Below are 57545 nucleotides of genomic sequence, written 5' to 3'. Positions count from 1 at the left end.
TTCGGTGACGGGGGTTTCTGGTTCAGGTAAATCAACCTTGATTCATGACACGTTGGTGTTGAAATTAAAGCAGCATTTTGATCGGACAAAACGGGATGCGATGCCGTTTAAGTCGATGACGGGTCTGGAACATATTGATAAAATTATTGAAGTTGACCAGTCGCCCATCGGTCGTACGCCGCGGTCAAATCCGGCGACTTACACCAATATGTATACGGATATTCGGGCCTTGTATTGTGAATTACCGGAGTCGAAAATTCGGGGTTATAAGGCGGGTAGATTTAGTTTTAATGTAAAAGGTGGCCGATGCGAGAGTTGTGAGGGGGCGGGTCGCAAGAAGATTGAGATGGAGTTTTTGCCTGATGTGCTGGTGGAATGTGAGACGTGCAAGGGGAAGCGATTTAATCGGGAGACGTTGGAAGTTCGATTTAAGGGAAAATCCATATCGGATGTGTTGGACATGACGGTGGAGCAGGCGCTGGAATTTTTTGAAAATCAGCCGCGGATTCATCGGAGGGTACAGACTTTGTCTGAAGTTGGTTTGGGGTATATTACCTTGGGCCAACATGCCACTACGTTGTCAGGTGGGGAGGCGCAGCGTGTCAAACTAGCCGAGGAATTATCTAAGAAAGATACGGGCAAGACTTTGTATGTATTGGATGAGCCTACGACGGGTTTGCATTTTCAGGATGTTAAATTATTGTTAGATGTGTTACAGAAGTTGGTGGACAAAGGAAATACGGTATTGATCATCGAGCATAATTTAGATGTGGTTAAGGTATCAGATTATGTCATTGATATGGGTCCCGAGGGTGGAAATGCGGGTGGTCAATTAATAGGGTCGGGGACTCCCGAGCAAATTGCTAAGTTGAAGGGCAGTGAAACAGGCCGCTTTCTAAAAAAAGAATTACGGTAAACGCTGCCGGGGTCGTAGACCCCGGCAGCGTTACTCCGGAAACGTTTTTAAGACAGAATTAGTCTATCAATAACTTGGATATTTTTTGCTCCGATGTTGCCGTTTCGTGGAATTTTTCAAAAACTTCTAGATTCCCAAACCAAAATAATCCCTCATTTTTATCAATGATTCTTGATTTGAATTTGAAATATTCTCGATAGGAAGAGTAAGGATAAAATTCATAGTTTCCATGAATCTCGTGGGTAATAGGATTTAAATGTATGTATTTGATCAAATGAGTAAGGTATTGACTTGAGTCAACCGGTTTTCGCCTGAAGGGAGATTCAAATAAACCACCAGTTCTACTAGTTGCTATGTTAAACATTTGAGCATGTGAGTTTAGTAAATTGCCTATTTTTCTACTGATGAAAAGGCCTACTGGAACTTTTCGGATAGGGAGCATTTTTAGATCGATCAGTTTATCAATTTCTTGGTTTGATTTTATCCGAATTAAAAAGTGAAAATGGTTACCTAATAGACAAAATGCATATGTATCCACGTAAGGACTTACCATGCGTTCATATTTGCGTAGGAAAGATCTATAATGCTTGTCTGTTAGAAATATTGGCTTTCTGTCAATTCCACGAGTATAAACATGAAATACACATTTTTCAATTAGTGGATCTATAAAATTTTTCATCTTTTTTTTATCTCAAAATTGCAGCTTTAATAATTGCACCTATCGATTTAAATTGATAAAAATTATCACCTTCTTGATTTTTTTCTCTCGCAAATTTGCGCTAGTTTCGGAACGGATTTTGGTAACGCTGCCGGGGTCTACGACCCCGGCAGCGTTTACCGCCAAACTCATCAACATGAATCAAATTAGCTTCATCGCCTTACTTTTAATCATGGGCTATCTCATAGCTCGGCGTTTTGGACAAATAGCAAAAACCATTCATCTCGCAAAACCCGTGATTGTTACGAATGCAAGTGAGCGCTGGAAACGGGTCCTATTGCTTGCATTCGGGCAAAAAAAGATGTTTGAGAAGCCTTTTGTTGGCATTATGCACTTGATAATTTACCTCGGATTTGTCCTAATTAATATCGAAATTTTTGAAATTATCGTCGATGGACTACTCGGAACACATCGAATTTTCGCTCCATTTCTCGGAAATTTTTACCCCATTCTTATTAATTTTTTTGAAATCCTCGCTGGCGGGGTGGTGGTGGCTTGTGTCGTTTTTATAGCCCGTCGCTTAAGTCATCAAGTAAAGCGCCTACGCGCAGCAAGTCATCGCGAATTGAATGGATTTCCCATCAAAGATGCCATGCTTATTTTGATCATTGAACTAGTGCTCATGTCAGCGCTTTATGTCATGAACGCAGCAGATCCAGGGCAATCATTCATCATTTCAAAACACATGAAGCCTTGGTTGCCACAAGAAAATCTTCACCTCATTGAGCAAACAGCCTGGTGGATTCATATCATTGGTATCCTACTTTTTGCGCTCTACGTAACCTATTCAAAGCACCTACATATTTTCTTCGCTTTCCCGGCGGTGTATTATTCCAAAATTGACTCAATTAGCCAAATGGATGCCATGCCACATGTGACGAACGAGGTGAATATCATGTTGGGTAAACCCGGAGAAGCCAGTAACCCTGATTTGAAATTTGGGGCACAAGACATCAAAGATCTCACCTGGAAAAATGCACTCGATGCCTACAGTTGTACCGAATGTGGCCGCTGTACCGAACAATGCCCTGCAAATCAAACCGGGCGTTCACTGTCTCCACGTAAAATTATGATGGATACGCGTGACAGACTAGAAGAACTCCAAAAAGATCCACAATCCACAAACGTACTTCTTGGAAACTACATTACTGCTGAAGAATTGCGTGCCTGCACTACCTGCCAAGCCTGCGTGGAAGCCTGCCCGATCCAACTCTCCCCACTAGACATCATCCTCGAATTACGCCGCTTTCAAATTATGGAGCAATCTGATGCACCAGGGGCTTGGAATTCGATGTTTGCCAACATAGAAACGAATCAGGCCCCTTGGAAATTCAATCCAAGCGACCGACTAAATTGGGCTAAATCATGAAAAAATTACTACTAGTACTCGTTGGCCTAACCGCCTTATACTTCCTTGGACCACATCCAAAGGCCCCAGAAATCAAAGGGCCTAGTTGGACCGACATACCCAATGAACCACGTGAAATCGCCAACTACCTACACGCCAAAGAAGCCACAAATCGTAATTTGAAGCCGGATAATCAGGGACAAATTATTTGGGCAGACTCGGCAAATCCACAAAAAACGAAAAAGGTTTTCCTTTATGTTCACGGATTTTCGGCGTCGCCCATGGAAGGGAACCCCTTACATAAAGAAGTGGCGAAAGCTTTTGGGGCAAATCTAGTGCTTGCCCGCGTGGAAGATCATGGGGAATTCCCAACCGACTCCACAATGGCCAAAGCCACAGCTGATAAATTCTACCAAAGTGTCGAAAATTATTATGCCATTGCAAAAAAATTAGGTGATGAAGTAGTCGTTTTAGGAACGTCATTCGGAGGAGCGATGTCCCTAGTTTTGGCCACCCGTCATCCTGAAATTAAGGCACTCATACTCTACGGGCCATGTATTGCGATCAAAGATCCCACTGCACCGCTGGTTGACAATCCTTGGGGTTTACAACTTGCCCGTGCCGTGATGCGCAGCGACTTCCGTGATATTCCTTCTGTGAGTTCGGGCCATACGAGTTTTTGGAGTTTGCATTACCGCCTGGAAGGTATCGTTGCGATCCAAAATTTCTTGACGCATGAAATGACGGATGAGGTTTTTGCGCAAGTGAAAGTGCCGGTATATTTAGCCTACTATTACCAAGATGAGGCCCATCAAGATGATGTTGTTTCGGTACAAGCCATGCGTGACATGTTCCCTAAATTAGGGAGCAAAATCAAAAAAGAACACGCATTTCCGCTTTCTGGTTACCACGTAATTACCTCAGATATTCTGGGGAAGCGGGTTGATTTGCCCATAAAAGCATCCGTAGATTTCATCAAGCAACTATGACACCGCAATTAATTCTATACGCCGTACCGTTTTTTCTTATCACGGTTTTGTTTGAATCTTGGGTTGCCTATAAGCAGCATCGGGATTTTATTGAGGCCAAAGACTCTCTGACTTCCATCGGATTAGGACTCGGAAATTTGGCTGTTGGTACCATAACCAAAGGCCTCGCATTTGTCACTTATTTCTACGTGTATGAACATTGGCGCATAGCAGATTTTCAATTTAACTGGTGGCCTGTATGGGTTTTCGCCTTTTTAGGAGAGGATTTTACCTATTATTGGGTACACCGCATTTCACATGAAATTCGCTTTTACTGGGCTTCGCACATGGTACACCATTCGTCCCCTAAATACAATTTAGCGGCAGCACTGCGCCAAACATGGACAGGTAGTATAACCGGCGGATTTATATTTTGGGCCTGGCTTCCGCTGGTGGGTGTGCATCCGTTTATCGTGTTCTTTTTCCAACAAACCAGCCTGCTATACCAATATTGGATTCATACGGAGTTTATTCAAAAAATGCCAAATTGGTTTGAACAATTCTTCAATACCCCCTCGCATCACCGCGTGCATCATGGAACGGATTTAGACTATTTAGATACGAATTATGCCGGTGTTTTGATTATTTGGGATCGTATTTTTGGATCATTTAAAGCTGAGGAAGCACGTCCAAATTATGGTTTGACCAAACAGATTGAAAGCTATAATCCGGCGAAGATTGCCTTCTATGAGTGGGTGCAAATCGGCAAGGACCTCGTGCATGCCAAAAGCATCAAGCAAGTATTTGGGTATCTTTTTGGCCCCCCTGGATGGAGCGATGATGGAAGCCGATTAACCGTGGAGCAAATGCGTGCATTACAAAAGAAAAAATAATGGAACTTCAAATAACGACAATGGCTGAATGGGCCGCTCGGGGCGAAAGTCCAGAATACCTTTTTTGGGTAGGTTGTGCAGGTTCTTTTGATGACCGCCACAAAAAAGTAACACGGGCCATGTGTGAAATTTTGACCAAAGCCGAACTAAGTTTTGCGGTACTTGGGACTGAAGAATCATGCACCGGTGACCCCGCGCGCAGAGCCGGAAACGAATTTCTGTTTCAAATGCAGGCCATGCAAAATATTGAGGTACTCAATATGTATGCCGTAAAAAAGATCGTGACTTCATGCCCCCATTGTTTCAATACACTGAAAAATGAATACCCTAGTTTAGGCGGTACGTACGATGTAATTCACCATAGCCAATTATTAGCTGAGCTTTTGGCATCTGGAAAAATTCAAGTCAATGAACATGCGGAGACGATTGCCTACCATGATTCATGTTACCTCAGTCGCGGAAATGGAATTGTCGAAGCCCCTCGCCAAATTATTGCCAGCCTGAACAAGGACTTAAAGGAACTTAAAAGCTGTCGGACCAAAGGCCTCTGCTGCGGTGCCGGCGGTGCCCAAGTTTTCAAAGAACCAGAGCCAGGCGGACAAGATGTTCAGGTAAAACGGACAGAAGAAATTATCGAATCTGGGGTAAAAAAAGTAGCTTTGGCATGCCCTTTTTGTATGGTCATGTTGCAAGACGGACTAAATAAGACCGGCAAAGACCACGAAATCCAGTTGGTGGATTTAGCTGAACTCGTCCAACAAAGCATTCAATAATTATGTATATACCCTTTGAACAAATGCCGGACCATGCACGTGTATGGATCTATCAAGCAAATCGTCCCTTTACACCCAGCGAAGCTCAGCAAATCAGCCAAACATTGGAAAATGGAACGCAAAGTTGGGAAGCACACGGCGCTCCGTTGCAAGCATCCTTTGAAATTCGGTTTAATCAAGTTGTTGTAGTCGCTGTCAATGAGTCGGTGAATCAAGCTTCCGGCTGCTCGATCGATGCTTCGACGCGCTGGTTTAAAGAGCTGGCGGCCAACCTAACTATTGATTTTTTCAACCGGGATTTAGCGGTTATTCGGGGAGAAATCTTAGAACTAATCCCTATCAGTCAGATAAAATCTCACGTTGAGGCGGGAAATATCAGCCCAACAGACATTATATTAAGACCTTTAACAGAGCAAATAACCGCTTATCGAAGTGCGTGGCTTTGCCCTGCAAACGAATCATACATCAGTAGACATTTTTAACATGGCGGAAGATTTACATATTCCCACAGGTAGTCGGACAGAGAAATATGCCGTTTTATTCCCCCAAATTGCCAGTTTAGTTCAAAGTGAGTCCGATCAGACCGCTAATTTGGCTAATATCGTCGCCGCACTAAAGGAAGTTTTTGGTTTCTTTTGGGTCGGTTTTTATCTCGTAAAAAACGGCGAACTTGTCCTTGGTCCCTTTCAAGGTCCTGTTGCCTGTACGCGAATCCCATTTCATAAAGGTGTTTGCGGCCACGCATACACAACGGCAGAAACTATCATCGTTCCTGACGTAGATGCCTTTCCAGGGCATATCGCCTGTGCATCCGCATCCAAATCAGAGATCGTTTTGCCCGTCAAAAATCAGGCAGGCGAGGTTATCATGGTATTGGACGTTGACTCAGATAAGTTGAATGACTTTTCAGAGGTGGACCAAAAAGGCCTCGAGAAAATAGTGGGATTGATTAGCGAAGTTTGGCGATAACCGTTTCACTGCCAACTGGCTTATCGCCAATGTTAACACAGATTTCTGCGTCTAAAGGGAGGTAAATATCGATCCGACTACCAAACTTAATAAACCCAAATTCTTGTCCTTGCGTTACAGCGTCACCTTCTTTGACGTACCAACAGATACGCTTGGCTAGCGCTCCTGCGATTTGACGGAATAAAATTTCAGTGCCATTTTCGTGTTTGACTACGCAAGTGGTACGTTCGTTTTCCGTACTTGATTTTGGATGCCAAGCCACTAAATATTTACCTGGATGGTATTTGAAATACGAAACAATACCTGAAATAGGATTAAAATTAACATGTACGTTAATAGGTGACATGAAAATTGAAACTTGCTTGCGTTTTCCCTTGAAATATTCAGGTTCCTCTACTTCTTCTATCACGACAACTTTCCCATCTGCTGGGGCAATAATGTGATTTGGGTTGATTTCTGTATGACGCGCAGGCACACGAAAAAACTGAAGAATGATTAAATAAAATAGCGATGTAATAACCACGATTGACTCGCGCAGGTACACATTTTCAGGGAAGAAATAAGCAACCAGCCCATTAATTACTAAGACAATAAGCAATGAACTAATTAATAGTGATTTTCCTTCGCGGTGTAACTTCATAAATCTATCGGAATTTTACAAGTTCCAAAAATAGCCATTTTTGTTCAAAAATTTGGTATAATTTTTTGACCAATCGCTAAGATTTTTTTAAATTTTAGTTTAAAAAAGTGCATTTTTGAAATCTAAACTTTAAAATTTGAATCGTATTCGGCTTTATGTGTTTTTATTTGTTTGCTTCTGTAGCCTGTCTGCTAGGGGTCAATTTTTAAAATGGCGCGAACAAAACTCATCGCAATTTTTTCGTTTGGACTATGCGACACAACAATTTTCTCGGTGCAATGATGGGGTTAATTGGCAGTTTGTAGCCAAAGCAAAATATGTTGATGTTATTCCAGGAGATTTCTTATCCACCGATCGTGGCGTGACAGAATCCCAAGTTCCCAATTCGAAAAACCAGGTTTATTTAACGATACATTGCACAGGTCAAGTATATATTGTAGATAAATCTACTTGGGAAATTAAACGGATCGACCGAACATTTTTTCGTGGTTCAAACTGTAAGTCCTATCAATTTCTGCGAAATGGGAAGCTATATACGTTTGGGGGCTACGGTTTTTGGCAGTCGACCAATGTGATTGCCGAATTTAGTTTTAAAGGAAGAGAATGGTTAAGCGTTCAAGCAAATGGCGATATTCCCAAAGCAATTACCTTCAGTCCTTCTGGATATTCTGCGAAAAAAGATCGCTTCATCACGTTCGCTAACATTAAGACCAATGATACGGAGTTAAATACAAAATTTATTTACGATTGGAATATTTATGAATATAATTTCGATAAAAAAGAATTTGTCACGGTAGGTACTGTCAAAATGCCCACGTTTAAGGATTATTTTGCTAAAGACATTTCTAAAAATTATCACTTTAATGGGCGTTATTTTGTAATGGTTGATTTAGTCCAACAAACGAATAATTTCGATTCGGTCCTCATCATTGATACACAGGATAGTTATAAAGCTTACCGATGGCGTAATCCGGAGCGCATTCACATCAGTGATGGCCATTCCGATGAGAGTCTAGAGAAACTTACGCACTTGGTTGGCGATACGTTAGTTTTTACCAATGCCCCTACTGCCTATCCATACCGCGTTGCAGGTTATTCTAAAATAGCGGTATCCCAATTGTTGGCAGAGAGTGATTACCTAGGAGTTATCACGCAAGATACATGGGCGAGTGAATTCTCTAAAGTAGGATTAATTTTTGCCGGGTTTTTGATTTTTATCATTACGTTGTCCACCATTTCAGCGCTTCGTAAACGTCGCAAAAAACACCAATTAGCGGTCTTACTAGGAGATAATGAAAGACAATTCATGGATTTTATGCTCTTAAATTACCGACAAGGCTATGTAACCGGACACCAGATTATCGCGTTTTTTGGTAAACATAAAAGCTCTCCGGAATCACAACGGCAATTTCGAGCCACCCTTTTCAATAATTTCACCAAAGCTTTGAGCCTCATCTATCCAGGAAAGGAAGTACTCGATGTTCAAACAGACGAAAAGGATCAGCGCATGTTAAATTACCGGTTGAATGCTGAGATGTACAATCGTCTGAGCCGACTATAAATTCTTCTCTAAAAAGTTAGTCATCATTTGATACAAATGTAAGCGGGTATTTCCACCATAAATCCCATGATTTCGGTTTGGATAATAGAAGCTTTGAAATTGCTTGTTTGCATGTATCAACGCATCTTCAAGTGCAACCGAATTTTGAAAATGGACATTGTCATCTCCAGTGCCATGGACAAGTAATAAATTCCCTTTCAACTTATCTACGTGATTCACCGGTGAATTATCATCATACCCACGCGGATTTTCCTGCGGTGTACGCTGGTACCGCTCCGTATAAATCGAATCATAAAAACGCCAATTTGTTACAGGTGCCACCGAAATGGCCGCCTTGAATACCGAGGAACCCTGCATCAGGCAGTTGGCCGACATGAATCCGCCATAACTCCAACCCCAAATACCTATCCGCGAAGCATCTACATAAGGCAATCCCCCCAAATACTTAGCCGCAAAAATTTGATCCTCTACTTCAATTTTACCCAAGTTCTGATAGGTGATTTTTTTAAAAGCAACGCCGCGTGCGCCCGTCCCGCGATTATCAACGCAATAAATTAAATACCCTTTTTTCAAAAGCATTTGATACCAATAGAAATCGGCACCCGGAAACGTATCCAATACCTGCTGACTCCCCGGTCCTCCATACACATGCATTAAAACGGGATATTTTTTATTCGGATCAAAGTTCGAAGGCTTAATCACATACCCGTTCAGATGATCACCGTTTGCCAACGGGATTTCAAAAAATTCCCGGGGCGAAATTCCATATTCAGTAATTTGGCTGGCCAAGGTAGCATTGTCTTCTAGCACACGCATTAACCCAGATTTGGTATTATGCAGCGTGATTTTTGATGGACTTTTAGCCGAACTTTGTGTCAATATATAATAAGAAAAGTCTGGACTAAAGGTAGCTGTATTCGTACCCGAAGTGCCTGCAATTAATTTTTTCCCAGATCCATTAAGCTGAATTTGATATACATCACGCCCAATAGGCGTCCGCTCTGTTGAATTAAAATAAAGCGTTTTTGTCTTTTCGTCAAACCCATAAAAATCATCTACCTCCCAATTACCTTGTGTAATGGCCTGCTGTTTTCCCGACGCAATTTCTTGCAAGTAAATATGTTTAAAACCACTTTTTTCGGAAGTAAAAATGAAATTTTTCTGATCACTCAAGTACGTAATGTCATTTCCAATGGATTCTATCTCGATCGAAGTATCTGATTTTTCTTCATAAATAATGGTCTCTTTCGCCTGACTAAGTTGATGGTGAATTAATTCCATGTGATTTTGCAAGCGATTTAAGCGAATGAATGCCAAAACATCGGAGCTTTTTGTCCACTTCATGCGTGGAATGTATTGGTCTTTAATGGGCCCAACAGCCACTTTTTGGGTAACATTATTTTCAATGTTTGCGATAGATAAACTAACAATCGAATTTGCTTCGCCCGCTTTTGGATATTTGTAACGGTAATCTTTCGGATACAAATCGCCCCACATTTGCATGTTATACACGGGGACCTGCGTTTCATCAAAGGTGTAAAAAGCAATCTTTTTACTATCAGGCGACCACGCAAATGCTTTCGAGAAAGAAAATTCCTCTTCATATACCCAATCGCAAACGCCATGGATAAGTGCATTTATTTTACCTGTTGTCGTTACGGCCTTTTCAGTTCCTGTAGCTAAGTCCACACAATACAGATTATTTTCACGAACGAAACCAACCTTTTTCCCGTCTGGCGAAAAGCTTGCATGCATTTGCTTTCCTCCATTAACCAATAATTTTAAGCTTTGTGAAGCACGATCAAACACATAATTTATTTCCGTTGAACTTCTCCGATAAATTGGTTCTGAGGCAGTTCCAATAAGAATCTTTTTCTCATCTGCCGATAAACTGAATTTTTGCACACGAATAGCCTCCCCAGTTGCCGTTTTGACCACTTTTTCATCGAAGAGTACCTCTGATTTCGTAGGATCTTGGATATTAGTTTTTAAGATTTTACCTCCTTTTAATTCCAAATAGGACTGGCCATCCTCGGCCCAATTTAGGTTCTGAATGCTTTTTTGTTGGAACGTTCCATTTTTCCAAATGTCCGCGAGTGTGATTTCTTTTTGGGCTTGAAGTGTTAGGCTACATAGGAATAGTAACCCAATGAGGTAGGCGTTAATTTTCATGTGTTTGATGAAGTTAATTTTGAAAAATCACAATGGGGTCTGTTTCTACCGTATTACTTACGTTTTTGGCGTTATCGCGAATGAATATTTGAAACTTTAGGGTATCGTTATTCGGGGTAAATCGAGGAGAATAGCCTTTGTAAAAAGCATAGACGAATTGGGTGGAATAGGAAATACTTCCTTCAATAGCGCCCGTTTTTCGATCAGGATTGAAATTGAAATTCATGAGTCCACCCAATGGCGGCGTAAAGGTTATTAGGTCGAACTTGCCATTTTTCTTATGCATTACAGCTACCTCAAAATTTCTAAAATCTTTATATTTGGCTGGACTGGCAACTACTTCTGCTTGGGTAACGCCGAGGTCCCCATCGCCATCTTGAAAACGAATGAACATGATCACTGAATCCAATTTCGTTTTTCCTCCAAAACCATCATTAGTAACCTTCGTGATTTTTTCGATCTTCTCAAATTTAATGACGGGAGTTGACGACCATTCAGGCTCTCGTAAACAAGAGCTAAAGATCACAAAGCTAAAGAACCAGTATAAAATGCGGGCCATCTGAAACATAGTTCGTAAAGTTAATGATTTGGTTTAATTTTGTTTACATATTCAAAAAAAGCAATGCCTACCGAGTCATACGTTTGGGAATCACGGCGTTCAGAACTGAAAAAAAAAGTTCTGAATATGCAAAATTCGGATTTCGAAGCGATTGCCTTAGATATGTTTCAATTCACCTGGACGCACAACCCTTTGTACCGCCAGTACATCGAATTGCTTCAAATTGACACAATGGCGGTGAATACACTCGCTAAAATCCCTTTTCTACCCATTGAATTATTCAAAAATCACCGCGTGCAGACTGGGAATGCGCCCGTTTTATTTGACTTTGAAAGCTCCGGTACGACAGGACAAATTTCATCGAAACATCCAGTTTGCGACCCTGGTTTTTACCAGCTGCAGTCCAAACGCATTTTTGAACAACAATATGGTCCACTAATAGACTACCATATATTTGCTTTATTGCCCTCCTACTTAGAACGGAGTACCTCTTCCTTGGTTTTTATGATGGATTATTTCATCAAAGAATCAGGCTCACCAATTGCCGGATTTTTTCTGAATCAATACGAGGAATTAGTTAGCCAAATTAAGACCGCGTTACTAACGGAGCGGAAAATTTGGGTGATGGGCGTGACTTTTGGCTTATTGGACTGGATTGATTCGGGTCAAGATTTTGCTTTTTGGCAAGATGCGGTTGCACAAGGGCGGATCGTACTTATGGAAACGGGAGGGATGAAAGGCCGAAGGGAAGAGTGGATTCGCGATCGTGTCCATGAATTTTTGAAATCAGCTACAGGGTTATCAAATATCGCGTCCGAGTACGGCATGACGGAATTATTTTCGCAGGCATATGCGGCATCCGATGGAATTTTTACGCCTGGCGTTTCGATGCGCGTGCAATTACGTGAGGTGACCGATCCGTTTGCGAAAGTTACACAAGCTGGTCGGGTAGGGGGAATTCAAATTATTGATTTGGCCAACATAGATTCCTGTCCATTTATTGAAACCCGCGATTTAGGTTCGTTGGAGGAAGATGGTATTCGCTTTAAAGTTTTAGGCCGATTTGATAATTCGGAAATTCGCGGCTGCAACTTGATGGTCGATCAAGGATGGGGCACAAGCCAAGCAGAGCCGTCGGTGTAAAATTCATTCTTCCAAATAGGAACTTCTTTTTTCAAGGTATCAATCAGCCATTCGCACGCCCTAAAAGCCTCTGCGCGGTGGATGGAGCAAACGCCGATGATCACCGCGATGTCGCCAATTTCCAATTTACCCGTTCGGTGCGAGACCGTAATTTTGCGAATGGGCCACTTTTCAGCAGCCTCCGTGGCGATGCGTTCCATTTGTTTTTTGGCCATGCCATTGTACGCTTCCATGGTCAAATTTTTAACATCCTTATTTTGATTTTTAGTGCGAATGGTTCCTACAAATAAGCAAATACCACCTGCTTCCGAATCCTGTAAATACTGGTAGCTAGCGTCGATGGAAAGAGGCGATTCGCTGAGTAAGATTTGATGCATTATTTGCGCGTGTAGGTAACGTAACTAAATTGATAAGTATTCTTATCGTCGGTGATTCCCCGCTCTTGTTCTGTAAGGTCCCACATTTCTGAGGAAATTTCAGGGAAAAAAGCATCGCCTTCAAAAATATCGTGCAATTGCGTAACTAAAACTTGATCTACCAAAGGCAAACTTAAGGTATAAATTTCAGCACCTCCTACAATAAATATGTCTTCCCGCGTGAGTGATTTTGCTTTTAAAATCGCTTCTTCTACGGAATGAGCTAGGATTACGCCTTCGATTTGCATGTTGGTTTGCCGACTGATCACAATGGTCGTGCGATTGGGTAATGGTTTCCCGATGGATTCAAAGGTTTTGCGACCCATGATGATGACATGACCGGTGGTCAATGCCTTGAAACGTTTTAGGTCAGCTGGCAAATGCCAAATCAACGCATTATTCTTACCAATTACCCGATTTTCATCAAAGGCTACTAAAATTTTTAGCACGATTTTAGGTTTTAATTGTCAAAAATAAGGGATTTTTTGTTGGAACGAAGGCTCTTAATTTTATTTTCAAAAACACTTCCCTTTTCGGGGGTAAAGCCCTAATTTTGTACAATTTTTGAGCCTAGTCCTTATGTGGTCAAAAACAACCTTTCATTACCCTTAAAATTAATACACCCTGTGCCTAAAGATTCGTCGATTAAATCTGTCCTCATTATTGGTTCTGGTCCTATTGTGATTGGTCAAGCCTGTGAATTTGATTATGCTGGTTCTCAAGCCGCACGCTCCTTACGGGAAGAAGGCATTGAAGTAATCTTGATTAACTCAAATCCTGCTACTATCATGACGGATCCGATGAATGCGGATCATGTGTATTTAAAGCCTTTAGAGAAAGCCTCGATCATTCACATCTTAGAAAATCATAAAATCGATGCGGTTTTGCCTACGATGGGAGGCCAAACGGCATTGAACTTAGCCATTGATTGTGATGCAGCTGGGATTTGGGAAAAATATGGTGTGCGTATAATTGGGGTGGATATTGCGGCGATTGAAACAACAGAAGATCGCGAGAAATTCCGGTTGAAGATGATCGAAATTGGGGTGGGGGTTTGTAAGGGTCGTACGGCTCGTTCATTTCTGGAAGGAAAAGAAATTGCACAGGAAACTGGTTTTCCTTTAGTTATTCGTCCTTCGTTTACCTTAGGTGGAACAGGGGGTGGTTTTGTCCATGAGGCTAAGGATTTTGATGCGGCCCTGAATAAAGGTTTGCATGCTTCGCCAACCCACGAGGTGTTGGTAGAGCAATCCATCATGGGTTGGAAGGAATATGAATTAGAGCTTTTACGAGATAATTTAGGAAACGTAATTATTATTTGTTCGATTGAAAACTTCGATCCGATGGGTATTCATACGGGAGATTCAATCACGGTAGCTCCTGCGATGACGTTGCCGGATACGATTTACCAGCGGATGCGTGACATGGCTATTAAGATGATGAATGCCATTGGTCAATTCTCGGGTGGATGTAATGTACAGTTTTCTTTGAACCCAGAAACAGATGAGATTATCGCGATTGAGGTTAATCCACGCGTTTCGCGGTCGTCGGCATTAGCTTCGAAAGCAACGGGTTACCCGATTGCGAAGATTGCTGCCAAAATGGCGATTGGATATAATTTAGATGAGTTAACTAATGCGATTACGGGAACAACGTCAGCTTATTTTGAGCCCGCTTTGGACTATGTAATTGTGAAAGTACCTCGCTGGAATTTCGATAAATTCAAAGGTGCAGATCGCACGCTAGGTTTGCAAATGAAGTCGGTGGGTGAAACCATGGGCATAGGTCGCAACTTCCAAGAGGCGCTACAAAAGGCGTGTCAATCCTTAGAGATCAAGCGTAATGGAATGGGAGCGGATGGCAAGGAATTGCGTGACCAAGATGCGATCATGCACTCATTGGCAAATCCATCTTGGAACCGATTGTTCCATATTTACGATGCGTTTAAGTTGGGGATTTCGTTTAAGACGATCCAACAAGCCACCAAAATCGACAAATGGTTTTTGAATCAGATTGAAGATTTAGTTCGCCTAGAGCGCGAGGTAGAAAAATATACCCTTTCAAATATTCCCAAAGAATTATTGGAAGAAGCGAAACACAAAGGTTTTGCAGATCGCCAAATTGCCCATACACTTCGTTGTTTGGAGTCTGAAGTGTATGATAAACGGAATGCGATGGGAATCAAGCGTATTTACAAATGTGTAGATACCTGTGCAGCCGAGTTTGAGGCGAAGACTCCGTATTACTATTCGACTTTCGGTCAAGTAGGAACCGATGTATTGGACAATGAGTCCCAAGTATCAAAAAAGAAGAAAGTCGTGGTATTAGGTTCTGGACCTAACCGCATCGGACAAGGAATTGAATTTGATTACTCCTGCGTCCATGGGGTACTTGCTGCCAAAGAGGCTGGTTATGAGACGATTATGATTAATTCGAATCCAGAGACGGTGTCCACCGACTTTGACATTGCGGATAAATTATACTTTGAGCCCGTTTTCTGGGAGCACGTGTATGACATTATTCAACATGAAAAACCTGAGGGAGTTATCGTACAATTGGGAGGTCAAACGGCCTTGAAATTAGCAGAGAAACTTTCCAAATATGGCATAAAGATTTTAGGTACTTCGTATGAAGCCTTGGATTTAGCGGAGGATCGCGGAGCATTCTCAAGTTTATTGAAAGACTTGGGGATTCCATATCCAAAATTTGGGGTATGTGAGGATGCGGATAATGCGGTGGCTTTAGGTCGCCAATTGGGTTATCCTTTATTAGTTCGTCCTTCGTATGTTTTGGGTGGGCAGTCGATGAAGATTGTCATCAACGAGCAAGAATTGGAACAACATGTAGTGGATATTTTACGGGATATTCCGGGGAATAAAATCTTGTTGGATCACTTTTTGGAGAATGCGATTGAGGCGGAAGCGGATGCGATTTGTGATGGGGAAGATGTGTACATCATTGGTATGATGGAGCATATTGAGCCAGCGGGTATTCACTCGGGAGACTCGCATTCGGTCTTGCCTCCATTTGATTTATCTGAACATGTGATGAAGCAGATTGAAGATCACACGCGCAAAATTGCGGTCGCGTTGAAGACGAAAGGCTTGTTGAATATTCAGTTTGCAGTGAAAGATGAGGTGGTATACATCATCGAAGCGAATCCACGCGCCTCGCGTACGGTGCCATTTATATGTAAGGCTTATCAAGAGCCTTATGTGAATTATGCTACGAAGGTAATGTTGGGTGATAAAAAAGTGAAAGATTTCAACTTTAAGCCAGTGAAGAAAGGCTTTGCAATCAAAATTCCTGTATTTTCGTTCAGTAAATTTCCAAATGTAAATATGGAACTAGGACCTGAGATGAAATCGACGGGTGAGGCAATTTACTTCATCGATGATTTAAAGGATGATTTCTTCCGTAAAGTGTATGGGGAACGAAATTTATATTTAAGCCGTTAATTGAATTATGTTAAAGGTACTCGGACTGATTTTTTTGGTGTATTATATTATTTGGCCATTGTTGAAACTCGTTTTCAAGGGCTATGTGATTACTCAGGTACATCGTAGGCAGTCGGAGTTTGATATACGTAATCAACAGAAAGCGGCCCAACGAAAAGAAGGGGTGATCGATGTGGATTATGTTCCACCGAAAAATAAGGCTAAATCGGATCAAGTAGGTGGCGATTATGTGCCTTATGAAGAAGTTAACGAATAAAAGCGCATGCGAGTAATTGTTATTTATTTCTTATTTGTGTTTTGCCTACTAATGAAAGATGGATTTTCATTAGCTATTGATGATTTTCGTGAAAAGGGGGAAACGGCTATTTCCCAAGAGTTAGCTTTAGAAGATTCGGTAGAAGAAGGGGCTCCGGAAGACTGCATGAATCATGCCGTATTAATTAATGCAGTACCACAATTGCAAATACCTAACCCGCAAAAGACTTCATTCCCTGAGCGGAATGAGTCTGAATTGAACGTGCTCCTTGAGCAAATTATTCCCCCTCCCCGCATGGCGTAATTGCACATGCTTTTTTGAAACAAAATCATAAAATCTTCTTGTCATCTGTGCATCGCGCACAGATAAATTAAATTGATATGAAAACTTTCGCAATTGCGTCATTGTTTATCTGTTCGGTTTTTGTATGCTTTAGCCAAGGCAAAAACTACAAAAATCAGATAAACCGGACTTTAAGTGAAAAAATAAATTTACAAAATCCCGTTGAAGAAAAAGAAATTAAGCCTTCAACACAAACACCTAAATACCAGCCTAAATCATCCAATGTGGAATGGGTAGATACGGTGAAAAAGAAAAATCAACCGCCTTCCTACAAGCAACATGGAGGAAGGCCTAACTAAGTAGCAATGAAAAAATACCTATTCGGATTACTACTTCTAAGTGCATGTACAGCTAAAAAAGAAGAGGCTGTCGACATACAAACACTGGAAGTTTCATCCCCTATTTCCATCGATACAACGATTCAGCAGGAGTTTGTAGCCGATATTAATGCCGTTCAAAATGTTGAGATTCGTGCGCGGGTTAAAGGCTACCTAGATCGAATTTTAGTTGACGAAGGAAAACAAGTTAAAAAAGGTCAGATCATGTTCACGATAAATAGTCAAGAATATGTAACTGATTTAGCGCAAGCAAAAGCGGCACTTGGTCAAGCTTCCGCCGAGTTAAAAGCGGAGGAATTGACTTTAGTCAATACCCGTTTGCTCGTGGATAAAAATATTATTTCGAAAAACCAATTGGCTATATCGCTTGCGAAGGTAGATGGCTTAGCGGCGAAGCGCGAAGAGGCGCGTGCCCATGTCCGTGCCGCTGAATTAAAAGTAGAAAATTCGAACATTCGCGCGCCATTTGATGGCGTCGTGGATCGTTTGCCCTTTAAAAGTGGAAGTTTGGTGGATGAGGGAACCTTGTTGACGACCTTGTCCGATAATCAAAATGTATTCGCCTATTTCAATGTGTCCGAACAGGAGTATTTGGCATTTAGTGATCAAGGTGGCGTGAATAAATCGGCATCCGTCGCCTTGGTTTTGGCCAATGGAGATACGTATCCGCAAACGGGTTTAGTCGAGACTATTGATGGGCAATTTGATAAGAATACGGGAAATATTGCTTTTCGTGCGCGCTTTGCAAACCCAACTAGGTTACTTCGTCATGGTGCTTCAGGTAAAGTTCAGCTACCTAAAAAAGTAGCTGGTTTTTGGGCCATACCCCAAAAATCAGTTTTTGAGATTCAAGAGAAAAGTTATGTATTTGTAAAAGACGCTACTGGTATTGTCAAGATGAAGAGTATTATTCCAGACTTGCGCATTCCACATTTTTATCTAGTTAAATCCGGATTTTCAGCGAAAGATACCGTGCTAATTGAGGGAATTCAGCTTGTGAAACAAGGCCAAAAAATCAAGTCGACCTTCAAGCCGATGCGTCAATTATTAAACGAATATAAAGCACTTTAAGATGATCCAACAGTTCATTACCCGACCGGTATTGTCGATCGTTGTATCGATTTTTATCGTGATTTTAGGGGTGATTGCCATGCAGCAATTGCCCATTACGCAATTCCCTGATATTGCTCCGCCTGCGGTAACCGTGACCACGAAGTACACGGGAGCAAATGCGGAAGTATGTGCTAAAGCCGTGGTAACACCGCTCGAGCGTGCCATCAACGGCGTAGCTGGAATGGCTTATATGACGTCTGTTTCAGGAAACGATGGAACCAGTATTATTCAAGTCTACTTTCAAGTAGGTACAGATCCTGATGTGGCAGCCGTAAACGTGCAAACACGTGTGCAGACGGTGCTCGATGAATTACCGGAAGAAGTAATCAAAGCCGGGGTAATCACCGAGAAAGAGGTGAATAGTATGTTGCTGTATGTGAACCTCTTGAGTGAGGATAAAGACATCGATGAGAAGTTTATTTATAATTTTGCGGACATCAATGTGCTTTCAGAATTGAAGCGTATTGATGGCGTAGGTTTTGCAGATATTATGGGTTCACGTGAATACGCCATGCGTATTTGGTTACATCCAGATCGTTTGTTTGCCTATAAATTATCTGCGGATGATGTCGTTCAAGCTTTGCGGAATCAAAACGTGGAGGCAGCTCCGGGTAAAATCGGTGAGAGTTCCGGTAAACATCCACAAGCTTTACAATACGTCATGCGGTATACGGGAAAGTTTACGCAAGTGGCTCAGTATGAGAATTTGGTTATTAAGGCGACCGAAACGGGCCAAATTTTACGCTTAAAGGATTTGGCCGATGTGGAATTTGGGTCATTGGATTATGATGTACTTTCGAAAGAAAATGGCCGACCGTCCGCTGCGATATTATTAAAGCAACGACCAGGTTCGAATGCGGCAGAGGTGATTGAGAATGTGAAAAAGCGTTTGTCGGAATTGAAAACGACGACCTTCCCTCCGGGAATGGGTTTCACGATTTCTTATGACGTTTCTCGTTTCTTAGATGCTTCGATTCACGAGGTAATAAAGACTTTATTGGAGGCATTTTTACTAGTTGCCCTGGTTGTGTTTATCTTCTTGCAAGATTGGCGCGCGACGCTCGTGCCCATCATTGCGGTGCCAGTTTCACTGGTTGGTACGTTTACGTTTATGTTGGGCTTCGGGTTCTCCATCAACTTATTGACCTTATTCTCGCTGGTATTAGCCATTGGTATTGTGGTGGATAATGCGATTGTCGTCGTGGAGGCGGTCCATGCCAAAATGGAAGAAAAAGACATGCCTGTTCTTGCTGCCACACAAGAGGCGATGCACGAGATTTCTGGAGCGATTTTAGCGATTACGTTGGTGATGGGAGCGGTGTTTGTTCCGGTGGCGTTTCTTTCTGGGCCGATCGGGGTATTCTTCCGACAGTTCTCGGTAACGATGGCGATTTCCATTGCCTTATCCGGTTTGACTGCCTTGACCTTAACTCCTGCACTTTGCGTGTTGTTGTTGAAAAAACCGGAGCATAATCAAACTACCTGGTTGGGTAAATTCTTTCATGCCTTCAATCACCGCTATGATCAAATCGCTCAAAAGTATTTGGTTTGGGTGGGTGCTTTGATTAGCAAACGCTTGTTGATGTGGGTGATTTTACTTGCCTCTGTCGCTGGAACGGTGATCCTATCAGGCATTGTGCCGAGTGGGTTTATACCAACTGAAGATCAAGGGACCTTGTATGTGAATGCGACGACTCCGGCTGGAGCGACCTTAGAGCGTACCGAAAATGTGATGGATCAGGTCTACAAGTCGATTAAAGGGGTAGATGCGATTGAATCCTTTTCTACTTTGGCCGGATTTAGTTTGTTGACCGATGGTTCTGGGGCTTCGTATGGTACGGGAATTATTACCTTAAAACCTTGGGAAGAGCGTAAGCAGACTATCGACGAATTGACGGAGATTATTCGTTCAAAGACGAATGGAATCAAGGATGCCAGCATTCAGTTTTTCCCGCCTCCGGCCGTTCCGGGTTTCGGAAATGCATCAGGTTTCGAATTTAGAATTCAGGATCGAACGGGGTCTGGAGATTTGCAGAAGTTGGCTGGCGTAGCAAATGAGTTTGCTAAAAAACTAAATGAGGCGCCTGAAATTCAGAATACGTTCTCGAGTTTTGACCCATCTTTTCCACAGTATATGTTGGAAGTAGACCAAGAAGCCGCTGCACAAAAAGGGGTCAACGTCTTGCCAGCCATGGATAACCTGCAAACGTTGTTAGGCAGTTTTTATGCAACTAACTTCATCCGCTTTGGCCAAATGTACAAAGTGATGGTACAAGTGGATCCGCGTTACCGCGCGCATCCAGATGATGTGCTGAAGTTTTATGCCAAAAACAAAGACGGCGAAATGGTGCCATATTCCTCATTCGTGAAGATGAAGCGTGTGTACGGACCGGAGCAATTTACCCGGTACAATATGTTTACATCGGCGATGGTGAATGGCGAACCTGCCCCTGGATTTTCTTCGGGAGCGGTTTTGGATATCATCCGAGCGCAGGCCTTGAAGAGTCTACCGCGTGGGTATACGCTAGAATGGTCAGGTATGACGCGCGAAGAAGATTTGGCTGGGAATCAAGCCATTTTCATTTTCGCGATCTGTTTGCTATTCGTGTATCTTTTGTTGGCCGCGCAATATGAATCCTTCTTATTGCCATTCCCAGTGCTACTTTTCTTGCCGATGGGCGCCTTGGGGACCTATGCTTTCTTGTATCTATTTGGTTTGCAAAATAACATTTATGCGCAAGTGGCGCTCGTGATGTTGATTGGTTTATTAGGAAAGAATGCCATTCTAATCGTCGAGTTCGCCATTGCGAAACAGAAGGACGGCGCATCGATTATCGAAGCGGCAAAAGAGGGAGCTTTCTCCCGTTTACGCCCTATTTTGATGACATCCTTTGCCTTTGTGGCTGGATTGATTCCGCTGATGGTGGCCTCTGGCGCAGGTGCGATTGGAAACCGGACGATTGGAACGGCATCCGCAGGTGGGATGATTTTAGGAACGGTAGGAGGTTTATTAGTAATTCCCGGATTGTACGTGGTACTCGCGACGCTCTCGGCTAAATGGTCAAAAAATGAAAAATAGATTTTGGATTTTATTGCTTGGCCTAGGATTCGTTTCCTGCCAATCAAACTTGAGCATTCAAAATCGAGTGGATGCTGATTTGGAAACGTATCGCCAACCTAATGAGGAAAGCTCTGTTTCGGATGTTCAGGCTTGTTGGAAGCGCGACAGTTTATTAGTTGAATTAATTGATTCGGTTTTGGTTCGGAGTAACGATATCAAGATTGGGTTTTTAGAAATGGCGGCCTCTCGAGCGGATTTTATGTATCAGCGCGGGTTGCGTATGCCAACCGTCGGGGGAATTGTCCAACCAAGCGTACGTCGTTTTGGTAAGTACACGATGGATGGCATAGGTAATTTTGATACCAATTTTTCTCCCAATATTACCGATGACCAAATTATTCCCAAAAATCTTCCCGATCTACAAATGGGTCTACAATCAAGTTGGGAATGGGACGTTTGGGGGAAACTTGCTAAACGGAAAAAGGCGAGTGCCTTACGTTATCTGGCGACGGAGGCGGGTCAGCAGTGGTTAATAACATCAATTGTGGCGGAGGTTGCTGGTGCCTATGGGGAGTTAGTGGCCTTAGATCAGGAATTGTCCATTTTAAAAACGAATATTGCGATTCAGCGAAAGGCTTTTGAATTGGTCAAGGTGCAGAAAGAAGCTGGAGTAGTGAATGAGTCGGCAGTGCAGCAATTAGAAGCACAATGGCTGAATTCGCGTGCGCAAGAGGGCGATGTGTTGCAACAAATTACGGTGTTGGAAAATCAGATTCGGTATTATTTGAATAAGCCAACGGGTAATATAAAACGCGCACCTTATCCATTTCAATGTGCTTTGGATAGTACATTGTTTGCCAATGTTAAGATTGACCAATTGGAAAAGCGTCCTGATATTCGCCAAGCGAAGTTGAATTTATCGGCTGCTTTTGAGTCTAAAGAAAGTGCCAAATTGGCCCTGAAGCCGTCTGTTGTTTTGTCGGGCATATTAGGCGTACAAGGTTTTCAACCGGCCTATTTATTTCAGTTGCCGGCATCGATGGCCTATCAGTTATTGGGGGGCATTACGACACCTTGGTTGAACCGATCTGCAATCACGGCTGATATTTTGCGCTCGGAATCGTCTTGGAAAGTTCGGGATTTAGCCTATCAAAATGCATTGGTAAATGGCTATTTGGAGTGGGATACGCAAGTCAAATCGTTGGGTTATTTGCAACGGCAAAATCAATTGAAGGAGCGGGAGGTATTACTCACAAAAGGGGCAATTAACACGGTTGGAACCTTATTTTTGACCGCAAATACAAGTTATTTGGAGGTGTTAACGGCCCAGCAAAATGCCTTGCGAGCTGAATTGGATTTACTTGAAATCTCGCGAAAGCGGTGGACGCATGCGATCCAATTGTATCGTGTGCTAGGTGGTGGCTGGTAATATGATTGATTCAATCACTTGAGGGAAATCACGGTGTTCGAGCACCTGACCTTTTTTGGCAACATCTTCCGGAGTGTCACTCGGTAAAACGGGGAAAGAGCTCTGGAAGATGATGGCACCCTCATCATACTTTCCGTTTACATAGTGAATCGTAATACCGGATTCTTTTTCTCTTGCGGCGACTACCGCTTCATGAACAAAATGGCCATACATGCCTTTTCCGCCAAATTTTGGAAGGAGCGCCGGGTGTAGGTTGATGATTTTTTGTGGATATGCTTGTACAAATTCGGAAGGGATCAACCATAAAAAACCTGCCAAAATCACCCAATCCGTATGTAGAGATTGAATTTTTCGCAAAACTGTTCCGTTTTTGTACTCCTCGCGGGTAAATAAACTACACGGAATTTGAAGACGTTCTGCTCGTTGCAAGACTCCGGCTTCCGGATTATTACAGAAAATATGGGTGATTTTTACTTCGTTAGAACTCTTAAAATGTTCGATGATTTTTTCGGCGTTAGAGCCGGAACCGGAAGCAAAAATGACGATATTTTTCAATGGGGCTAAATTTATTTTAGCAAATTTAAGGCATATTCAGGAACCTTTCGGGATTTGTCTTAGTTTTGTTTCCGTTTGAGACTTCAGTTATGAAAATAGGAATCATTTGTTATCCAACCTATGGAGGCAGCGGTGTTGTGGCGACCGAGTTAGGGAAAGCACTCGCAGCGGTAGGGCATGAGGTACATTTTATTACCTATACGCAACCACCTAGACTCGACTATTTTAGCGAAAATATCTTCTACCACGAAGTTTCTGTAGCATCCTATCCCTTGTTTGAATATCTGCCTTATGAGTCAGCTTTGGCTTCAAAAATGGTGGATGTAACTGTAAATGAACAATTGGATTTACTTCATGTCCATTACGCGATTCCACATGCGTCGGCTGCTTATTTAGCCAAACAAATTTTAAAATATAAAGGGATTCATGTGCCCGTAATTACGACCTTGCACGGTACCGATATTACGTTGGTTGGTCGCGATCCATCCTTTGAGCCCGTGGTTACGTTTTCGATTAATGAATCAGATGGCGTCACGGCGGTTTCGGAAAGCTTACGTAATGACACGTATTCATCGTTTGAAATTTTGAGTGCCATTGAGGTTATCCCTAATTTTATTGATTTAAAGCGCTTTCACAAGCAACCTAAAGAGCATTTTAAATTGGCTATTTGCCCAAATGGCGAAAAGCTATTAATGCATACGTCTAATTTCCGAAAGGTTAAACGAATTCAAGATATTATTCAGGTTTTTGCCAAAGTTCAAAAGCAAGTTCCCGCCAAATTATTATTGGTGGGCGATGGCCCCGAGCGTTCAGGCATGGAAGCTTTATGCCGCGAATTGGGTGTTGCATCTGATGTTCGATTCTTGGGTAAATTGGATACGATTGAAGAAGCCTTGTCATTGGCAGATCTGTTTTTTTTAACATCAGAAAAGGAAAGTTTCGGTTTAGCGGCTTTGGAAGCGATGGCGTGTGAAGTGCCGGTTATTTCATCCAATGCCGGAGGAATTTCGGAGGTAAATATTCATGGTGTGACTGGATTTGTTAGTGAGATTGGGGACATCGATGATATGGTTTCGAATACGCTAATGATCTTGACCGATGAGGTTTTACTGACGCAAATGAAAGCGAATGCTTTAGTAAGGGCGAAAGATTTTTCATTGGAAAAAATTCTTCCTATGTACGAGCGCTACTATGAAAAAATAGTAGGTCAAAGCTGGAAATTTCCAACTCAAAAGTTTACAGATGCTGAATAAGCGTCACGGTGCTGGTGTCTGTGGTGAGTGCTAATAATTCCTTTACTGATTTTCTTAAGATGGGATGCAGGGTATTAGGGGCAATTTCAACCAGTGGTATTAAGATAAATTTTCGGTCTTGTATCCGAGGATGTGGAACCGTTAAATGCGGTGTATTTACCTGTTGATTCCCGAATAATAACAGGTCCAAGTCAATGCTGCGCGGCCCCCATTTTATATCTCTTACCCGACCAAAATGTAGTTCTATAGCCAATAAATTCGTTAAAATTTCTTCCGGATTTTGCGTGGTTTCAATTTCAATTACCTGATTCAGGAAGTCGGCCTGATCCGTCATTCCCCATGCGGCGGTCTGATACAAGCTCGATTTTTGTAGTATTTGCCCAATTTTTTTTTCAATCAAAGGGTATGTCTGTTCAAAAATTTCCCGTGTATTTCCTAGATTGCCACCCAAAGAGAGGAATGCGGTCATGCTGCTGAATTTATTTGCCAACAAACATACACATTTTTATGCCGAGGGATTATACGTTTGAGGATCTAAAGCCTGGGATTTTATTGCTGGCTGAACCATTTTTGGACGAGCCTGCTTTTCATCGTACGGTGATTTTGTTGTGTGAGCATACCTCTTCGCATTCGTTTGGCTTAGTTTTGAATCATCCGCAAGATGCGATTTTGGATTCGATTCGCGAGGAGAAGGTGATGGAGGAGATTCCCTTGTATACTGGCGGCCCTGTCGACCAAACGATTTTACAATTCATTCACCGCAGGCCAGATCTTATTTCAGGTGGTCAGGAGATTTTACCTGGGTTGTTTTGGGCCGGTGATTTTGAACAGGCGATTGAGGCGATCATCAATCAGCAAATTGAATTTAAAGATATTAAGTTTTTTGTGGGCTATTCGGGGTGGTCGGCAGGACAGCTCGAGCGCGAGGTGAAGTCAGATTCCTGGATTTTGGAGCCGGCGACGCTAGACTATGTATTCGATGAAACGCCCGAATCCTTGTGGCGATTAGTGCTTTATCAAAAAGGTGGTAATTATCGAATTTTATCAACTTATCCAGACGACCCCACCCTCAATTAACCTACCTTTGGCAATCCTCCAAGGTTTGCCAAAGGTAAGGGGGCTTAGCTGATTCGAGCCCAGTTCGTCGTCTCTTTTCGTTGATGCATTACTTGCTCCCGAATCATTACATGCTTGTCTAATGCGAGATGTGGATCACTTGCTAAAATCGCCATCGCCGTTTCTCTGGCAACCTTTAAAATTTCCCCATCCGTCGCCAAATCCGCAATCATCAAATCTATCGCCCCACTTTGACGCGTTCCTGAAATATCCCCTGGTCCACGCAACTGCAAATCAACCTCCGCAATCTCAAATCCATTATTCGTGCGCACCATGGTTTCGATGCGTTTTTTGGTGTCCACCCCTAGCTTATATCCGGTCATTAAAATGCAATAACTTTGATCCGCACCTCGGCCAACCCGCCCGCGCAACTGATGCAATTGTGATAATCCAAAGCGCTCCGCACTTTCAACAATCATAATAGAGGCATTCGGGACGTTCACACCCACCTCAATCACCGTCGTCGCCACCATGATCTTTGTCTCATGTTTGACAAAACGCGCCATCTCAATATCCTTATCAGCCGGCTTCATTTTCCCATGCAAGATGCCCAATGGCACCTCCGGAAACGCCCGCGAAATACTTTCATACCCATCCATCAAATCCTTGAAATCCATCTTCTCCGACTCCTCAATCAGCGGATAAACGATGTAGACTTGTCGGCCTTTATCTAACTCACTCTGAATAAACGCAAACACCTGCAAACGATGCGAATCAAAACGATGCGTCGTCTGAATCGGCTTGCGACCCACCGGCAACTCATCGATAATCGACACATCTAAATCGCCATAAAGCGTCATGGCTAAAGTCCTTGGAATCGGAGTCGCAGTCATCACCAATACGTGTGGGTGTGTCACCTTATTTTTATCCCAAAGTTTTGCCCGTTGGGCCACACCAAACCGATGTTGCTCATCAATAATACACAGGCCTAAATTTTTAAATTGGACCACATCTTCGAAGATGGCATGGGTGCCCACTAATATATTCAGATCCCCAGATTCAAGTCCTTCATGTATCCCCACGCGATCTTTTTTCTTCACAGAACCAGTTAATTTGGCAATGGTAATGCCCAATAAATCCGCAAATTTCTTTAGCCCTTGGTAATGTTGGTCTGCCAAAATCTCCGTTGGCGCCATAATACACGCCTGTGCCCCATTGTCGATGGCGAGTAGCATGGAAATGAAGCCAACAATCGTTTTGCCAGATCCCACGTCCCCTTGGAGCAGTCGGTTCATTTGTTTCCCCGACCGCATATCTTGAAAGATTTCACGAATCACTTTTTTCTGTGCCTCCGTCAAATCAAAAGGCATGTGCTCTTGATAAAAGGTGGTAAGTAAGGCTGCGGAAGCAAAAATTTGACCTGGAAATGTTTCTTTCCGGACCAAATTCTGTTTGATCAACCGCAATTGGTTGTAAAATAATTCTTCGAATTTAAGTCTTCTGCGTGCCTGACGAAGCCAGTTTTCAGATTGAGGTAAATGAATATGGTAAAGCGCCTCTTGCTTGGAAATCAGTTTGAATTGCTGAATGATGTCCGCCGGAAGCGTTTCGCGGATATAGGGAAATGCCGTGCTCAACAGGTTTTTCTGCAATCCGGCAATCACTTTACTATCAATGTATTTTTTCCGGAGTTTCTCAGTTAAAGGATAAATGGGCTGGAAGTTTTTCTCAGCATGCTGAACACCTTTATACACCTCCATCTCCGGATGGGTCATCTGTAATTGCCCATTGAAACTAGTTGGCTTACCATAAAACAGGTAATCTTGTCCAGAAACCAGTGATTTTTCTAACCATTTAATTCCTTGAAACCAAACTAATTCGATACATCCGGAGGCGTCACAACATTCGGCAACAATCCGCTGACGTGCGCCATTGCCTATTTTTTCTTTATACCGAATGCGCGCAATAAATTGCGCATGCTCCATTTGATCGCTGATTTCGGCAATTGAATGGACAATCGTCCGATCTTCGTAGCGAAAAGGAAAATATTGAATTAAGTCGGCATACGTAAAAAGTCCCAACTCCGTCTGTAACATAGGTAGCCGTGCGGGCGTCATGCCGCGCAGGTTGGCTAAATCTGTTTCAAAAAAATGGGTTAAAGACATGGGGCAAAAATTTTGTGAATTTAGGTATATTTACAAAACCATTGATGCGAATTCGAAAATCGTTCGCAGGTATGACCCAATTTAATTGTCTCTTATGCAAAAATTAATCTGGCTGTTCTGTTTGTTAAACCTACCAGGTTTTGTTTTTGGGCAGCTCGAAGCCTGCTATGTTGTCACCGAGCCTAAACTAATTACATACGCAGATCAAACAGATCGATTGGTTCCCATCGTTGTTAATGGTTCAATAAGTGCAAATTCGTATTGGGTTTGGTCCTCAAATCCAATGAATCAGCCTATTCCTGAAAAAAGTAAATTTATTGTTCAATCGACAAATTCATTTGCTGGAGCAGTCGATTTGGATGTAATTAAAAATACATATGGCTCCTCCTTGTTTGATGAGAAGTTTTATGTTCATCAATACATCATTAATCCAGACGGCAGCAAATCACCTTGTCCTTTGCCTCCAGGCGCAAGCGAAGCGTCATCTGTTCGCGTTAAAGTATTTCCTCGCGTAAAGACTTACGAGGCGATAACACCCAATGACGACGATCTTAATGATTACCTCGAAATTGAAAATCTAGATCAATATTTGTTTGCCACAGTAAGGATTTTTGACCGTTGGGGTCAGCTCATCATTGAGCGAGTAGGCTTCGATTACTACGAAAAAATAGATAAATCCAAAGCCAATAAAGCCGGTAATATGAAAGCCTTCAACGGATATTTAAATGGGAAAACATTGCCAAGTGGCGTGTACATGTATTCCATCAAGCCTGACGAGGACTATCCAGAAATCATCGGTTCCGTGACCGTCATCCGCTAACATGAAAAGTTTTTTAGATCAACACATGCAATCCGAGGGCTTTGTCGTTAGCAAAGTGGAAGACCTGTTGAATTGGGCTCGTGCCAGTTCGCTTTGGCCGATGAGCTTTGGTTTGGCATGTTGCGCGATTGAGATGATGCAGGCGTTTGCGTCCAATTACGATTTAGATCGTTTCGGCGTTTTCCCACGACCCTCCCCACGTCAGTCTGATGTGATGATTGTTGCCGGAACAGTAACATTCAAGATGGCGGATCGGATTCGTCGACTCTACGAGCAGATGCCTGAACCGCGTTACGTGATTTCGATGGGATCTTGTGCGAATTGTGGTGGACCCTACTGGGAGCATGGCTATCATGTGGTGAAAGGCGTTGATCGTATTATTCCTGTGGATGTTTATGTTCCAGGCTGCCCGCCACGCCCAGAAGCACTTTTAGGTGGTGTGTTGAAATTGCAAGAAAAAATTAATCGGGAAACCCTCGTGGTTCCACAACGAATCCTAGATGCAATTAGCTGAAATACCTGAGTTGATTCGCCTACATACCCATGCTGAATGCAGCTGGGATGATAAAAACGCGCAGATTACTGTTGGTGCAAATGATCTCGTGGCCACTTGTGACCTCTTATGGCGTCATCCAGAAACCTATTTCGATTCATTGTCATGCGTAACGGCCATTGACTTAGGTCCTGAACAAGGCCAAATCGAAGTGATCTATACCTTATATTCCATTCCCAAACACGTCACTGTGCACCTGAAGGTCGTGGCAGAAAGAGATAAAGCCGAGATTCCATCCGTGAGTTCGATTTGGAAAACGGCCGACTGGCATGAGCGGGAGGCGTATGATTTGGTGGGCGTGCAATTTGTGAATCACCCGAATTTGACACGAATTCTATTGCCTGCCGACTGGGAAGGACATCCCTTGCGCAAAGATTATGTGGAGCAAGAACGTTATCACGGCATTCAGGTAAAATATTAATATGAAAATCGCGGGCTTCACATTTATTCGGAACGCCGTTCAAAACGATTATCCGATCGTTGAAGCCATCACCTCAATTCTGCCTATTTGTGATGAATTTGTGGTCGCAGTTGGGAAATCGGACGATGCGACTTTGGCATTAATCCAATCGATTCCTTCCGATAAAATTCGAATCATTGAGACCGTTTGGGATGACCAGCAGCGAGAGGGTGGGCGAACGTTTGCGCTCGAAACCGACAAAGCTTATCAAGCCATTTCACCTGACACGGATTGGGCTTTTTACATCCAAGGAGATGAATGTGTGCACGAAAAGGATTTGTTGGCAATCCAACAAGCCATGGAAACCTATGCGACTGATTCCAAGGTGGAAGGCTTACTTTTTCACTACAAACATTTCTATGGCTCCTATAATTATGAAGCTGTTTCTCGCCGCTGGTATAGACGCGAAATTCGAGTAGTCAAGTATGCCAAAGGCATTCATTCCTACAGAGATGCGCAGGGTTTTCGTTTGAATGGGCGTAAGATTCAGGTCAAATTAATTCCCGCCACCATCTATCATTATGGTTGGGTAAAACCACCACAAGGGATGAGTAAAAAGGTACGCAATTTTCAGCAATTCTACCACGATGACGCCTGGTTAGAAACCCATGTGCCGGAGGATTTCACCTTTGATTTAAGCAATGCGGAGCGTCTGACACGCTTCGATGGAACGCATCCGGCTGTGGCCCAAAAACGAATTGACTCCATGCAATGGCCATTTCATTTTGATACGGTAGCCTTGCGTCAGCGAATGAGTTTACGTCGGCAATTGCTCCAACAAATCGAAGATTGGACGGGCTGGCGGATCGGAGAATATTGTAACTATAAAATCATTTAGGTGAAGGTTCCTGTTTTTTTTGATGCCGAACGCTTAAAATACCCGAATACGGGGTTGTACCATTTTTGTCTTCAATTAGGTCAGGCAATTGCCAATCGATTTGCACTTACTTTTTTTACTTCGAGTGATGAAATGAGTCCGCGTGTTCCTGTTTACTTTTGGAATAAATGGTGGCTTCGTCCTGTGAGCGGATCCTACATTTGGCATGCAACGCATCAGGATACGGAATACATGCCCACAGGTTCCGGTGCTTCGATTGTATTGACTATTCAAGACTTAAATTATTTGCATGATGGTCGGAAATCGGAAGCTAAAAAACAGCGATTCAAGGCGAAATTGCAAGCGAAAATAAATCGGGCTAATTACCTCGTATTTATTTCGGAATATACGCAGCGCGATGTAAAAGCGAATTTTGAGCTGGGTAATACGCCCCAAAAAGTTATCCTGAATGGGTGTAATTTGGCTGAAATTCCGGCTGATATACCTTTTCCTTTAATCGCAAATGGGTGTCCTTTTTTGTTTACCATTGGAACGATTGCGGAGAAAAAGAATTTTCATGTGTTGCCGCAATTGTTGGTTGGAAATGATCGATTATTGATCATCGCGGGCATCACCCAACAAGCCTATTATTTGGAAAAAATCAAGCAAGAAGCGCAAGATTTGGGCGTTTCAGATCGGGTAATTTTTGCCGGAGCAGTATCTGAGCAAGATAAAATGGCGCTTTATATGCATTGTGAAGCTTTTGTATTTCCCTCTTTAGCGGAAGGTTTTGGCTTGCCGGTGGTGGAGGCCATGCACCTCGGAAAACCGGTGTTTTTGTCTCAATTTACCTCGTTGCCGGAAGTGGGTGGACCAGAGGCCTATTATTTTACACTTTTTGATGGGGCTTCGATGCGCGAAACGCTAACGAAAGGTTTGCAAGATTATCAGGTAAATGATAAAAAACAGGCTATTCAGGCATGGTCCAAACAATTTGATTGGTCGGTGGCCGCAGCCAGCTACGTAGAAGTCTATGCCAAACTCGCCGAACGCATGTAAATGTGAAAATTGTCGTAATTTGCCTCAAATTTTGAATTAACTCCTTTGAAGACTTATTTACGCTTATTGTCTTATGCTAGTTCGATCCGAAAACATGTATTTCCATATTTCGGATTTTCGCTGCTAGGCAGTCTTTTTGGGATTTTGAATTTCACCTTATTGATTCCCTTGTTGAATGTTTTATTCAACCAAGCGTCTACGAGTCAAGCCGCTTTATATCGCTCGCTCCCGGAATTCTCGGTCTCGCCGAGTTATTTTTCATTTGTTTTCAATCATTATTTTTATGGGGCTTTAGAGTCTTATGGTCGTTTGGGGGCCTTGCAATATGCCTGTGGCGCGATTATAACGTCTGTTTTATTAGCTAATGTCTTTCGGTATTTTTCGCAACGAATCTTAAAAACGGTGGAGGCGGATACCATCGCATCTTTGCGTCAAGCGGTATTTGAACGTGCCATACGCATGGATTTGAGTTATTTCTCGGAACAAAAGAAAGGAAACTTAATGTCGCGCTTGACAACTGATGTGCAGGAGGTTGAAAATAGTATCGGTCGGGCATTTACAGCTACGTTCAAAGAGATATTCACCTTGATTATGTTCTTCTTTTTCTTGGCAAGCATGTCGGTGAAATTAACTTTGTTTTCTTTACTCATTTTGCCTTTATCGGGTGGCGTGATTGCGTTAATTACACGTCGCTTGCGCCGTGCGGCCGGAGAGGTTCAACAGCATTTGAGTGGTATAATCAGTTTGTTGGATGAGACTTTTGGGGCGATGCGCGTAGTTAAGGCGTTTCGCGCAGAACCGGTGATGGATTCGAAATTTCAAGAAACGAATTTACGGTACCGTCATTCGTTGTTGCGCATGGTGTTTCGCCAGGAATTAACTTCGCCAGTTTCGGAGAGTTTGGGGGTTTTGGTGGTGACAGGAATTTTGATGTACGGGGGAATCTTAGTGATTTCGGGAGATGGCGAATTAAGTGCTTCTACGTTTATCGCGTTTATTGCCACGTTTTCGCAGGTCATGCGTCCAGCCAAAGTAATTGCGGATGCATTTTCGGGTATTCAGCGCGGAGTCGCTTCGGCAGATCGCATCATCGAAATTTTAGATACTGAATCGGAGATTCAGGTGCAAGACCCAGTCATTCCTGTTAAGTCATTTACGCAATCCATTCGTTTTGAATCCGTTGGCTTTGCGTATGTCCCTGGCCGTCTCGTTTTAACTGATGTTTCGTTTGAAATTCCAAAGGGCCAAACCATCGCGCTCGTTGGCGCTTCCGGCGGAGGGAAGTCGACACTTGCCGATTTATTACCACGGTTTTACGATGCAACTTCAGGTCAAATTACGGTTGACGGGGTGCCATTAAAACAAATTCCTTTGGAGGATCTACGTGCTCTCATGGGGATTGTGACGCAGGAATCCGTGTTATTTAATGATTCGATTTTCAATAATATTGCTTTTGGAACAGATGCCACGCTTGAGCAGGTTCAAGCGGCCGCGCAAATTGCAAATGCCCATGAATTTATTGAAGCGAGTGAGGATGGGTATGCGACTATAATTGGTGATCGAGGTTCTAAATTGTCTGGTGGGCAGCGCCAACGGATCTCCATCGCACGTGCAGTTTTGCGTAATCCGCCAATTTTAATTTTGGATGAAGCGACGAGTGCGCTCGACAATGAATCTGAAAAATTGGTCCAAGCAGCTTTAGGTAATTTGATGAAAAACCGAACAGTTTTAGTGATTGCACATCGCTTGAGTACGATCCAGCATGCCGATCAAATTTTGGTGGTGGACCAAGGACAAATCGTCGAGCGTGGTACGCACAAAGAGCTCATTGCCATTCCGGATGGAGCGTATGCGAAGCTGAGCCAACTGAAATAAATGCCCCATTTTTTACTTTTTTCATTAGTTTTTCCGTCCATAAAAAACTAATTTGCACCCGTTTTTAATCCATATTGAAGTATACAGACATGTCAACATCCCCATTAGCGCAACGCATTCAAGCCTTAGAAGAATCATCTACCTTAGGTATGACGAAAAAAGCGCGCGAATTAGCTGCATTAGGTCATAAAGTAATTAGTTTATCCGTAGGTGAGCCTGATTTCAAAACTCCGGAACATATATGTGAGGCTGCTAAAAAAGCAGTAGACGATGGTTTTCACGGCTATTCACCGGTTGCTGGTTATCCAGATTTACGTATGGCTATCGCGAATAAATTAAAGCGCGACAATAATTTAGAGTGGGGTTCAGAAAATATTGTGGTTTCTACAGGAGCCAAGCATTCATTAGCAAACGCAATCGCTGCTTTGATTAACCCTGGTGAGGAAGTGATTATTTTTTCTCCATATTGGGTTTCATACTCTGAGATGGTGAAGTTGGCAGAAGGAACTTCTGTAATCGTTCAAGGGGCTTTTGACAATAATTTTAAAGTAACGCCTGAACAATTCGAAGCAGCTATTACACCAAATACAAAAATGGTGATGTTCGCTTCGCCAAATAACCCAACCGGTTCTGTTTATACAGAATCTGAATTACGTGACATCGCGAATGTGGTGGCTCGTCATGAAAATATTTATGTGTTGGCAGATGAGATTTATGAGTACATCAACTTCACACAAGGTGGTCATTTCTCGATCGGATCGATTCCAGAAATAAAAGAGCGAGTGATCACAGTTAATGGAGTTGCTAAAGGTCATGCAATGACTGGCTGGCGAATTGGTTTCATCGCAGCAGCCAAATGGATTGCGGATGGAATCGAAAAATTACAAGGTCAAGTAACTTCGGGTACAAATTCAATCGCACAAAAAGCAGCCGTTGCGGCATTCAACGGCACATTGGATCATGCGTACGAAATGAAAGCTGCGTATGACCGTCGCCGTAAATTAGTTGTAGGTTTATTGCGTGAAATTCCAGGATTTAAAGTGAATATGCCAGAAGGTGCTTTTTATGCATTTCCTGATATCTCATATTATTTCGGAAAATCGGATGGAACAACAACTATCAACGACTCCGATGATTTTTGTACGTGGTTGTTGAACGAAGCGTATGTGGCTACCGTAGCTGGTTCTGGTTTTGGTGCTCCTGATTGTATGCGTATTTCAACTGCTGCAGCTGATGAGCAACTAGTAGAAGCATGTGAACGCATTAAAACCGCTGTTGCTAAATTGAAATAAATTCAAACATAGATTGATAATTCAAAGTCAGGGCTTTAGTCCCTGACTTTTCTTTTTATATTTACCGCATGGAATTAATCTCTATTGTTATTTTTATTATTGGGTATCTTGCCATCGCGTTTGAACATCCCTTGAAAATCAATAAAACGGCTTCTGCTTTAGTGACTGGAGTTCTCGTTTGGGTCGTTTATGCATTGGTAAAAGGACCTCACGAACTAGAAGTACTGAGTCATCATTTAGGTTCGACCTCTGAAATTCTATTTTTCTTATTGGGCGCCATGACCTTGGTCGAGTTAGTCGACGCGCACCATGGGTTTCACTTTGTAAGCCGACTCATCAAAACGAATCAGCCTGCTAAATTAATGTGGATTACGGGTTTTATCGCCTTTTTTATGTCTGCCGTTCTAGATAATTTAACGGCCTCTATCGTCATGGTTACCCTCTTACGCAAGTTGGTATCCGATAAATCTACCCGGATGTTTTTCGTTGGTGTCGTCGTTATCGCCGCGAACTCAGGTGGTGCGTGGTCCCCTATTGGAGATGTGACGACGACCATGTTGTGGATTGGAGGCCAAATCTCCGCATCAGGCATCATTAAAACGTTGTTTATTCCTTCATTGATTTCGCTCATTGTCCCGTTGGCAGTAGCCGCATTTTGGGTACGCGGACGGAAACTTGGTTCGTTTCACCATCGTGCAGAGCTTACACCAGAAGAAGATCGCCACGGTAAAATCATGTTGGCCGCCGGTGTAACTAGTCTACTTGGCGTTCCCGTTTTTAAGACAGTCACCCATTTGCCGCCCTTCATGGGGATTTTATTGGCACTGGGTGTGGTTTGGATATTATCGGAGGTGTTGCATGCCGACAAAGATGCGGAAACTAAGAAGCCATATACAGTAGGACATGCCTTAACGAAAATCGACACATCGAGTGTCCTGTTTTTCCTAGGAATCTTATTGGCAATTGGCGCTTTGGAGTCTTTTGGATATTTAACGCAGCTAGCTGTTGTATTGGAGCAAACATTTGGTAATCAGTATGTTATTGTTGCATTGATCGGACTCGCGTCATCGGTGGTTGATAATGTACCATTGGTTGCGGCGACGATGGGGATGTATTCGCTTGCCGACTTCCCTATGGATCATGTCATGTGGGAGTTTTTGGCTTATTGCGCGGGAACGGGTGGAAGTATTTTGATTATTGGATCTGCTGCTGGCGTTGCCGTCATGGGAATGGAGCAAATTGAATTTGGTTGGTATGCGAAAAAAATTGGGGTATTAGCCTTGCTCGGATATGCAGCAGGAGCTTTGATCTACATTATTTTGCACTAAAAACGGACTTGAACACGCGCTGCGTAGAAATTAGGGGTGACAATCGGATCCCATTCAAAAGCACTCTGGTGGAGTGCTTTTTTTAATTTTGGATAAACCCAATACGCTGCTTCAGCTGAAGCAATGCCTACTGCGGCTCCCATAAGTACATCAGCTGCCCAATGCTGATTATTGGCCATCCGCAAAATTCCCGTAGTCGACGCAAGTGCATATCCAGTAATTGCAATCGCTGGGTGTTCCTCCCAATATTCTTTGGCTAAGACATGTGCACCAAAAAATGCCGTCGTCGTGTGTCCCGAAGGAAAACTGTAGGGTTCCCCGTTTGGTCTCGTTTCGTTAATGACATATTTCATCGACTTAACTGTCACGTAGTAGATTCCGGTTCCCAGTACAAATATGGCCAACTGGTCTTTTGGTTGGTTTTTTGTTTTCAGCCCCATTAAGTGAGATCCTATGTTGATGAGCGTAGGCGTATACTGTAAATAATCGTCAGCGGTGGTGTGGAAATCAGCTAGATTTTTACTTCGAAAATCGCTTTGCGTGGTACGTGAAAAATCGTTGTATATCAAAGCGCTGGTGGTAGCTAGGGCAGCTGCCGCTTTCCAGCCACGTTTTGATTTAGATTGTCCGAGTGAAAAAAAGCTACTTAATAAGAAAAGGCAAACAAATAGTTTATTTTTCATTCAAAAGTGTTTGAATCGTCTTCTCAAATTCTTGTGTCCAATCCGTGTAGTAAACCCCAGTGCCTGGTCCTGTAAATCCAGTATGAATTTCACGTACGATTCCTTTTTTATCAATGATGAATGTGGTCGGATACCCATTGATTTTGTGCAACATCGGTAGCACTTGGGCGATCGTTTCATCGTTAGGAGTTCCAGCAAAGACTACCTCGTAATCTATGCAGATCTTCTTTTTGAAATTGGCAATTTTAGGTCCAGAAACCGCGATATCTGGTGAATATTCAAAAGCCATACCGATTACCTCGACGCCTTTGCTTTGGTATTTCCGGTAAAAAGGTGCGAGAAAGCGGGATTCGTCAATGCAATTCGGGCACCATGAGCCCATTAATTCAATAATCACCACTTTATTTTGGTAACGTGCATCGCTTAAGCTGATGCTTCTACCATCTGGTGTGGGTAGTTTGAAAGATACCCGATCAAAACCAGGCTTTAAATAGGTTAACTTTTTCAAATCAGGGAGGCTTGCTTTGGCATCCTTTTGCGCAATCATATTTCGTTTACCTGCCAATCCCGTATAAAATAACCCTTCAATTTTTGACTTAGTTACTTTGGTTTTAAATAGATAAACACCGCTTCCATCAAAGTAACTTAAGAATAGGCTATCGGCAATGACATTCCCTTGCAAAAAACGGTAATCGCCTGAAGGCTTTAAAACCGTCCCCGTAACTTGATTTCCTTTTTGGTTTAGGATTAATACCCCGGGGCTATGGCTAGCTTCATCGGCCCAGAAATCAGCGCTATATTTTCCAGTAACATTTATATTTGCTGCAGCTGGCGCTAAAAATCGCTGGGTTGAACCGGCTACGGCTTGAAATGGCATGCGAAAAATAGCTTCTCCGTTTCTTTTTTTGGTCCAATAGCCTTTCATTTTACTTGAGCCATTCAGGGCACAACTTATTTCCGAATCGTAAAGGTCAAAGGGGATAATCAACGAGTCGCCTCGGAAAAAGGATTCGCCTAGGTTGAATTTCTCCGCGCCATTTTGGAGGTTAATGTTGAACCGTTTCGCTTCGCTCCCTTTTTGAATAATGAAATTAAATGGCAATGCACCGCCCATATGGCTCAATTCACCTCGCCAAGGACCTATTTTGGGATTTTGAGCGAGTGCAAAAAAGGGAAATAGTAGTAGTAGAAGATGTCGCATGGGTATAAATTTGTCAACAAATATAAGGTTAAATCTTGTGGACAAAAAAATCACCAATAGAGCTAAAATTTCGTTGAACGCCGAGAGATAAATTTGTAATTTTGAATTTATGTCAGAACAAACCTACCATACCTCCGTCATGTTGCATGAATGCATTGATGGGCTCGCGATTCGTCCTGACGGAATTTACGTCGATGTTACTTTTGGAGGAGGCGGACATTCGAAAGAAATTTTAGCTCATCTCGGGGCGAGCGGTCGGCTGCTAGCCTTTGATCAAGATCCGGATGCATGGAATCAAGCAGAAAAAATCGAAGATGATCGCTTGACCTTGATAACAGCCAATTTTCGATATCTGGAAAAGTATTTACGCTTGCATGGTGTGAAGCAAGTGGATGGGATTCTGGCCGACTTTGGTGTATCTTCCTATCAGTTGGACGCCGCATCGCGCGGGTTTTCAACACGTTTCGATGGTCCCTTAGACATGCGCATGGGCCCTTCTGCTGCAATGGATGCCAAAAATGTATTGAACGGGTATTCAGCCGAGCAGTTGCAACGGATTTTTGGGATGTATGGCGAGATAAAAAATGCGCGGACGTTGGCACAAGCGGTGATTCAGGCTCGGACGCAAAAGTCGCTGGAAACGACTTCGGATTTCAAAGAAATTCTTACTAAATTAGCCCCAAGAGGCAAGGAATTTAAGTATTTCGCACAAGCTTTTCAGGCTGTACGAATCGAAGTAAATCAAGAATTGCAAGTGATTGAGGAGTTTTTAGCGCAAGCGCCATCGGTGCTTGCTGTGGATGGTCGCTTGTGTATTATGTCCTTTCATTCCTTGGAGGACCGTTTGGTGAAAAATTTTATCAAGACAGGCGACTGTTTTGGCAAAGAAGATAAAGATATGTTTGGGGTGTTGCACAAGCCGCTTGCGTCTGAAATTCGCAAGCCAATGACTGCAAGCCCAGAAGAATTAAAGGCAAATCCGCGTTCGCGCAGTGCCAAATTAAGAATCGCACGTAAATTGTAAAATGGCTAGTTCAGTAGAAACCGAAGCACAAGAAAAAACCACCGCTCCCCCAAAGGAGAGTCCGATGGAAATGCTCTTTAATATTGATTCCTTGACGGGTGGTCAAATGCCCATGGAGCTGGTCAAGCGCATCACATTTGTCGCAGGATTGATCTTAATTTACATTTACTATACGATGTTGGCCGAAGGTCGGATGCATCAAATTGTTACCACGAAGCAAGAATTAGAAGAAATCAGGGCGGATTATACGACGCAAAAGGCCGACTTCATGAAGGTTGGCAAGCAAAGTTACCTCGCCATCGCGATGCGAAGATATGGACTTGAAGTTAGCCTAACCCCACCAGTTAAAGTAGTTGCAGATCCCGTTAAAGAATAATTGATATGGCCGCACCGAAGCGACAAAACATCCGGCAAAACATTACCTTCCGTTTCCGGATTTTCTTTATTATTATGCTAGCAGCATTTTTTCTGCTCGTCGGGAATTTATACAAATTAGTCTTTATTCAAGGACCCGAATTGCGCGAGGAGGCCTCCTCGATTTATATCAAAGAGCGGATGGTAGACGCCACCCGTGGAAATATCTACTCAGATGATGGAAGTTTATTGGCAACTTCTTTGCCTAAATACCGTTTAGGCATGGATCCATCGGTGTACAACAAATCAACGAAAGCCGAAAAGTTATTTACTGCTCATGTACGGGAGTTGGCGGAGCATTTGGCTAATTTTTTTAAGGATCGCACTGCGGATGAATATTACGACAAAATTGTCTCAGCTAAGAAAAATAAGCGAACCTATTTATTACTAAATAACCGCTTGCTCGACTTTCAGGAGCGAAAGCTTGTTATGAATTTTCCACTATTTCGGGAGAACAAAAAATCGCCTGTGAAGACTGGAATTGTCTTTGATAAAGTAAATGTACGCTATGCACCTTTCGGCCAAATGGCTTATCGGACAGTTGGCTACATGAAAGACAAAGTTAAAGTGGGGCTCGAGGGAGCTTTTGACACGGAATTACGCGGGGTTCCTGGCAAAGGATATTTCGCCAAAATGGATAAAAATACGTGGCGTCCGATAGAGAATACGCCCGAAATTATTCCGCAGCGTGGTGTAGATCTACAGACGACGTTGGATGTTGATATTCAAGATATTGTGGAATTGGCATTAATGAAGGCTTTGGCAGATTTTAAAGGTAATTATGCAACGGCCATTGTAATGGAGACAGCTTCGGGTGAAATCAAGGCAATTTCGAATTTGACTAAAAATGCAAGCTCCCCCACAGGCTATTCTGAATTTGCGAATCATGCCATTGAAGTTTCAGAGCATGATCCGGGTTCTGTGTTTAAATTACCTTCCATGATGGCCATGTTGGAGGAGTCTAAAATGCCCTTGACGGATATGGTTACGACAGGCGGGAAATACACGGTGTTTAATAGAACTATGTCAGATTCGCACGATTATGGTACGATTACGGTTCAGGGAGTTATTGAGCATTCATCAAACATTGGTACGATAAAATTGATGCAGCGTGTTTTTTCGCAAAAGCAGGCCAAATATTATGATTATTTGAAAAAATTCCATTTGATTGAGCCGTTAGATTTTCAGATTAAACCCCGTTATTATACCCCTAAATTTCCACTTCCTCCGAAATGGGATGCGTTGCAATACATGTGGTCCTCTGTTGGCTATTCCTCTAATACATCGCCACTTCATTTATTGACATTTTATAATGCCATCGCAAACAACGGCTATTGGATTCAGCCTATTATTGTTAAAAAAGCTACCATTGGAAATGAGGTCATTACCGATTTTACGGTGAAGCAGAAAAAAGATAAAGAGCCCATTTGCTCTGCGGAAACCTTAAAGAAAATAAAGATCATGCTGGAAGGCGTGGTCGAACGCGGGACAGGAACAAACCTTAAAGGTACGGCGTATGGTATTGCAGGAAAAACAGGTACCGCGCAGCGACGGGGGGTTAATGGTCAATACATTAAAGGGACGTACTATGTGTCGTTTATTGGGTATTTTCCTGTGAAAAATCCAAAATATACCATGCTAGTTGCCATGGATAAACCAGAAGGAAGTTCCGAGGGAACCTATGCGCGTCAAGTGACAGCTCCCGTTTTCAAGGATATTGCAGATCACATTTATTCCCGTGACATGAAGTTGCAGCGCCGCTTAAGTGGCTATCTGCCTGATTCATTGAACAATGCAAAACTAGGTCACATGATTCATCCCTTGGATCACGGGGTCTTATATGCCAATCTTGGTTTTCCAAAGGTCGAAGAAGATGGTCGGTGGATGCAATTTACCTTGGATAAAAAGGCGGTTCAAAATGTACCAATCAGCTTGTTACCCAAGGTCGTCCCTAATGTCATGGGGATGAATTTGCGTGATGCACTTTTTGCTTTGGAAAATCGTGGATTTAAAGTGCGTGCGCAGGGGATAGGGAATGTGATAGCCCAATCGATTCCTGCCGGTACTCCGCTTCGAAAAAATGCCCTAATGCTTATTCAATTACACTAATATGACGTCATTAGTTGAATTAGTGCGCGGGGTGAAAGGTGCCCAATTGTTTGGTGCAGATGCAATGGTTGCTCATTTGTGTTTTGATTCCCGTAAGGTTGTTGCCGGCAGTGTGTTTTTTGCTATTCCCGGGACTCAGGTAGATGGGCACCAATTTTTACCTCAGGTGTATCAGCAGGGATGTACCGCCTGGGTGGTGGAGACAATGCCAACCGATATTCCAGCAGATGTGACGTGCGTCTTAGTGCCCGATTCTAATGAGGCGCTGGCATTAGCAGCTGGGGAATTTTATGGAAATCCTTCTGCGAAATTGAATTTGATAGGTATTACTGGTACGAATGGAAAAACGACTAGCGTGACTTTGTTATTCGAACTTTTCAAACAATTGGGCCATCGCTGCGGGTTGATATCAACGGTTCAAAATAAAATTCAAGACCGAGTTATTCCTGCGACACATACCACGCCAGATTCATTGGCATTGAATGGATTGCTTGCTGATATGCTTGCCGACGGGTGTACCCATGTTTTTATGGAGGTTAGTTCGCACGCCGTGGTGCAGAAACGGATTCATGGTATAGTTTTTAAGGGGGCTATATTTTCAAATATTACTCGAGATCATCTAGATTTTCACGAGACTTTTGATTCGTACATTAAGGCCAAAAAAGGATTTTTTGATGACCTGCCTAGCGGTTCTTTCGCATTGACTAATGTGGACGATAAGCGCGGAATGGTTATGTTGCAAAATACCGCAGCACGCAAATACAGGTACGGGATTTTGAACGCGGCGGATTTTAAGGCAAAGATCAAAGCCAATGTCATCTCCGGATTGCAAGTTGAATTCGATGGCATTGAGATTCATGCGCAACTGATTGGTTTGTTTAATGCCTATAATTTGTTGGCGATTTATGCCACTGCTATCTTGCTAGGCGAAGATAAAAACGAAGTTTTGCTTCAATTATCAACCCTAAAAACCGCTGCAGGTAGATTTGAGCAGTTGGCCGGCCCTTTAAATAAAATGGCGATTGTCGACTATGCGCATACCCCGGATGCCTTGGAAAATGTGTTGAAGACGATTCAAGCGATTCGCGCTAAACAGCAACGAATAATTACGGTCGTGGGTTGTGGCGGAAATCGCGATGCGGGTAAGCGGCCGATTATGGCTGAACTGGCTTCATCCCTAAGTGATGTTGTAGTCTTGACTTCTGATAATCCACGTTTTGAGGATCCAGAGTCTATTTTGGACCAAATGGAAGCAGGAGTACCGAGTGGGGATCGCCTAAAAGTACAACGGATTTCGGATCGGAAGGAAGCTATTTTTCAAGCGATTCGTACGATTGCACAGCCTGGAGATATTGTGTTAGTGGCTGGGAAAGGTCATGAAACCTACCAAGATATTCAAGGTGTAAAATATGATTTTGATGACAAGCAGGTGATTGCGGAGGCCTACGCTGCGTAATTTGATTTCGTTCTATTTTTTTGCATTTTTGTTTTTTATACTGTTTTTATAACCTGCAGGCATGTTCTATTATCTCTTCGAATACTTCGACAAGACCTTAAATATTCCAGGAACCGGCGTTTTTCAATACATCACATTTCGTGCTTTCGCGGCAACAATTACGTCATTGGGTATAGCGGCAATTTGGGGGAAAGCTGTGATTCGTCGGCTGCAATTGTTACAGATTGGCGAGGAAATTCGCGATTTAGGGTTGGAAGGCCAAATGGCTAAAAAAGGAACGCCTACTATGGGTGGTTTCATTATTTTGTTGTCCTTGATTATCCCAACCTTGCTTTTTGCTAAAATTACCAATGTCTATATTGTACTTTTATTAACCTCAGCTATCTGGCTTGGGGCCGTTGGTTTCGCGGATGATTACATCAAGGTCTTCAAGAAAAACAAGGAGGGCTTGTCGGGCAAATTCAAGATTGTAGGTCAAATCGGCCTCGGTTTAATCGTGGGATTGACCATGTACTTTAATCAACATATCAAGGTTCGGATATTTGATAAGGTTCAGGTTTTAGCGGATGGTTCGCAGGTGCAATCATTCACGGATTCGAAGTCTTTAATGACGACGGTCCCATTTTTGAAAGACAATCAGTTTGATTACAATATGCTTTTGCCGAGTTTTATACCGGATCAATATGTGTGGGTGGTGTATGTTTTGGTTGTCATTTTTATCATTACGGCGGTTTCGAATGGGGCGAATATTACGGATGGAATTGATGGATTGGCGGCTGGTACTTCGGTGATTATTGTATTGACCTTGGCTATTTTGGCTTACGTTTCGGGTAACAAGATTTTCTCTCAATATCTGAATGTCATGTTCATCCCTAATTCAGGTGAATTGGCTATTTTTTGTGCGGCCTTTGTGGGTGCGTGCATTGGGTTTTTGTGGTATAATGCCTATCCGGCTCAGGTTTTCATGGGCGATACGGGCAGTTTGATGTTGGGTGGTGTGATCGCTACGCTGGCTATTGTGATTCGTAAAGAGATGTTGATTCCGGTGTTGTGTGGCATCTTTTTGATCGAGAATTTATCTGTGATTATGCAAGTTGGGTACTTTAAATACACCAAAAAGAAATATGGTGAGGGGCGTCGGATCTTTTTAATGTCGCCATTGCACCATCATTTTCAAAAGAAAAATTACCATGAGTCTAAGATCGTAACCCGTTTTATGATTGTGGGAATCATCTTAGCTATTGTTACGTTAGTTACTTTAAAATTGCGTTAAGCATACTTATTTTGAGTCAAATTCGCCTATTTCCCCGTTTAAATTCGTTTCAAGAACTGATTCCGTTGCCTTCGTCTAAATCTGAAAGCAATCGAGCGCTAATCATCAATGCCCTTGCGGGAGGCCATGTGAGTCAATTATCGAATTTGGCAGAAGCGCGCGATACCCAAACCATGATTCGTCTGCTTGCGGATTCTTCTAATCCGATCGCTGATGTATTGGATGCGGGTACGACGATGCGTTTTCTAACAGCTTATTATGCGGTTACTGGGGCTTCTAAGCAAATGACGGGAACTCCTCGCATGTGCGAACGGCCGATTGGGATATTGGTTGACGCCTTACGTTCCTTGGGGGCTCAAATAACTTATTTGAAGAATGAGGGATATCCGCCCTTGCAATTGGATGGGTTTGCCTATTCGGGGTCTCGTAATTTATCAATACGAGGCGATGTGAGTTCGCAGTTTATTTCCGCTATTTTAATGATTTCACCCTTGTTACCGGAGGGAATTTGTTTGCAGATTACGGGGTCTTTAGGGTCAAAACCATACATAGAAATGACGCTGGCACAGATGCGCCAGTTCGGAATCAAAGCTGTTATAGATTGGTCAAAAGGCTTAATTGACATTCCGGCACAGGTTTACCAGTCGGCAAAGTTTGCTGTCGAATCCGATTGGTCTGGTGCGAGTTATTGGTATTCGATGGTGGCGTTGTCACCCTTTGCGGATAGCTCCTTGGAGTTATTAGGCTTGAAGGAAGATTCGTTACAAGGTGATTCTGCGATTCGTAATATTATGTTGCCTTTGGGTGTAAAAAGCACGTTTACTGGCCGAGGGTACCTCTTGACTAAGTGTGAGGCGGTCAGCGAATTGAGCTGGGATTTTACGGATTGTCCGGATTTGGCGCAAACCATATGTGTGGTGGCAGCTGCCAAAAACATCACCATGCATTTGACTGGTTTAGAGTCCCTCAAGGTGAAGGAAACGGATCGCGTGTTAGCACTTCAAAATGAATTAGTCAAAATAGGTGCTCGCCTAGTCGAAGTCGAGCCAAATCATTTATACACCCTGGCGGGGTCATTTGAAAAAGAGGGTGCTTGCCCTGAAATTGAAACTTACGATGATCACCGCATGGCTATGGCTTTTGCACCGCTTGGCTTATTACACGAACTGCTTATTCATGAGCCAGGCGTGGTTGCGAAGTCTTATCCGAGCTTTTGGGGACATGTAGATTTGTTGATGAAATCATCAACTAACTGATATATTTCGGTTTTTATCAAGTTTCTGGGTACAAGAAGTCGAATTTTTTCGTAGAATTGTTGGATCGGTAAACGCTGCCGGGGTTGAAGACCCCGGCAGCGTTACCCCCAACACCCCTTGTAAAATGAAACAAATTTTACTACTCGCATTACTGTCCCCAATCGCCCTTTTCGCACAGAAAACGCTGTTATACTGTGGAAAAATGGTCGATGTGAAGGCCGGAAAAGTACAAACTGCCTATACCATCGTTGTGGAAGGTAAAAAGATTCAAAGTGTTCAGGCAGGATATCTTCCTGCTGGGAAATCAGATCGAATTATTGATTTAAAAAATAAGACCGTTTTGCCCGGCTTAATTGACATGCACGTGCACATGGAAAGTGAAACCAATCCGAACGCGTATCTAGATCGATTCACTAAAAATCCAGGAGACATAGCCTATCAAGCGCTTGTACACGCAAAGAAAACTTTAAACGTAGGATTTACGACGGTACGTGATCTAGGTGGATCGCATGTGGTGATTAGTTTACGTAATGCCATCAACAAAGGTATCGTAGATGGTCCTCGAATTTTCACAGCAGGTGTTTCCATTGCGACGACGGGTGGCCATGCGGATGATGCAAACGGATTAAACGAAACATTTAAAAAGGATTTAGGGCCTGAGGATGGTGTCGTTAATGGCATATCCGATGCAGTGAAAGCGGTACGTCAGCGTTACAAAGAAGGTTCTGATTTAATTAAAATTACAGCGACCGGAGGTGTTTTAAGCTATGCCAAAGACGGTGTAGGAGCCCAATTCACAGAAGAAGAAGTCAGAGCAATCGTTCAAACGGCAAAAGATTATGGATATAAAGTTGCCGCCCATGCCCATGGAGCTGAAGGCATGAAGCGTGCGATTTTGGGTGGTGTAAGTTCGATTGAACATGGAACGTATATGACTCCGGAAGTAATGGAATTAATGAAAGCGCATGGAACATATTATGTGCCTACGATCATCGCAGGACGTTCCGTGGCGGATTCAGCTAAGATTCCTAATTATTACCCAGAAATGGTGAAGAAAAAGGCGGAAACTATTGGGCCGATTATCCAATCCACATTCGGGAAAGCCTATAAGGCAGGTGTGAAAATCGCTTTTGGAACGGATGCGGGCGTTTTTGGCCATGGTAAAAACTTAAATGAGTTTATCTTGATGCACGAAGCGGGTATGCCAGCGATGGAAGCCATTCAATCAGCTACGGTAGCCGCCGCCGATTTATTAGGTCAATCAGATATTATTGGTTCGATTGAGGTTGGAAAATTTGCTGACATCGTCGCGGTGGATGGAGATCCTACTCAGCGAATGGAAGACATTTTGAAAATGAAATTTGTGATGCGCGAAGGCAAAGTGTACAAACAAGATTAAAAAAATCCGAATGTAAACCCTTTAAATTTTAGCGACTTTGCAAGGCTAAACTTTTTGATTTCACAAATTCAAATCCGCCAAACAAAACGGCTGAAAAGACGAATTGGCTAAGAATGGAATTCTTTAAAAATGGAAGTGCATTGGCATAACATGCAACCAAGCCTGAAAAATCTTTGGCATAAACCACTGCATTTCCTGAAGTAAAACCATATCCGATCGCATCTCCCGCCCAAACAGCGAAATTAGACAGGATGAAAAATCCTAAAACAGTAGCTACATTTCCGCCGATAAAACCACCGAATGACTTGATGCGTGAACCAATGAAGGGTACGATTGCGAAAAGGCCAACTTGTACCAAGTCGATTCCCCATGAAAAACCATCAAAATATTGGCTGTAGAAAACGTTATTTAAAATCATGTTCGAAATCCAAATCGGTAAAATCGTCCATAAAATGGCTTGATAACGATTCGATATATAGGCTCCTGCAAAAAGTGCCATTGAGGCAATCGGGGAAAAATTAGCCCAAGCGGGATTGAATACAACTAAAAATCGGCTAGCGATTGCGAAGGCTAAAAATCCTATTAGGATCATTGTGCGCTTTGTCATTTGATATTTCTTTGTTTGCGAGGGTAAATAATTTCCAAAGGTAAAACAAAAGCCGTAATTTTACCCATTCTTTTCCAAATTATGTATAAAGCGTTGCCTTCCATCGGTTTATTAGGAGGCGGTCAATTAGGCCGCATGCTACTTCAAGCCGCTATTGATTTAGACCTGCAAATCGCATGTCTTGATCCAGATCCGGAAGCATCATGCCATCATTTGACCCCAAATTTCCAACAAGGTTCTTTTCAGGATTATGAAACGGTCTATCGATTTGGTCAGAAATACGATGTGATCAGTATTGAAATTGAACATGTTAATATTGAAGCATTAAAGCAATTAGAATCAGAAGGCAAAAAGGTCTATCCCCAGCCGCATATTTTACAGATGATTCAAGATAAACGCTTGCAAAAGCAGTTTTTTAAAGATCATGGTTTTCCGACGGCCGATTTTATATTGACAGATAATCAGGCTTCATTAAGCCAACATATTGATTTTTTACCTGCTTTTCACAAACTAGGTAAAGGTGGTTATGACGGAAAAGGGGTACAATATATTGCAGATGGCCTATCTGTATCCAAAGGATTTGATGCGCCTGGCTTATTAGAAAAGGCGGTTGATTTCGAGAAAGAATTAGCCGTGATCGTTGCCCGAAATCCACAGGGAGAAACAGCCGTTTTCCCAGCTGTTGAAATGGTTTTCCACCCCGAGCAAAATCTAGTGGAGTTCTTGTTTTCGCCAGCTGAAATTACGACGAATATCGAAAAGCAAGCTGAAAATATTGCCGTAGATTTAATCAATAAATTGGAGTTAGTGGGTGTTCTAGCGGTCGAAATGTTTTTGACAAAAGATGGGCAGGTCTTAATTAATGAGATTGCCCCACGTCCGCACAATTCGGGACATCAAACGATTCGCGGGAACGAGAGTTCTCAATATGAGCAGCATTTACGAGCTATTACTGGCTTGCCTTTGGGCAGTACAAGGTCATTTGGGTACGCTGGGATGTTAAACCTCTTAGGTGCGGAAGGATTTACGGGGTCTGCCAAATACGAAGGACTTGCTGATATTTTGGTAATTCCGGGTGTTTTTCCATTTTTGTATGGGAAGAAAATAACAAAGCCGTTCCGCAAAATGGGACATATTACAATTCTAGGCGATTCGAAAGACGCCATTATTGAGAAAGCAAATCAAGTTAAAAACCTAATCCGCGTGATTAGTTAAACGTTGAAATATGGTCGGAATTATCATGGGAAGCAGCTCTGATCTGCCAGTAATGCAAGACGCGATTCAGGTGTGTAAGGATTTTGGTATCGCTTACGAAGTGGATATTGTATCCGCTCACCGGACACCTGTAAAGATGTTGGACTACGCACAAAATGCCCAAAAAAGAGGTATACAAGTGATTATTGCCGGCGCTGGTGGCGCCGCGCACTTGCCGGGCATGGTAGCCTCGGCGACTATTTTACCGGTCATTGGAGTGCCTGTTAAATCATCTAATTCAATTGATGGTTGGGATTCTATTCTATCTATTTTACAAATGCCAAACGGCGTTCCGGTAGCAACCGTTGCTTTAAATGCATCCAAGAATGCTGGCTTATTAGCCATGCAGATGTTGGCAATATCAAATGAAGATTTATCAGCAAAGTTAGCTGCCTATAAAATTGAGTTAGTGGAGAAGGTGGGGGAGATGAGCCAACAAACTAAATCAGCTAGTAAGTAATTTATGAAGAATCCATTTTCATTTTTTAAGGAAAGTTCCAGTTCTAATTTGCCGGCAATCACATTACTGATTTTATTGGCGACTTTGGCAGGACTCGTATTTGTAGGTTATGAGCATTTTTTAGGCCCTCAGACGGATCAATTAGTGAAGGCTGAAAAGGCATTGGAAGAAGATGAAACGTATTTAGGGGATGTGGCGACAACCATGGTGGTGGATTCTTCGATGGATATTGCACCAGATACGACCAAACCGGCAGATACTTCATCGGTAGATTTAGCTCAGCAAAAGAAAGAAGCTGAGGCGGAAGTTGTTCCGGCGGAACCTACTGTAGAAGAGCCAGCAGGCAAACCCTATAGTTTTCAGTCGGCCAGTGGCGAAACGGCATCGTCTATTGCGACTCGATTTGGCTTAACTGAAGATCAATTGAAAGCCATGAATCCAGGTGGTATTAAGGCTGGATCGAAGGTGAAAGTTAAAATCAAAGCCATGCATACGGTTGGTCCGGGAGATGTTTTACGTGTGGTAGCTGAGAAATACAAGGTGTCAAAAAAGTCGCTTATGGAGGCGAATAATAAGAAAGAAGACATAACGTTGCGCGGTGAGCAGCTAGTGATTCCAATCAAATAATGCGGTTATTTCTTGTAATTGGGCTACTTTTCCTGCCTTGGGTTAGTCAAGCGCAAGAAGATTCTGTCCATATTGTTTGTCGGCCTCAATCCATTTCTACCCTAGGTATTCGTGATTTGCTCTCGATGTATCGTCAGCGTGATACGTTGCAAAGCCATAGTGCTTCGGGGCCTATGCAATTGCAGATTAATGGTCGGGAAGTGATAGCCACAGATTCGATTTCGAAACTATATTTAGCGAGTTTAGCTGCTGATTATCCGGCTTTGGATTCGCTGTGGTCGTCTTATTTACAGCCTGAAATTCAAGCTTTTTCTGCACAAAAAGATTCCTTGATGCTACATTTGCGCTCTAAAGGTTGGTCGGCCCGCTATATTCAAGCGATCCGTAACCTCAAGCGCCAGCAACAATTAAATGCAATGGGGCGTTCGCAGGTATTTTTATCTTTTCATAATTTTAATTTGGCAGCGGATGTGGGTTTGTATTCGCGCGGGCGGTACTTACGTCGAAGTGCACGGTATTCCCAGATGGGGCAAGCGGCGAAAGCCCTCGGACTATTTTGGGGTGGAGATTTTGTAGGATTTCCGGATCCAGGACATGTACAGCGCCTGGTGAATAGTGCTGCTTTAGTTAAACAATATCCGCTTTTGGCTTTTGAATTCGAAAAATACCGTGATCACTATGCGCGTATTTATGCTGCGGGCCGACCGGAGAATGTACAGGATACAAGGGAATTACTGGTGACTTTAAACACGTTAAAATTAGGTCAAATCTGTGCGTGTCAATTTGCGCTTATTCCACCTCAAAATAACCTATTTTCCGAGTCAGCGTACGTATTGGCGGATACTCAGGCGGGCTGGGTGTATGTGCAACCACGTGGAAGTAATGGGTATTATTATGCGCTTGGTCGCTGGGAGTTTGTGGCTAAAAAGTAAATGAATATCCCCTTAAAAAGTCTTCAATTTTCATTTTTTTCTTGCCTTCCATTTGCCATTCTAGGATGTTGATATATCCATCTTTACATCCAACGCGTAAAAACGTTTTTAGGTCCGTGTCCCAAATCCCTATACCCAGACTGGGAATTGGCTCAGGATGAAATTCTACGCGGATTACTTTACAATTTTTACCTTGAAATTCAGTATGTGCGCTTGGAAATGGGTTCATTCCGCGAACAAGATTATAAATTTCCTCCCCAGTTTTTGACCAATGTAGTTGGCCTGTTTCCCGATGTAATTTGGGCGCAGCTTTTATGGGGCTGCTTTCATCTTGAGGTTGCGGATGGATGTCGTTGGCCTGAATTGCTTGGGCCGTTTTGACAACTAATTTGGCTCCTTTCCGCATCAGACGTTCATATACGTCTCCGGTGGTATCCTTTGGCGAAATGAGTTCTTTTTCTTGGAATAGTAAATCTCCTGTATCGATTTCTTGTTGGAGAAAAAAGGTGGTAACTCCTGTTTCTGTTTCCCCGTTGATGACTGCCCAGTGAATTGGTGCGGCTCCGCGGTAGTTGGGTAAAAGTGATCCATGTAGATTGAATGTACCTAAAGGGGGGAGGCTCCAAATGACTTCGGGAAGCATGCGAAAGGCGACAATTACTTGTAGGTCGGGTTTGTATAAGTTTAATTCTTCGACGAATGCGGGGTCTTTTAGCTTTAGGGGCTGAAGTACGGGTAGGCCTTGGGTTTCGGCGAATTGTTTAACGGCAGAAGATTGGAGTTGCATGCCACGTCCGGCGGGCTTGTCGGGTGCGGTGACAACGGCAACGACGTTGAAATTGGCCTGAATGAGTGCCTCGAGGCTAGCAACCGCGAAATCAGGAGTACCAAAAAATACAATGCGCATCATGTGAATGGAATGGAAAAAAATGTTTTTTGGTTTTTGGAAACATTTTTTGATTACATTTGCAGTTCAAAAAAAACTGATTACGTGTTAGTTAAACAACATTTATTTTAGTTCTGAATCCGAAACAAAACTACACATATTTTAAGTAGAACGGTCGGAGGCCGTTCTATTTTGTTTTTAGATACGTTTAAATTAATCGCTTCGTTATGGCAAATTTTCAATATTACACGGCAGAGACCCTTGAAAAATTAAAGGCAGAATTGCATCATTTGAAGATTCAAGGACGTTCAGATATGGCAAAGCAGATTGCGGAGGCTCGGGACAAAGGAGATTTGAGTGAGAATGCAGAATATGATGCGGCGAAAGATGCGCAAGGTCATTTAGAATTAAAAATATCTAAAATGGAGACGGTTATTTCCAATGCGCGTGTTTTGGATGAATCGACCATCGATGTAACGAAAGTTTCGATTTATTCGATTGTAAAAATTAAAAATACCAAGACGGGTATGGAAGTGACCTACACAATTGTCTCGGAAGAGGAGGCGGATCTTCGGGCAGGTAAAATTTCGGTATCATCCCCGTTTGGGAAAGGCTTATTGGGTAAGCAGGTGGGTGAGAAAGCAGAAATTCAAGCGCCAGCAGGTACCATGGAATTTGAGGTTATGTCGTTGGCTCGCTAAATAGCCCTTTAAATTAATATTCAATCCCGGTCCTATGGATCGGGATTTTTTAGTTACGTTCGCCGAAAATCGCGGAGCCTACGCGCACGAGGCTAGATCCGTGTTCTGCGGCTAGCATATAGTCTCCAGACATGCCCATGGAAAGTTCGTCCCATGAAACGAGTCCCGTTGATTCTCCTAATTTTTCCATTTTTAAGTGCTGAAAAATAGCTTGTAGTGAGCTGAATTCACGGGTAATTTGTGCTTGATCTGAGGTGAAACTTGCCATTCCCATGAGGCCAATAATACGGATATGGGTGAGTCCGGGTAAGGATGGGTCATTCAATAAATCGATAAGTTCTTGTTTGTCTAGGCCAAATTTACTTTCTTCTTGTGCAATGTACATTTGAAGTAGACAGTTGATAATTCGGTTATTTTTTTTCGCTTGGGTGTTTATTTCAGCAAGTAACTTCAGGGAATCAACGGAATGGATTAAGTGAATAAACGGAGCGATGTACTTTACTTTGTTGGTTTGCAGATGGCCGATTTGATGCCACCGGATCTCTGCGGGCAGCTGGGCGTGTTTTTCGACCATTTCTTGTACCCTATTCTCGCCAAAATCTAATACGCCAGTGGCGTGTGTCTCAAGAAGTTGGGCGATACTACGCGTTTTTGTGACGACAATTAGTCGGGTTGGAAACGGTTTGAGTTCGTTTTGAATACGAGAAATTTCGCTAGCGATTGACATGGTGGGGGAGTTGAAAATTGCAAAGTAAAATTAATTTATTATTTTTGATTTCAAGGCTTAGTCCAAACAAAGGAAATATCAGTGACAAATTCCGAATCCATGAGTGAACAAGAGAAACGCGCGCAACGTACCATATGGCTATTGTCTATGGTCGTACTTTTGCTGGGCGTTTCCTTGGTAATGACTATTTATAAGCCTGATTGGTATCGATTAGGCGTTAATCAAGAGAATTTTGTTGCCAATGCGCAAGAGCGCCTGGATTCAATTTCGAAGCAATTGCAGGTTCGGATGGTTCAAATCAAGAAATTAGGCGGTCGTATTTCAGAATTGGAGACTGCTCGGTTGCAAATTTTGGGTGATCAGAAGGAATTAAAGGAACATCCAGAAATGGGTGAGGAGCAATTCCAAAAAAAGCTAGCCTATTATTTACGGTTGTTGGGTCAAAAAGATCAAGAAATCAAGAAATTACGTCGGGAAAATGGGGTGCTTTTAGCACAGAATGATTCATTGAGTAGGGAGGCACAGCTCTTAAAAGATGGTTTGACAAATGTTCAAAAGGCATTGCGTGACTCGAGTTTAACATTTGGGGTAAAACAAAAGGAATTAAATGAGCGTTCGCGCGTTTTGGAAGTTCGCAATCAAGAATTAGCAGAGAAAGTTACGGTTGCCGCTGCATTGCGTGCTGAGGGAGTCAATGTGTATGCGATTTCATCGCGAGGTAAGGAGTCAGGTGCTCAGAATCAAAAAGCGAGAAGGATTGAAAAGATTCGGGTAATGTTTCATTTGCAAATGAATCCATTGGCCTCCAAAGAAATCAAAACAGTATATTTGCGTATCATAGAGCCTACAGGCAATACCATATCTGACTATTCCTTGGGTTCCGGTTCGCTGATGTTCAAAGGTAACGAGCTTACCTACACGGCGAAGCAGCGGATTTTCTATGAAAATAATCATCAGTCGGTGGAGTTTATTTATGCGCGCCCTAATGCCTATCGCGTTGGGAAGCATGAAATTGAGTTGTATGCAGAAGGTTTTTTAATTGGATTGGGCTCGTTCGAAGTTCGATAATTCATATTTATTTTTTGTAAGTTTTTGATTGTTATGTATTTTTCATACTTTTGCAATCCAAATTTTTTTTAAGTTTTTAAACAACAATTTTGTATGCAATTAAAAAACTACGAGACGGTGTTCATTTTAACTCCCGTTTTGTCTGAGCAACAGACAAAGGACGCCGTTGAAAAATTCAAAAAATTATTGGTAGATAATGGTGCGCAAATCGTTCATGACGATGCTTGGGGCTTACGTAAGTTGGCTTACCCAATCCAAAACAAGCACACAGGTTACTATCAAATATTTGAATTTGCAGCGGATCCTCAGTTTATCGCGAAATTAGAGCTTGAGTACAAGCGCGATGAAAAAGTAATTCGTTTCTTGACGACTGCGTTAGATAAACACGCAGTATTGTACAATGAAAAAAAGAGAAAAGGTTTAGTAGGTAGAAAACCAGAAAAAACAGAAGCATAAGATGACATTAGTTAACGAACCTGTAGATAAAAATAGTAATCGCAAGAAGTATTGCCGTTTTAAGAAAGCTGGCATTCAATATATTGATTACAAAAACCCAGACTATTTATTGAAGTTGGTAAACGAGCAAGGTAAGATTTTACCTCGTCGTATTACGGGAACTTCTTTGAAATTCCAACGTCATGTAGCGCAAGCAATTAAGCGTGCACGTCATTTAGCCTTGATGCCATATGTGGCTGATGGTATGAAATAAACTGGGGTAACCTGATAAACATTTGATTGGTAAATAAGATGGAAATTATATTAAAAACGGATATTGCTGGGTTAGGATACAAGAACGACGTCGTTCCTGTAAAAGCTGGTTACGGTCGTAACTACCTTATCCCACAGGGATTTGCTGTAATGGCAACTCCATCCAATCGTAAAGTATTAGCTGAAAACATTAAGCAGGCGGCTCACAAAGTGGAGAAAATTCGTCAAGATGCCTTTGATTTAGCAGCAGCGATTGGTGAAATGAATTTAACTATTGCTGCGAAAGCGGGTGATAGTGGTAAGATTTTTGGTCGTGTTACGAGCATCCAAATCTCTGAGATGTTGAAGGAAAAAGGCTTTGATGTAGATCGTAAGAAAATATCCTTCGATGCTGAAGTTAAGATGACGGGTGATTACACTGCGACACTTGATCTTCATAAAGAAGTTAAACATAAAGTTGCCTTCTCAGTAGTAGGAGAATAAGCTAAATGCTTTTTTGATTAAAGTCGTACCGAATACTAATTGGGTGCGACTTTTTTCATTACAGCTCCCAAGTCTTTCAGTAAAATTGGTAATTTAGCAGTCACAATTTCTCATGATGAAACGAATTTTAGGTATATTTTTTTGTTTTTTACCCTCCCTGCTTGTCGCACAAGTAACGATTAGCTACCCGCATAACCGACAAGTGTTTCAGCGAAGTAATACAAATGAGGCCAGTTTTTCTATTCTTGGGAATTGTGCGGTAAGCGCGACATCCGTGCAGGTTAAGATGGTGCCCGTACAGGCCAACCAAGGAACTTTGGTCAACTGGACTTCGTTAGATTCGAATCCTGCGGGTGGACTTTTTCAAGGTCAAATTAAAGCAAAAGGTGGTTGGTATACCATGTGGATACGAAGCTTAGTTAATGGCAAGGCATTGGATTCAACATCACTTTCGCGTGTGGGTGTGGGTGAAAATTTCATTATTGCAGGGCAGTCGAATGCACAAGGAACTGTTTGGCGAGAAGGGGAAAAGGGTGCTGCGGATGATCGTGTGATTTGTGCAAATGTGTATAGTTTCTATACGGAGTATAACCAAAATCCGAATCACCGACTACTTAATAATCTCTCCACGGACTTTCCATTTACGGATTTTACACAAATGTCGGATCAAACAACCATTGGTCCATTGGGATTATCTAAATATTACTGGGCTAAATTGGGTGATTCTTTGGTTTCAAAACTTAATGTGCCAGTCTGCTTTATCAATGTTGCTTGGTTAGGAACAAGTATGCAAAATTGGGCGGAATCCTCGCGTGGATTAGCGACTGAAAATCCGTGGGCGGCTGGTCAAATGTATGTTGCTGGTTTCCCTTATTCCAATCTAAAGCGGGCCTCGGAGTTGTATGGCGTAAAAAATGGGGTACGAGCCATTCTTTGGCATCAAGGAGAGTCAGATACCTACCACAAAAAAGTAGATAAGATACAATACAAAAAATACTTTGTTGAAGTAATTGAAACCTTGCGGAGACAGACAGGGTTGACAATTCCTTGGGTTATAAGTGAGGTTTCTTTTGGAGCTACTGCCTATTATGGATTCGCGGGAATTGTGGATGGTACGTGTACTACTCCATTGTGGAATCCTGAAATTATTGCTGGTCAAAAGGAAATGCTTACAGATGGTATTTTTGCTGAACTATACAGTGGACCAAACACAGATCAAGTAGAAATTCCCCGCTCAAATGATATTATTGCTTCTTGCGTGCACTTTACGCCTAATGCGTTTGGGCAATTAGCTGATTTATGGGAGGATAAATTAAATGCGTCCTTCTTTGCAAGTTCTAAGCCTATTTTGCCTGCTATTTTGCCAATAATCACTTTGCAATGTGGTCCAGCAAATGAACTTGTTGTATCCACTAAATCGAATTTTGCAAAAACACAATGGTTGAATAGTACTGCATCAGTGATTAGTACACAGTCAACTAAGCAAACGTTAAGTCCGGGTAAATATTCATTACGATTCGAGGATGCACTTGGAAATGAGTTTAGCGTGCCTACTTTCGAGATTGCTAATTTAATTCCCCCGCAAGCCCCAGTCGTATTATCGAAAGGTGAATTAATTGCTTGCCAAGGTGCATCTGTTGAATTAAGTGTCTCAGGCGGTTCCGGGTCTTATCGGTGGTCAACAAACGATACGCTCAAAGTAATCAAAGTGACAAATTCTGGCACATTTAATGTATCAATTACAAATAGTTTGGGTTGTAAATCTGCTCAATCTGCCTCCGTGCAAGTGTCCTTTTTAGACTTACCAGCGAAGCCTAGCTTAGCGATTGCAAGTCCATATTTTATTGCGGCAACGAATAAGCCCACAGGGATAGATTATATATGGAAGCAAGATGGACGCACCCTCGCTGAAACAGGTAGTCAACTTCGCGTGAATACGAGTGGTACGTATTCGATTTCTGCAGCTAGGAA

Annotated in this window: 57 protein-coding genes (1 of these 57 running past the window's edge); 43 read left to right on the top strand and 14 right to left on the bottom strand. The window is 42.6% G+C overall.

The genetic code is table 11. The features are described 5' to 3' along the window. Positions 1-916, top strand: partial view of an excinuclease ABC subunit UvrA gene (gene uvrA / locus AC1W6K_RS01885; protein ID WP_481946234.1) — the 3' portion only. 1904 nt of this gene lie to the left of the window's left edge; the window shows 916 of its 2820 coding nt (coding positions 1905-2820); the start codon falls outside the window, past its left edge; its stop codon occupies positions 914-916. A gap of 58 nt (positions 917-974) precedes the next feature. On the opposite strand, the gene AC1W6K_RS01880 is transcribed toward uvrA, so the two are convergent. Then, positions 975-1595 (bottom strand): transposase, encoded by a 621-nt coding sequence (locus AC1W6K_RS01880; protein ID WP_481720899.1) that lies wholly within the window; start codon positions 1593-1595, stop codon positions 975-977. Between the two features lie 175 nt (positions 1596-1770). Between AC1W6K_RS01880 and AC1W6K_RS01875 the strand changes: the two genes are divergently transcribed. From AC1W6K_RS01875 to AC1W6K_RS01850, 6 genes are read left to right on the top strand one after another with little or no spacing between them, the layout of a single operon-like run. Further along, positions 1771-3003, top strand: a complete 1233-nt coding sequence (locus AC1W6K_RS01875; RefSeq protein ID WP_481946233.1) for a 4Fe-4S dicluster domain-containing protein — start codon at positions 1771-1773, stop codon at positions 3001-3003. After that, positions 3000-3971, top strand: coding sequence for an alpha/beta hydrolase (locus AC1W6K_RS01870; protein WP_481946232.1), 972 nt, complete (start codon positions 3000-3002; stop codon positions 3969-3971). Before AC1W6K_RS01875 ends, AC1W6K_RS01870 begins: the two co-directional genes overlap by 4 nt. Further along, complete coding sequence (locus AC1W6K_RS01865; RefSeq protein WP_481720893.1) at positions 3968-4843, top strand: sterol desaturase family protein; 876 nt, start codon at positions 3968-3970, stop codon at positions 4841-4843. Before AC1W6K_RS01870 ends, AC1W6K_RS01865 begins: the two co-directional genes overlap by 4 nt. Continuing rightward, positions 4843-5616, top strand: a complete 774-nt coding sequence (locus AC1W6K_RS01860) for a (Fe-S)-binding protein (protein ID WP_481946231.1) — start codon at positions 4843-4845, stop codon at positions 5614-5616. The genes AC1W6K_RS01865 and AC1W6K_RS01860 overlap by 1 nt, the downstream gene beginning before the upstream one ends. A 2-nt stretch (positions 5617-5618) precedes the next feature. Then, on the top strand, positions 5619-6098 hold the full coding sequence (locus tag AC1W6K_RS01855; protein WP_481946230.1) for a hypothetical protein: 480 nt from the start codon (positions 5619-5621) through the stop codon (positions 6096-6098). Position 6099: 1 nt separating this feature from the next. Further along, on the top strand, positions 6100-6585 hold the full coding sequence (locus AC1W6K_RS01850) for a GAF domain-containing protein (RefSeq protein ID WP_481946229.1): 486 nt from the start codon (positions 6100-6102) through the stop codon (positions 6583-6585). Here the strand turns inward: AC1W6K_RS01850 and AC1W6K_RS01845 are convergent. Continuing rightward, positions 6566-7225 (bottom strand): phosphatidylserine decarboxylase family protein, encoded by a 660-nt coding sequence (locus AC1W6K_RS01845; RefSeq protein ID WP_481946228.1) that lies wholly within the window; start codon positions 7223-7225, stop codon positions 6566-6568. The two genes, AC1W6K_RS01850 and AC1W6K_RS01845, sit on opposite strands and share 20 nt — an antisense overlap. A gap of 244 nt (positions 7226-7469) precedes the next feature. Between AC1W6K_RS01845 and AC1W6K_RS01840 the strand changes: the two genes are divergently transcribed. Next, positions 7470-8786 (top strand): hypothetical protein, encoded by a 1317-nt coding sequence (locus AC1W6K_RS01840; RefSeq protein ID WP_481946227.1) that lies wholly within the window; start codon positions 7470-7472, stop codon positions 8784-8786. Here the strand turns inward: AC1W6K_RS01840 and AC1W6K_RS01835 are convergent. Together AC1W6K_RS01835 and AC1W6K_RS01830 are read right to left on the bottom strand one after the other, a co-directional pair. Continuing rightward, positions 8781-10958: a S9 family peptidase gene (locus AC1W6K_RS01835; RefSeq protein ID WP_481946226.1), complete on the bottom strand. Its 2178-nt coding sequence runs from the start codon at positions 10956-10958 to the stop codon at positions 8781-8783. The two genes, AC1W6K_RS01840 and AC1W6K_RS01835, sit on opposite strands and share 6 nt — an antisense overlap. A 13-nt stretch (positions 10959-10971) precedes the next feature. After that, positions 10972-11526: a hypothetical protein gene (locus tag AC1W6K_RS01830; protein ID WP_481720881.1), complete on the bottom strand. Its 555-nt coding sequence runs from the start codon at positions 11524-11526 to the stop codon at positions 10972-10974. A 117-nt stretch (positions 11527-11643) separates the two neighbouring features. Between AC1W6K_RS01830 and AC1W6K_RS01825 the strand changes: the two genes are divergently transcribed. Beyond that, positions 11644-12660: a long-chain-fatty-acid--protein ligase gene (locus AC1W6K_RS01825; protein WP_481946225.1), complete on the top strand. Its 1017-nt coding sequence runs from the start codon at positions 11644-11646 to the stop codon at positions 12658-12660. Here AC1W6K_RS01825 and AC1W6K_RS01820 read toward each other — a convergent pair. Together AC1W6K_RS01820 and AC1W6K_RS01815 are read right to left on the bottom strand one after the other, a co-directional pair. Further along, positions 12621-13037 carry a molybdenum cofactor biosynthesis protein MoaE gene (locus AC1W6K_RS01820; protein ID WP_481720877.1) on the bottom strand — a complete coding sequence of 139 codons (417 nt, stop codon included), beginning with the start codon at positions 13035-13037 and terminating at the stop codon, positions 12621-12623. The genes AC1W6K_RS01825 and AC1W6K_RS01820 overlap by 40 nt on opposite strands. Continuing rightward, complete coding sequence (locus tag AC1W6K_RS01815) at positions 13037-13525, bottom strand: dihydrofolate reductase (protein ID WP_481946224.1); 489 nt, start codon at positions 13523-13525, stop codon at positions 13037-13039. The genes AC1W6K_RS01820 and AC1W6K_RS01815 overlap by 1 nt, the downstream gene beginning before the upstream one ends. Positions 13526-13702: 177 nt before the next feature. Between AC1W6K_RS01815 and carB the strand changes: the two genes are divergently transcribed. The 7 genes from carB to AC1W6K_RS01780 all read left to right on the top strand — a co-directional run bounded on the left by carB (position 13703) and on the right by AC1W6K_RS01780 (position 23073). Then, a complete protein-coding gene (carB, locus tag AC1W6K_RS01810) occupies positions 13703-16534 on the top strand; it encodes a carbamoyl-phosphate synthase large subunit (protein ID WP_481946223.1) in 2832 nt (943 codons plus the stop codon). A 7-nt stretch (positions 16535-16541) separates the two neighbouring features. Continuing rightward, on the top strand, positions 16542-16790 hold the full coding sequence (locus tag AC1W6K_RS01805; protein ID WP_395784222.1) for a hypothetical protein: 249 nt from the start codon (positions 16542-16544) through the stop codon (positions 16788-16790). Between the two features lie 6 nt (positions 16791-16796). Next, positions 16797-17093 carry a hypothetical protein gene (locus AC1W6K_RS01800; protein ID WP_481946222.1) on the top strand — a complete coding sequence of 99 codons (297 nt, stop codon included), beginning with the start codon at positions 16797-16799 and terminating at the stop codon, positions 17091-17093. Between the two features lie 77 nt (positions 17094-17170). Beyond that, complete coding sequence (locus tag AC1W6K_RS01795; RefSeq protein WP_481946221.1) at positions 17171-17431, top strand: hypothetical protein; 261 nt, start codon at positions 17171-17173, stop codon at positions 17429-17431. Positions 17432-17437: 6 nt separating this feature from the next. After that, positions 17438-18541, top strand: a complete 1104-nt coding sequence (locus tag AC1W6K_RS01790; RefSeq protein WP_481946220.1) for an efflux RND transporter periplasmic adaptor subunit — start codon at positions 17438-17440, stop codon at positions 18539-18541. Position 18542: 1 nt separating this feature from the next. Continuing rightward, positions 18543-21662: an efflux RND transporter permease subunit gene (locus tag AC1W6K_RS01785; protein WP_481946219.1), complete on the top strand. Its 3120-nt coding sequence runs from the start codon at positions 18543-18545 to the stop codon at positions 21660-21662. Further along, positions 21652-23073 carry a TolC family protein gene (locus tag AC1W6K_RS01780; RefSeq protein ID WP_481946218.1) on the top strand — a complete coding sequence of 474 codons (1422 nt, stop codon included), beginning with the start codon at positions 21652-21654 and terminating at the stop codon, positions 23071-23073. Before AC1W6K_RS01785 ends, AC1W6K_RS01780 begins: the two co-directional genes overlap by 11 nt. Here AC1W6K_RS01780 and purN read toward each other — a convergent pair. Then, the gene (gene purN, locus AC1W6K_RS01775) at positions 23056-23628 is read right to left on the bottom strand and encodes a phosphoribosylglycinamide formyltransferase (protein WP_481946217.1); all 573 of its coding nucleotides are present in this window, start codon (positions 23626-23628) and stop codon (positions 23056-23058) included. The two genes, AC1W6K_RS01780 and purN, sit on opposite strands and share 18 nt — an antisense overlap. Before the next feature lie 89 nt (positions 23629-23717). On the opposite strand from purN, the gene bshA reads away from it, so the two are divergent. Next, positions 23718-24881 carry an N-acetyl-alpha-D-glucosaminyl L-malate synthase BshA gene (gene bshA, locus AC1W6K_RS01770; RefSeq protein ID WP_481946216.1) on the top strand — a complete coding sequence of 388 codons (1164 nt, stop codon included), beginning with the start codon at positions 23718-23720 and terminating at the stop codon, positions 24879-24881. Here bshA and folK read toward each other — a convergent pair. Continuing rightward, entirely contained in the window at positions 24865-25350 is a 486-nt protein-coding gene (gene folK / locus AC1W6K_RS01765; protein WP_481946215.1) for a 2-amino-4-hydroxy-6-hydroxymethyldihydropteridine diphosphokinase, read from the bottom strand. The two genes, bshA and folK, sit on opposite strands and share 17 nt — an antisense overlap. A 38-nt stretch (positions 25351-25388) precedes the next feature. On the opposite strand from folK, the gene AC1W6K_RS01760 reads away from it, so the two are divergent. Continuing rightward, complete coding sequence (locus AC1W6K_RS01760) at positions 25389-25958, top strand: YqgE/AlgH family protein (protein WP_481946214.1); 570 nt, start codon at positions 25389-25391, stop codon at positions 25956-25958. Positions 25959-26002: 44 nt separating this feature from the next. On the opposite strand, the gene recG is transcribed toward AC1W6K_RS01760, so the two are convergent. Next, positions 26003-28102, bottom strand: a complete 2100-nt coding sequence (gene recG / locus AC1W6K_RS01755; protein ID WP_481946213.1) for an ATP-dependent DNA helicase RecG — start codon at positions 28100-28102, stop codon at positions 26003-26005. 94 nt (positions 28103-28196) lie between these two features. Here recG and AC1W6K_RS01750 point away from each other — a divergent pair, with 94 nt between their 5' ends. The 8 genes from AC1W6K_RS01750 (at position 28197) to nhaD (ending at position 36306) form a co-directional block, all read left to right on the top strand. After that, entirely contained in the window at positions 28197-28922 is a 726-nt protein-coding gene (locus AC1W6K_RS01750) for a T9SS type B sorting domain-containing protein (RefSeq protein WP_481946212.1), read from the top strand. Position 28923: 1 nt separating this feature from the next. Next, positions 28924-29436 carry an NADH-quinone oxidoreductase subunit B gene (locus tag AC1W6K_RS01745; protein ID WP_377983718.1) on the top strand — a complete coding sequence of 171 codons (513 nt, stop codon included), beginning with the start codon at positions 28924-28926 and terminating at the stop codon, positions 29434-29436. Beyond that, positions 29423-29896 carry an NADH-quinone oxidoreductase subunit C gene (locus AC1W6K_RS01740; protein ID WP_481720849.1) on the top strand — a complete coding sequence of 158 codons (474 nt, stop codon included), beginning with the start codon at positions 29423-29425 and terminating at the stop codon, positions 29894-29896. The genes AC1W6K_RS01745 and AC1W6K_RS01740 overlap by 14 nt, the downstream gene beginning before the upstream one ends. A 1-nt stretch (position 29897) precedes the next feature. Further along, positions 29898-30773 (top strand): glycosyltransferase family protein, encoded by an 876-nt coding sequence (locus AC1W6K_RS01735; protein WP_481946211.1) that lies wholly within the window; start codon positions 29898-29900, stop codon positions 30771-30773. Then, positions 30774-31811 (top strand): glycosyltransferase family 4 protein, encoded by a 1038-nt coding sequence (locus AC1W6K_RS01730; RefSeq protein WP_481720845.1) that lies wholly within the window; start codon positions 30774-30776, stop codon positions 31809-31811. A gap of 45 nt (positions 31812-31856) precedes the next feature. Continuing rightward, complete coding sequence (locus tag AC1W6K_RS01725; RefSeq protein ID WP_481946210.1) at positions 31857-33686, top strand: ABC transporter ATP-binding protein; 1830 nt, start codon at positions 31857-31859, stop codon at positions 33684-33686. An 89-nt stretch (positions 33687-33775) separates the two neighbouring features. After that, the gene (locus AC1W6K_RS01720) at positions 33776-34978 is read left to right on the top strand and encodes a pyridoxal phosphate-dependent aminotransferase (RefSeq protein WP_481946209.1); all 1203 of its coding nucleotides are present in this window, start codon (positions 33776-33778) and stop codon (positions 34976-34978) included. A 68-nt stretch (positions 34979-35046) separates the two neighbouring features. Then, entirely contained in the window at positions 35047-36306 is a 1260-nt protein-coding gene (gene nhaD, locus AC1W6K_RS01715; RefSeq protein WP_481721234.1) for a sodium:proton antiporter NhaD, read from the top strand. Here the strand turns inward: nhaD and AC1W6K_RS01710 are convergent. Together AC1W6K_RS01710 and AC1W6K_RS01705 are read right to left on the bottom strand one after the other, a co-directional pair. Then, positions 36303-36989: a phosphatase PAP2 family protein gene (locus tag AC1W6K_RS01710; RefSeq protein WP_481946208.1), complete on the bottom strand. Its 687-nt coding sequence runs from the start codon at positions 36987-36989 to the stop codon at positions 36303-36305. The two genes, nhaD and AC1W6K_RS01710, sit on opposite strands and share 4 nt — an antisense overlap. Next, a complete protein-coding gene (locus AC1W6K_RS01705; RefSeq protein WP_481946207.1) occupies positions 36979-38190 on the bottom strand; it encodes a peroxiredoxin family protein in 1212 nt (403 codons plus the stop codon). The genes AC1W6K_RS01710 and AC1W6K_RS01705 overlap by 11 nt, the downstream gene beginning before the upstream one ends. A gap of 109 nt (positions 38191-38299) precedes the next feature. Here AC1W6K_RS01705 and rsmH point away from each other — a divergent pair, with 109 nt between their 5' ends. From rsmH to AC1W6K_RS01670, 7 genes are all read left to right on the top strand, one after another. After that, positions 38300-39214 (top strand): 16S rRNA (cytosine(1402)-N(4))-methyltransferase RsmH, encoded by a 915-nt coding sequence (gene rsmH / locus AC1W6K_RS01700; protein ID WP_481946206.1) that lies wholly within the window; start codon positions 38300-38302, stop codon positions 39212-39214. 1 nt (position 39215) lies between these two features. Next, complete coding sequence (locus tag AC1W6K_RS01695) at positions 39216-39590, top strand: FtsL-like putative cell division protein (RefSeq protein ID WP_481946205.1); 375 nt, start codon at positions 39216-39218, stop codon at positions 39588-39590. A gap of 5 nt (positions 39591-39595) precedes the next feature. After that, positions 39596-41737, top strand: a complete 2142-nt coding sequence (locus AC1W6K_RS01690) for a penicillin-binding protein (RefSeq protein ID WP_481946204.1) — start codon at positions 39596-39598, stop codon at positions 41735-41737. 1 nt (position 41738) lies between these two features. Then, positions 41739-43193: a UDP-N-acetylmuramoyl-L-alanyl-D-glutamate--2,6-diaminopimelate ligase gene (locus tag AC1W6K_RS01685; RefSeq protein ID WP_481946203.1), complete on the top strand. Its 1455-nt coding sequence runs from the start codon at positions 41739-41741 to the stop codon at positions 43191-43193. Positions 43194-43254: 61 nt separating this feature from the next. After that, entirely contained in the window at positions 43255-44466 is a 1212-nt protein-coding gene (mraY, locus tag AC1W6K_RS01680; protein ID WP_481721248.1) for a phospho-N-acetylmuramoyl-pentapeptide-transferase, read from the top strand. Positions 44467-44477: 11 nt separating this feature from the next. Next, positions 44478-45722: a 3-phosphoshikimate 1-carboxyvinyltransferase gene (locus tag AC1W6K_RS01675; protein WP_481946202.1), complete on the top strand. Its 1245-nt coding sequence runs from the start codon at positions 44478-44480 to the stop codon at positions 45720-45722. Positions 45723-45846: 124 nt separating this feature from the next. Further along, complete coding sequence (locus AC1W6K_RS01670; protein ID WP_481946201.1) at positions 45847-47121, top strand: metal-dependent hydrolase family protein; 1275 nt, start codon at positions 45847-45849, stop codon at positions 47119-47121. A gap of 28 nt (positions 47122-47149) precedes the next feature. Here AC1W6K_RS01670 and AC1W6K_RS01665 read toward each other — a convergent pair whose 3' ends face one another. After that, positions 47150-47728, bottom strand: coding sequence for a DUF6580 family putative transport protein (locus tag AC1W6K_RS01665; RefSeq protein ID WP_481946200.1), 579 nt, complete (start codon positions 47726-47728; stop codon positions 47150-47152). A gap of 81 nt (positions 47729-47809) precedes the next feature. Between AC1W6K_RS01665 and AC1W6K_RS01660 the strand changes: the two genes are divergently transcribed. Genes AC1W6K_RS01660 through AC1W6K_RS01645 form a run of 4 tightly spaced genes read left to right on the top strand, consistent with a single transcriptional unit; the run spans position 47810 to position 51001 of the window. Then, the gene (locus AC1W6K_RS01660; RefSeq protein ID WP_481946199.1) at positions 47810-48943 is read left to right on the top strand and encodes a 5-(carboxyamino)imidazole ribonucleotide synthase; all 1134 of its coding nucleotides are present in this window, start codon (positions 47810-47812) and stop codon (positions 48941-48943) included. A gap of 10 nt (positions 48944-48953) precedes the next feature. Beyond that, positions 48954-49442: a 5-(carboxyamino)imidazole ribonucleotide mutase gene (gene purE, locus AC1W6K_RS01655; RefSeq protein ID WP_481946198.1), complete on the top strand. Its 489-nt coding sequence runs from the start codon at positions 48954-48956 to the stop codon at positions 49440-49442. Positions 49443-49445: 3 nt separating this feature from the next. After that, positions 49446-50069, top strand: coding sequence for a LysM peptidoglycan-binding domain-containing protein (locus AC1W6K_RS01650; RefSeq protein WP_481721260.1), 624 nt, complete (start codon positions 49446-49448; stop codon positions 50067-50069). Continuing rightward, on the top strand, positions 50069-51001 hold the full coding sequence (locus AC1W6K_RS01645; protein WP_481946197.1) for a M15 family metallopeptidase: 933 nt from the start codon (positions 50069-50071) through the stop codon (positions 50999-51001). The genes AC1W6K_RS01650 and AC1W6K_RS01645 overlap by 1 nt, the downstream gene beginning before the upstream one ends. On the opposite strand, the gene fmt is transcribed toward AC1W6K_RS01645, so the two are convergent. Then, the gene (gene fmt / locus AC1W6K_RS01640; protein WP_481946196.1) at positions 50991-51911 is read right to left on the bottom strand and encodes a methionyl-tRNA formyltransferase; all 921 of its coding nucleotides are present in this window, start codon (positions 51909-51911) and stop codon (positions 50991-50993) included. The genes AC1W6K_RS01645 and fmt overlap by 11 nt on opposite strands. A 203-nt stretch (positions 51912-52114) precedes the next feature. Between fmt and greA the strand changes: the two genes are divergently transcribed. After that, positions 52115-52588, top strand: coding sequence for a transcription elongation factor GreA (gene greA / locus AC1W6K_RS01635; protein WP_395784930.1), 474 nt, complete (start codon positions 52115-52117; stop codon positions 52586-52588). A gap of 49 nt (positions 52589-52637) precedes the next feature. Here the strand turns inward: greA and AC1W6K_RS01630 are convergent, their stop codons facing one another. Then, positions 52638-53315: a YggS family pyridoxal phosphate-dependent enzyme gene (locus AC1W6K_RS01630; RefSeq protein WP_481946195.1), complete on the bottom strand. Its 678-nt coding sequence runs from the start codon at positions 53313-53315 to the stop codon at positions 52638-52640. Positions 53316-53414: 99 nt separating this feature from the next. Here AC1W6K_RS01630 and AC1W6K_RS01625 point away from each other — a divergent pair, with 99 nt between their 5' ends. The 5 genes from AC1W6K_RS01625 to AC1W6K_RS01605 all read left to right on the top strand — a co-directional run. Next, positions 53415-54383 (top strand): hypothetical protein, encoded by a 969-nt coding sequence (locus tag AC1W6K_RS01625; protein ID WP_481946194.1) that lies wholly within the window; start codon positions 53415-53417, stop codon positions 54381-54383. A gap of 93 nt (positions 54384-54476) precedes the next feature. Next, the gene (gene rpsF, locus AC1W6K_RS01620; protein ID WP_395784933.1) at positions 54477-54839 is read left to right on the top strand and encodes a 30S ribosomal protein S6; all 363 of its coding nucleotides are present in this window, start codon (positions 54477-54479) and stop codon (positions 54837-54839) included. A gap of 1 nt (position 54840) precedes the next feature. Continuing rightward, the gene (gene rpsR / locus AC1W6K_RS01615) at positions 54841-55092 is read left to right on the top strand and encodes a 30S ribosomal protein S18 (RefSeq protein ID WP_395784934.1); all 252 of its coding nucleotides are present in this window, start codon (positions 54841-54843) and stop codon (positions 55090-55092) included. A 38-nt stretch (positions 55093-55130) separates the two neighbouring features. Further along, positions 55131-55574, top strand: coding sequence for a 50S ribosomal protein L9 (rplI, locus tag AC1W6K_RS01610; RefSeq protein WP_481721271.1), 444 nt, complete (start codon positions 55131-55133; stop codon positions 55572-55574). A 112-nt stretch (positions 55575-55686) separates the two neighbouring features. Beyond that, a partial coding sequence (locus AC1W6K_RS01605; RefSeq protein WP_481946193.1) for a sialate O-acetylesterase occupies positions 55687-57545 on the top strand: 1859 nt, incomplete at its 3' end.

The sequence above is a fragment of the Aquirufa sp. genome, from assembly GCF_964796385.1.
The sequence above is the reverse complement of the archived record's forward strand: the minus strand, read 5'-3'. Positions and strand labels throughout refer to the sequence as shown.

What these genes read in the sequence shown, in the direction of transcription:
- recG (WP_481946213.1), bottom strand. Translation starts at nt 28,102, where the DNA reads ATGTCTTTAACCCATTTTTTTGAAACAGATTTAGCCAACCTGCGCGGC.
- AC1W6K_RS01695 (WP_481946205.1), top strand. Translation starts at nt 39,216, where the DNA reads ATGGCTAGTTCAGTAGAAACCGAAGCACAAGAAAAAACCACCGCTCCC.
- greA (WP_395784930.1), top strand. Translation starts at nt 52,115, where the DNA reads ATGGCAAATTTTCAATATTACACGGCAGAGACCCTTGAAAAATTAAAG.
- rpsR (WP_395784934.1), top strand. Translation starts at nt 54,841, where the DNA reads ATGACATTAGTTAACGAACCTGTAGATAAAAATAGTAATCGCAAGAAG.
- AC1W6K_RS01630 (WP_481946195.1), bottom strand. Translation starts at nt 53,315, where the DNA reads ATGTCAATCGCTAGCGAAATTTCTCGTATTCAAAACGAACTCAAACCG.
- AC1W6K_RS01750 (WP_481946212.1), top strand. Translation starts at nt 28,197, where the DNA reads ATGCAAAAATTAATCTGGCTGTTCTGTTTGTTAAACCTACCAGGTTTT.
- AC1W6K_RS01780 (WP_481946218.1), top strand. Translation starts at nt 21,652, where the DNA reads ATGAAAAATAGATTTTGGATTTTATTGCTTGGCCTAGGATTCGTTTCC.
- bshA (WP_481946216.1), top strand. Translation starts at nt 23,718, where the DNA reads ATGAAAATAGGAATCATTTGTTATCCAACCTATGGAGGCAGCGGTGTT.
- AC1W6K_RS01710 (WP_481946208.1), bottom strand. Translation starts at nt 36,989, where the DNA reads ATGAAAAATAAACTATTTGTTTGCCTTTTCTTATTAAGTAGCTTTTTT.
- AC1W6K_RS01855 (WP_481946230.1), top strand. Translation starts at nt 5,619, where the DNA reads ATGTATATACCCTTTGAACAAATGCCGGACCATGCACGTGTATGGATC.
- AC1W6K_RS01880 (WP_481720899.1), bottom strand. Translation starts at nt 1,595, where the DNA reads ATGAAAAATTTTATAGATCCACTAATTGAAAAATGTGTATTTCATGTT.
- fmt (WP_481946196.1), bottom strand. Translation starts at nt 51,911, where the DNA reads ATGATGCGCATTGTATTTTTTGGTACTCCTGATTTCGCGGTTGCTAGC.
- rsmH (WP_481946206.1), top strand. Translation starts at nt 38,300, where the DNA reads ATGTCAGAACAAACCTACCATACCTCCGTCATGTTGCATGAATGCATT.
- AC1W6K_RS01870 (WP_481946232.1), top strand. Translation starts at nt 3,000, where the DNA reads ATGAAAAAATTACTACTAGTACTCGTTGGCCTAACCGCCTTATACTTC.
- AC1W6K_RS01800 (WP_481946222.1), top strand. Translation starts at nt 16,797, where the DNA reads ATGCGAGTAATTGTTATTTATTTCTTATTTGTGTTTTGCCTACTAATG.
- AC1W6K_RS01860 (WP_481946231.1), top strand. Translation starts at nt 4,843, where the DNA reads ATGGAACTTCAAATAACGACAATGGCTGAATGGGCCGCTCGGGGCGAA.
- mraY (WP_481721248.1), top strand. Translation starts at nt 43,255, where the DNA reads ATGTTCTATTATCTCTTCGAATACTTCGACAAGACCTTAAATATTCCA.
- AC1W6K_RS01760 (WP_481946214.1), top strand. Translation starts at nt 25,389, where the DNA reads ATGCCGAGGGATTATACGTTTGAGGATCTAAAGCCTGGGATTTTATTG.
- AC1W6K_RS01705 (WP_481946207.1), bottom strand. Translation starts at nt 38,190, where the DNA reads ATGCGACATCTTCTACTACTACTATTTCCCTTTTTTGCACTCGCTCAA.
- AC1W6K_RS01790 (WP_481946220.1), top strand. Translation starts at nt 17,438, where the DNA reads ATGAAAAAATACCTATTCGGATTACTACTTCTAAGTGCATGTACAGCT.
- AC1W6K_RS01735 (WP_481946211.1), top strand. Translation starts at nt 29,898, where the DNA reads ATGAAAATCGCGGGCTTCACATTTATTCGGAACGCCGTTCAAAACGAT.
- AC1W6K_RS01845 (WP_481946228.1), bottom strand. Translation starts at nt 7,225, where the DNA reads ATGAAGTTACACCGCGAAGGAAAATCACTATTAATTAGTTCATTGCTT.
- AC1W6K_RS01875 (WP_481946233.1), top strand. Translation starts at nt 1,771, where the DNA reads ATGAATCAAATTAGCTTCATCGCCTTACTTTTAATCATGGGCTATCTC.
- AC1W6K_RS01740 (WP_481720849.1), top strand. Translation starts at nt 29,423, where the DNA reads ATGCAATTAGCTGAAATACCTGAGTTGATTCGCCTACATACCCATGCT.
- AC1W6K_RS01650 (WP_481721260.1), top strand. Translation starts at nt 49,446, where the DNA reads ATGAAGAATCCATTTTCATTTTTTAAGGAAAGTTCCAGTTCTAATTTG.
- AC1W6K_RS01720 (WP_481946209.1), top strand. Translation starts at nt 33,776, where the DNA reads ATGTCAACATCCCCATTAGCGCAACGCATTCAAGCCTTAGAAGAATCA.
- AC1W6K_RS01670 (WP_481946201.1), top strand. Translation starts at nt 45,847, where the DNA reads ATGAAACAAATTTTACTACTCGCATTACTGTCCCCAATCGCCCTTTTC.
- AC1W6K_RS01645 (WP_481946197.1), top strand. Translation starts at nt 50,069, where the DNA reads ATGCGGTTATTTCTTGTAATTGGGCTACTTTTCCTGCCTTGGGTTAGT.
- purE (WP_481946198.1), top strand. Translation starts at nt 48,954, where the DNA reads ATGGTCGGAATTATCATGGGAAGCAGCTCTGATCTGCCAGTAATGCAA.
- AC1W6K_RS01625 (WP_481946194.1), top strand. Translation starts at nt 53,415, where the DNA reads ATGAGTGAACAAGAGAAACGCGCGCAACGTACCATATGGCTATTGTCT.
- folK (WP_481946215.1), bottom strand. Translation starts at nt 25,350, where the DNA reads ATGACCGCATTCCTCTCTTTGGGTGGCAATCTAGGAAATACACGGGAA.
- AC1W6K_RS01665 (WP_481946200.1), bottom strand. Translation starts at nt 47,728, where the DNA reads ATGACAAAGCGCACAATGATCCTAATAGGATTTTTAGCCTTCGCAATC.
- AC1W6K_RS01745 (WP_377983718.1), top strand. Translation starts at nt 28,924, where the DNA reads ATGAAAAGTTTTTTAGATCAACACATGCAATCCGAGGGCTTTGTCGTT.
- AC1W6K_RS01660 (WP_481946199.1), top strand. Translation starts at nt 47,810, where the DNA reads ATGTATAAAGCGTTGCCTTCCATCGGTTTATTAGGAGGCGGTCAATTA.
- nhaD (WP_481721234.1), top strand. Translation starts at nt 35,047, where the DNA reads ATGGAATTAATCTCTATTGTTATTTTTATTATTGGGTATCTTGCCATC.
- AC1W6K_RS01785 (WP_481946219.1), top strand. Translation starts at nt 18,543, where the DNA reads ATGATCCAACAGTTCATTACCCGACCGGTATTGTCGATCGTTGTATCG.
- AC1W6K_RS01865 (WP_481720893.1), top strand. Translation starts at nt 3,968, where the DNA reads ATGACACCGCAATTAATTCTATACGCCGTACCGTTTTTTCTTATCACG.
- AC1W6K_RS01830 (WP_481720881.1), bottom strand. Translation starts at nt 11,526, where the DNA reads ATGTTTCAGATGGCCCGCATTTTATACTGGTTCTTTAGCTTTGTGATC.
- rpsF (WP_395784933.1), top strand. Translation starts at nt 54,477, where the DNA reads ATGCAATTAAAAAACTACGAGACGGTGTTCATTTTAACTCCCGTTTTG.
- AC1W6K_RS01795 (WP_481946221.1), top strand. Translation starts at nt 17,171, where the DNA reads ATGAAAACTTTCGCAATTGCGTCATTGTTTATCTGTTCGGTTTTTGTA.
- AC1W6K_RS01850 (WP_481946229.1), top strand. Translation starts at nt 6,100, where the DNA reads ATGGCGGAAGATTTACATATTCCCACAGGTAGTCGGACAGAGAAATAT.
- rplI (WP_481721271.1), top strand. Translation starts at nt 55,131, where the DNA reads ATGGAAATTATATTAAAAACGGATATTGCTGGGTTAGGATACAAGAAC.
- AC1W6K_RS01835 (WP_481946226.1), bottom strand. Translation starts at nt 10,958, where the DNA reads ATGAAAATTAACGCCTACCTCATTGGGTTACTATTCCTATGTAGCCTA.
- AC1W6K_RS01805 (WP_395784222.1), top strand. Translation starts at nt 16,542, where the DNA reads ATGTTAAAGGTACTCGGACTGATTTTTTTGGTGTATTATATTATTTGG.
- AC1W6K_RS01820 (WP_481720877.1), bottom strand. Translation starts at nt 13,037, where the DNA reads ATGCATCAAATCTTACTCAGCGAATCGCCTCTTTCCATCGACGCTAGC.
- AC1W6K_RS01690 (WP_481946204.1), top strand. Translation starts at nt 39,596, where the DNA reads ATGGCCGCACCGAAGCGACAAAACATCCGGCAAAACATTACCTTCCGT.
- AC1W6K_RS01685 (WP_481946203.1), top strand. Translation starts at nt 41,739, where the DNA reads ATGACGTCATTAGTTGAATTAGTGCGCGGGGTGAAAGGTGCCCAATTG.
- AC1W6K_RS01825 (WP_481946225.1), top strand. Translation starts at nt 11,644, where the DNA reads ATGCAAAATTCGGATTTCGAAGCGATTGCCTTAGATATGTTTCAATTC.